The organism is Ketobacter sp., from assembly GCF_003671495.1.
Classification (GTDB): domain Bacteria; phylum Pseudomonadota; class Gammaproteobacteria; order Pseudomonadales; family Ketobacteraceae; genus Ketobacter.
Window position 1 is genome coordinate 171,418 of sequence record NZ_RCHN01000046.1, and the last position, 57,671, is coordinate 229,088.

Below are 57,671 nucleotides of genomic sequence, written 5' to 3' on the forward strand. Positions count from 1 at the left end.
GGTTGTTTATGTGGCCAACCGGGATAACGCGGCGTTCCTGGGAGCCGCATCGGAGTTGGAGATTGCCCAGCATATTGCCCGTTGCGAAGGGCCCAGCGGTAACAACCGCGACTACCTGTTGCAACTGGCGCAGGCCCTGCGGCAGTTGGATGAACAGGATGAGCATGTGTTCACCATTGAGCGTCATCTGTTGGCACTGACGCCGCCAGGCAGGGAAGAGGATGTTTAAATCCAAGCAGGCACGGGGTGGGGAGCCGGCGTCGCACCCGCGCCATATTCATGTGGCCCTGGTGCGGGCCGGGTTGGACCCGGAGCGCCTGGTGCGTTTCGAGCTGGGCTGGCCGCACGAACTGCGCTTCAAGTGGCTGCCGCGGTTTGCCTTGATGATGGTGCTGTTCGGGGTGTTGGAGCTGCAGCATCGTTATCCGCTGGTGGTCATGGACCAATGGTTGCTCAGCGGACTGTACCTGTTGCTGGGCCTGGTGATCATCCAGGCCTCCTGCCATGCCTTGCTGCAGGCCACGATTGCGATCGCCTCCCGCCTGCGGGTCAGTCATTATCTTACGGCCACACTCGGGGAAATTGTCGCGACCCTGCCGGAGATTGTGGTGGTGGCGTATCTGGTGGTGGAAAGCCCACTGGCTGCTTTCGTCATGGTGATGATGACCCTGTACAACAACACCCTGGTTTTCAGCTTTTATTCATTCTTCCTGCCCAAGGACAAGCGGGGGCGGTTCTTGATGCCCAAGCCGATTACGGATGCCGGTAACCAGATCCTGATCGCGGGCGGAGCCCTCGGCATCATTTGTGGCTTGTGGATGATCGTAGCCAAAGTGGGCAACCACGGCATGAACTATGTGGGGCCCTTTGACCTGCTGGGACTGGCCATCGCCATGCTGGTGATTTTTGTGGTGTATCTCATCAAGCTGGTACGGGAATACGCCGAGGAGGAGGAACAGGTGGTTGCCGCCCTGCAATGTTCAGAACAGGAGCAGGCGTCCCGCCAGCAGGATGCTTATGAATATGCCGGGATCGATAATGGCAAACTCATCGTGCTGGTGGCGGCCTGTGGCCTGGTGGGTGCCTTTGTGGGTGGTCACAGCGTTGCTACCTTTGCAGGAATCGCCCTGCATGACCTGGGCTTGTCGGACATTGTCACAGCCTTCCTGTTAGCGGCCTGTGGCGGCATGAGCGAATACATGCTGCTGTGGTCCTCCCACCGCAAGGGGGAATACGGTATTGCGCTGGCCAATGCCTTCGGCGGGATCACCCAGGTGGTGTTCCTGTTGCTGCCTTTCACCCTGTTGGGAATCTTTTTCTGTCAGGTTTACCTGGCGCCCCAACACCTGGATTTTCCGTTGTCTTTTTCTGTACCGATTATCCTGCTGTTGAGCTTTATGTTCCCCACCTTTTACACCCTTTCCTCTCTGCTGACCGAGGATCATACCTTTGGCATGTTGGACACCGCCATCATGACGGTCATCGTCTTGTTGCTGATCGTGTTGCTGCTCACCAACGCCTGAATCCGCTTTTATCTGTCGGACACAGTAGTAATGTTGAATGGTGTCAAATAAATCTATTCGCAGTGCGATGGCCCGTGGGGTTTCCCAACCACAAAAATATGACTGATCGGTTAACTCACTAAGTTCCGTCGAAATGTCTTCGTCGGTTAATCAGTGCTTGACAGGATAAGAAGCGTGGTAATATCTTTAAAGATAGTGAGCGTTATCTAATATCGTGGAATCACATTACTGGAGATCATCATGGAGCCGATGTTAAGCCATAGTCTGGATAAGTCATTCGATCGACACAACACATCAAACTGGTGCTGGAAACGCCTTTTTATTGTCGCATTATTGTCATGGGTGCTCGCGCTGATGCCCGGAAAGTCTGCGTTTGCGAACGACATAGGAGCCACTCAGGCGGAACCTGGGGCATTTGTGTACACTGAATTGCAAATGTCCGTACCTTTCGAAGATATTCCCTGGCACAGGATCAATATGGATATCAAGAAGCAGCCCGGATTTCTCAACAAGACCTGGTTGGCTGGTGTGGCAAATCAGTCAGGAGGTGGGCTTTATGCCTTCGATTCAGTTGAAAACGCGCAAAAGTTTGTAACCGGATACTTCCCGGCGGAAGCGAAGAGTTTTGGCGTAGCGCAGACTACACGGGTTTTTGATGCCCAGGTAACCAAGGACGCGAGTGCCGATATGAATTCCGTCTATTACAGTGGCACCCTCAAGCAAAAGCCCGGCGCCTATGTTTATACGGAGGTGCAGTTACACGTTGTTCCTTTTGATAGTGGACCATGGCGACAGTTGAACCCTGTGTTGAAAGCACAACCAGGTCTGTTATCCAAAACCTGGTTAAGTGGACTCAATACCGGGACGCCCGGTGGATTATATGCATTTGATACAATTGAAAACGCGCGGAAGTTTGCTATCGATTATTTTCCAAAGGAAGCGGCGAGCTTGAACGCTGCGTTCTATACTCGCGTATTCGATGCCAATATAACTGAAGATGCCAGTCGTGAAATGAACTCGCCCTTTTACGAATAAAATCAGGCTATAGCTATATGTGGTGTCTGGTCGGGGCTGCATATCGTCGGTGCAGCCCCGGTGTATTCAGCGGATCAGTTTCTTGTTAGCCCAAACCATGGATTTGGCTATTTCCTCCGCCATTTTTTCGTCCTGTATTGCCCGTGCAAGAGTGACTCCCCCGATCATGGTTGCCAACATGCTCCAGGAAACCTGCTTCTTCATGGTAGTTTCCTTGGGCAGTCCCGCGCTGATGGCTTTCACAATCTGGAGCAATTCCTGCTCATAGGCAGCGCGGGTTTCTTCATCGGTGCGTGCAACTTCCGGCGAAAGGGTGGGTAGCGCGCAACCGCCCTGCATGGGCAGGAGGTCCTCGTCAGTATTGGTGGCGTTTCTCGTGTGTGTTGAGAAATACCATTTGATGAAGGAATTCAACCATTGCGCGCCATTTTCTGCTTGGCTGTGCTCGATGCCGCCTCGAAGAAGAGCGAGTCCTTCAGACATCACCTCGCGAAAGGCATTGGCTTTGGAGCCAAAGTGTTTATAGAACGCGCCAGAGGTTACCCCGGCCGCTTTTGAAATACCATCCACTCCGATACCATGAAAGCCTTCTGATCTGAACTTGCTTAGCGCAGCCCGATAGATTCGGTTTCGTGTTTCTTGAATATGTTCTTTACTATATCGCATACTGTCTGCTCGCAATGGGTTTCAACCAGTCCACTCAGTCCCATGACCTCTGAGCTCCATATTTCGTTTAGTTGAAACTATATCCAGAGATTGCGCAAGCATCGCTTTAGCAGACAAAATCGATATGCTTTTGGGTGAATGCCGTTAATCTCCGGAAAAAAGCGAACCCTGAATTGAACTCAACAGCTGAACAAGATATCAAGAGGGAAAGTGAATGGGCTCAACCATGAAACTACAGGGCAAAGTGGCGCTGGTGACCGGTGCCAATACGGGCATTGGGCGGGTGACGGCACGGGAGCTGGCGTTGCAGGGGGCTCATGTGTTCCTGGCCTGCCGCTCAGAGCAGAAGACCCAGGCGGTGCTGGACGAAATTCATGAACTCAGTGGTGGGCAGGCGAAGGCGGAATTTCTGCCCCTGGATTTGGGTGACCTGGATTCCGTACGGCGTTGCGCGGAGACGTTTCTGGCCCGAGACCTGCCTTTGCACCTGTTGATCTGCAACGCCGGGCTGGCGGGGCAGCGGGGCATGACGGCCTCCGGCTTTGAGTTGATTTTCGGGGTTTGTCACGTTGGCCACTTCCTGTTGACGCAGTTGTTGTTGGAGCGCATCAAGGCGTCGGCCCCGGCGCGCATCGTCGTGGTGGCCAGTAAACTGCATCGCACTGCCAAAACCCTGGATTTCGGTGGGCTGCGTCAGCCTACCCGCTCACGCACCGCCATGGCGGAATACGCGGTGGCCAAACTCGCCAATATATTGTTTGCCAAGGAACTGGCAAAACGTCTGCAGGACACAGGCGTGACGACCTATGCCCTGCACCCCGGGGTGGTGGCTTCGGATGTGTGGCGTGCTGTACCCTGGCCGTTCGATAAATTAATCAAAGCCTTTATGCTGTCCCCCGAGCAGGGCGCTGCCACTACCTTGCATTGTGCCACCAGCGCGGCGGTAGCCACCGAAACCGGCTTGTACTACGACGAATGCCAGTCGGTACCGCCCTCGCGCCTGGCCTGTGATGCCTCGCTGGCCCAACAGTTGTGGCAAGAGAGTGAAGCTTGGGTAAACACCTGAAACCGTATCCGACCTGACGCTGACTGAAGCCAAAAGCCACCTCGCCAACGCCCCCTCAACCCCAAAAATCTTCAATGTATACAGAAGGTTATCATGTGAATGTGTGCCCGGGTCGGATTGCCCCATTCATTCAATGGAGGCGAACATGGAATTGAACTAGGCTTTATTAAGAAGAGAGACCAGGGAACGGCAGAATGCGATTTGGGGAAACAGGCGGGACTGGAAGCAGGATTTCAGGTGGTTTGGTATTGTTGTGCGTTGCAGTTCTGAGCAGCCCGGCTCTTGCCATGCATGGCCTGGACGCGGAAGAACTGTACTCGCTGCCCCTGCAGGAACTCATGGAGCTGGAGATCACCAGCTCGACCCTCACCCGTAAAACCCTACGCTCGGTGCCGGCCTCGGTTACCGTGTTCACCCGCGACCAGATTCGTGAAATGGGCGCAGACTACCTTTACGAACTGATCAATTTTGTCCCCGGTTTTCAGGCCTTTCGTCAGGGGGCTGACGGTATGCAGTACTTCCACAGTGCCCGAGGCCATCGCACCAGCGTGAAAAGTCGCGAAGTGCTGATTCTGGTTGATGGTGTGCGCATGATCCGAGAAGCAGACAGCGGCGCAGCCATCCCCATGCTGTCGCTCTACAATGTGGCCAAGGTGGAGTTCATCCGGGGGCCGGGTTCGGCCATCTACGGATCGAACGCCTTCCTGGGGGTGATCAATATCGAAACCGTGCGTGGGCAAGACGCCGCACAGGTTGTGGGTGGGGAGCACGGTCGCATGCAATTCAACGGGGTCTACAGTTTCGCCCAGGGGGATTCTGAGCTGAATCTGGCCCTCAATCATTTTGCCGAGGATGGACAAACCTATACGCTGGAAAACATTAACGTAAGCCCACCGCAGCAGGTGACTGGTAAAGATCCCAGAAAGGGCACTGACTTCCAGTTTAGCGCCCGTACGGGCGACTACCGTCTCCAGGGGATGATCTCCCGCCAGGAAGCTGAGGATTACTACATCGTGGAACGGGCCGCCTCTGATCTGAACCATTCCTACCATGATGTTGCCTATCTGCAGCTGATGCGGGACCTGGACTGGCAGCCCGGCCTGCACACCCGTCTGGAGCTGGGGTATTCCGCAAACGCCTTCAAGCTCAACACCGAAATACGGGGGTTGGGCATCACCCGCACCGACCAGCAGGAGACGAACCTGCAGTTGATCGCACGCAATGCCTGGCAATACGCGAGCCAGAACAGCCTGGAGTTCGGGTTGGAGTTGAGGGAAAGCGATATGTCATCGGTTTACAGCACGCAGACGCGGGGGGATCTGGAATTCTATCCGGATGTGGAGCGCACCATCACCGGGGTCTATGTACAGAATCAACGTTATTATGACAGTGGTTTACAGGTGGTCGTGGGCGGGCGCTACGACGACTACGACGATGTGGGGGATTCCTTCAGTCCCCGAGTCAGCCTGGTGTATCCGGTGTCCCCCCGGCATACTGTTAAGGCATTGTATGGTGAGGCCTTCCGCGCGCCCAATGCAAACGAGTTGTATCTGGTGGGCGTTACGCTGGTGGGCAACCCGGATTTGAAGCCGGAAACCATCAAAACCTCCGAGCTGATCTGGATCAGCCTCTGGGGCCATCACAGGCTGACGGTGAACGGTCACTACAATGTCATCGAAGATTCCATCTACAGCACCACCACGTTCTTGAACCGCACTGAGGATGAAGCCTTCTACGGCATGGAAATAGACTATGCCGTGCAGTTGTCGTCCCAGTGGCAGCTGCAGGTCAATGCAACGGCACTGCGCAACCTGCCGGCATCGGATTATCGCGAGGCTGATCGGCTCTCCTCCTTTATTCTGAATTACCAAAGCGGCCGTTGGAACGTCAACGTCAATGCCAGTTATGCCGGTACGAGGCACATGCAGGTGGGAGCCGACAAGGTAGCGCTGGATGATTACTGGTTGTTGAACAGCAAGTGGATGTACAGGCTCAATCAGCATGCGAACCTGTATATCAATGGACGCAACCTGCTGGATGAAGACTACGGTACACCCACCCGCCTTACGTTACACACCGATGCCATGCCGAATCGGGGGCGGGAACTGATGGTTGGCGTTGAGTTGGGTTTTTAACAACACCAGTAAGGCCCCCAGAATTTCGAAAAGCACCCAAGTATTTAATTGTGTGCCCCGATGTAGTACAACACTCCCCAACCAAGCAGCACTCTGCGCTTGCAGATCAATCAGTGGATAAGGAACACTCTCATGGCATCGGGCTCCCTCCTGGCACTCCTGGACGACATTGCAACCCTGCTGGACGACATTTCAGTGATGTCCAAAGTCGCAACCCAGAAAACCGCCGGCGTACTGGGGGATGATCTGGCCGTCAACGCCGAGCAGGTCAGCGGCGTGCGGGCCGCCCGGGAGATTCCCGTGGTGCTGGCGGTGGCCAAAGGTTCCATGATCAATAAAGTGATCATCGTGCCCTTGATTCTGGCGCTCAGTTTCTTCCTGCCCTGGCTGATTACACCGTTGTTGGTGGCCGGCGGTTTGTTCCTGTGTTACGAAGGGGCCGAAAAGGTTTGGCACAAACTGGCGCACCCCCATGACAAGGATCACTCCCAGGCCAAGGCGCTGATCGCCGACAGCAAAGCCGACCTGCGCAAGCTGGAGGAAAAAAAGATCAAAGGCGCCATCCGCACGGATTTCATTCTGAGCCTGGAGATCATCGTGATCGCCTTGAGCACCATGAGCGATTACCCCTTTGCAAAACAGGCGGTGGCCCTGGCGTTCGTGGCGTTTGCCATGACCATTCTGGTGTACGGTTTGGTGGCAGCCATCGTCAAGCTGGATGATCTGGGGTTATACCTTGCCAAGGGTAAAGCCCTGGCGGCCCGTGTCGGCCAGTTCCTGTTATGGTTGGCGCCCATGATCATGAAGCTGCTGACCATTGTCGGCACCATTGCCATGTTCCTGGTGGGTGGCGGCATCCTGACCCACAGCGCCGAAGCGGTGGTGGATGTGGATCACCTGATGCAGGCCATCAGCACCGGCCTGGCCTGGCTGGATGCGGTGGTGCCCACCCTGGTGAACGGAGTGATTGGATTGTTCTGCGGTGCGCTGCTGGTTGCGGCCCATGGCCTGCTGGCTCCGCTGTGGTCAGGCAAGGGGGCCGCGTCCTGAGTTGGCCGCCTGGATGCGCAGCGTCAGGGCTCAGGTCTGGCTGCGCGCAAAGCCCCATTTCAACGGCCAGTGGATGGCGCGGGGCAGCAGCCGTTTAAACCAGTCCCCCAGATAGGCATCCACGCCCACCCGTACCCGCATTTGATTGTTCAGCACCGCCTTCACCACCTTGCCCGCCAACTTCTCCGGCGACATTCCGTAACGTTCCATCAAACCTGCCAGCTGCAACGTACTGCCTTTGGTTGTGCCGGAGTGTTCTGCGGCGCTGCGCAGAATATTGGTGCTGATGGTACCGGGATGAATGCTGGTGACGTGAATGTTGTGCACCGCCAGTTCGCTGTACAGGCTTTCACTCAGGGATTTTACCGCCGCCTTGGCCAGGCAATAGCTGCTTTGATTCGGCAGCCCGAGAAAGCCCGCCAGGCTGGAGGTGTTGATGATATGGGCTTCGCTCTGCTTTTTCAGATAGGGCAAAAAATAATGGCAGCCATAGATTACCCCCCACAGGTCAATACCCAGTACGAAGTCCATGTCCTGCAGGCTGTGTTGTTCAAACGTCTTATTGATGGTGACACCGGCGTTATTGAACAGCAGGTGGATGGCGCCGTGCTCAGCCTCGATTTGCTGCGGCAGTGCTGCCATGGCGTTGCGATCCGACACGTCGCAGCGGTGGGTGCTGATGTGGCAATGGGGTAAGTGCTGCAGTTGCGCGGCGGTGTCCTGCAGGCCGCGTTCGTTGACGTCCACCAGCGCCAGGTGGCAACCCTGCTGTGCAAAGGCCAGCGCCAGGGCACGGCCGATGCCACTGCCGGCGCCAGTGATGACGGCGACTTTGTTCTGGAGGTGTTTCATGGGAGAGGTACCTGCGGGTCTTGTTATTTTTATTGCAACAATATATGCAATATAATTGCATATATCATCGAAAACAAGAATCCAACGCCAGTTCTTGTGCAATGGACGGTGCAGTCCCAAATATCGCGCCCACAAAAAAGCCGAAACCCCGTGCGGGATTCCGGCTTTTTTGTGGGCCTTTCCTGAAACAGAAAAGGCTTGAAATTGGTGCCCAGGAGAGGACTTGAACCTCCACGACCGTAAGGCCACTAGCACCTGAAGCTAGCGTGTCTACCAATTTCACCACCTGGGCAGAGGGCCGCTAATTTACGGTCAAAGCGGGGGCCTGTCAACTCCCTGTTTCGGAAAAATCGCAAATTTGTTTTGGCATCCGGAGATCTTTCCTTGTAAAAAGCCCGGTAAGTACCTAAAGTGCCCGTAAGCACCCGTAACCATAGGAAAAGTGCATGACAAACTGGTCCTGGTCGGACGACCCGAACCGCGACAAAGAAGCCGAAAAATACGACAACCCCGTGCCCAGCCGTGACTTCATCCTGAAGTTGCTTGAAGAACGGGGCAAGCCACTCACCCACCGCCAGATCTGCGCCGAATTTCAACTCCACGACGACGAAGCCATAGAAGCTGTGCGCCGCCGCCTGCGGGCCATGGAGCGTGATGGTCAGTTGCTTTACAACCGACGGGGGGCCTACGGTGTTGCCGAGAAGATGGACCTGATCAAAGGGGTTATCATCGGGCACCGGGACGGATTCGGCTTTTTAAAACCCGACGATGGCAGCGATGACCTGTATCTCAGTGCCCGCCAGATGCGATGTGGTTTTGATGGCGACAAGGTATTGGCCCGCCAGAGCGGCACCGATCATCGCGGGCGGCGTGAGGCCACCATCGTGGAAGTGCTGGAACGCAAAACCCAGCGTTTGGTCGGTCGTTATTTCAAGGAAAGCAACATCGGCTTTGTGGCCCCGGAAAATCGCCGTATCAGCCAGGATATCCTGATTCCCGCCGACGATGCCCTCAAAGCCAAGAACGGCCAGTTCGTGCTGGTGGAGATCACCCAGTTCCCCAGCTTTCGCGGGCAGCCGGAAGGGCGCATCGTTGAAATCATCGGTGACCACATGGCCCCGGGCATGGAAATCGATGTGGCCATCCGCAACTACGACATTCCCCATGTCTGGCCCCAGGCGGTGGAGGCAGCCGCCGAGCGCTTTGGCTCCGGGCTGGTGGACAGCGACTACGAAAACCGGTTCGACCTGCGCAAAACCCCCTTCGTCACCATCGACGGTGAGGACGCCAAGGATTTTGACGACGCCGTTTTCTGTGAGAAAAAACGCAGTGGCGGCTGGAAGCTGTATGTGGCCATTGCCGACGTCTCCCATTATGTGCACCCGGGGGACCCATTGGACCAGGAGGCCCGTAACCGCGGCAACTCGGTGTATTTCCCCGAGCACGTGGTGCCCATGCTGCCGGTGAACCTGTCCAATGGCCTGTGTTCGCTGAATCCTCATGTGGACCGCCTGGCCATGGTCTGTGAAATGAGCATCAGCGCCGCCGGCAACGTCAGCCGCTACTGTTTTTACGAAGCCGTGATCTGCTCCCATGCCCGGCTCACCTACAACAAGGTGGGCACCATGCTGCAGGAGCCGGACTCCCTGGAAGGCCAGGATCTGCGCCAGGAATACAGCCAGATCGTGCCACACCTGGAAAACCTGTACGCGCTTTATCATGCGTTCCGTGCCCAGCGGGAAGAGCGTGGCGCCATCGATTTTGAGACCACCGAAACCAAGATCGAATTCGGTGAAGACCGCAAGATCGAGAAGATCGTGCCCACCCAGCGCAACGATGCCCATAAGATCATCGAGGAATGCATGCTGGCGGCCAACGTCTGTGCTGCCAAGTTCCTGCAGAAATACAAGCTGCCGGCCCTGTACCGCATTCACGAAGGCCCCAAAAACGAAAAGCTGGAAAACCTGCGTGCCTTTTTGAAAGAGCTGAGCATCCCGTTCATGGCGCGCACTGATCCCAAACCGTCGGATTACCAGGAGGTGCTGGGCAGCATCAAGGCGCGCCCGGACTTCGACCTGATCCAGACGGTGATGCTGCGCTCCATGAATCAGGCGGTGTACTCACCGGAAAACAAAGGTCACTTTGGCCTGGCCTATGGCGCCTATGCCCACTTTACCTCGCCCATTCGTCGCTATCCGGATCTGTTGGTGCACCGTGCCATCCGCTATTTTGTGCGCAGTGGTAAGGAAAGCACCAACGCCAAAAAGACCCCCGGTGCCCCAGTGATCCCGCAACAGCACATTCTGCCCTATGACACCGCCGCCATGGTGGAGCTGGGTGAACAATGCTCCATGACCGAGCGCCGGGCGGACGAAGCCACCTGGGATGTGATCGGCTGGCTCAAGTGCGAGTACATGAGTGACAAGATCGGTGATGTGTTCAAAGGCATCATCACCGGTGTCACCGGGTTTGGCCTGTTCGTGGAACTGAAGGACATCTACGTGGAAGGCCTGGTTCACGTCAGCTCCCTGAACAGTGACTACTACCACTTTGATGAAGTGCGCCATCGCCTGGTGGGGGAGCGCAGCGGGTTGATCTTCTCCCTCGGGGATGAGGTGACCGTGAGCGTGGCCAAGGTGGACCTGGACGACCGCAAGCTGGATTTTGAAATGTTGGCCGGCGGTAAGCGGCAGCGCTGGAGCAAGGACAACCCCAAACCGGAAGCCACGGCCCGAAAGGGTAAAAAGGCTGACAGCAGCGAGAAAAAGTCCGCCGGCAAAGCCGCCAAAGGCAAGGCTTCCAAGGCTGGCTCTCCAAAGGCTGGCTCTCCAAAGGGTAATGCGCAAAAGGCTGGCTCATCCAGGGGCGGCACCTCCCGTCACGAAGTGGCCAAGCTGGCGGCGAAGAAATCCCGCAACCAGGCCAAATCCAAGGGAGCAGCCAAATCCGGTGCGAAAGCCAAGTCCGGCGCCAAAGCCGGGATGCGCTCGCCGTCGAAACCAAAACCCAAGGCCAGGAAAAAGCGCTAGCCCATGTCCAAAGCAGAATGGTTGTACGGCATTCATACCGTCAGTGCCGTGCTGAACAAACACCCCGACCGGGTACTGGAAATCAAGGCCCAGGAAGGTCGTGATGATCGACGCCTGGAAGTCGTGCTGGGCCAGGCCCGGCAGCTGGGCCTGGCGATCCAGACCGTCAATAAAAAGTCCATGGACCACCAGTTCCAGGACGCGAACCACCAGGGTCTGGCCGCTCGTTGCCGTCTCTCCGCGGCGCTGGACGAGCACGGCCTGCTCGACCTGCTGGACCGGGTTGAGGGGCCGCCCTTTCTGTTGATCCTGGACTCGGTGACCGATCCCCATAACCTGGGCGCCGTGCTGCGCAGTGCCGATGCCGCCGGGGTGCACGCGGTGATCACCACCAAGGACAAATCCGTGGGTCTGACCCCGGTGGTGCGGCGGGTGGCGGTGGGGGCGGCGGAAGTCATGCCCTTTGCCCAGGTCACCAATCTGGCGCGCCTGATGAAGCAGCTGCAGGAGCGTCGCATCTGGATCGTGGGTACTGAGCTGGACGAGACCGCCAAAAGTCTCTATCAGGCGGATCTGAAAGGCCCGTTGGCCATCGTCATGGGGGCAGAAGGCCCGGGCCTGCGCCGCCTGACCCGGGAGCACTGCGATCAACTGGTCTATATCCCCATGCAGGGGGATGTGCAGAGCCTCAATGTGTCGGTGGCCGCCGGTGTGTGTCTGTTCGAGGCCCTGCGTCAACGGCAGTCTGTCTAATCAGGCCGTCTCAGGTCGGTGCTCTAGTAAAGCATCTGTTGTTTTTCGGTCGAACCTCCTATAGAATTCGCGATCCCTCGCCCCCTGTGGGTGAGGATTTTCACGTTAGTAAGCATTAACTCCTTGCCTTACCGTTACGTTTCCTGAAGGAAACAGTCGGGAGGCTATAATCCGTAAGGAGATGTCATGAGACATTACGAGATCGTTTTTTTGGTTCACCCTGATCAGAGTGAACAGGTTCCCGGTATGGTTGAGCGTTATAAAGGCCAGATCCAGGAAGGTGGTGGTGTTATCCACCGACTGGAAGATTGGGGCCGCCGCCAACTGGCTTATCCAATTAACAAAATCCACAAGGCTCACTATGTTCTGATGAACATCGAATGCTCCCAGGAAATCCTGGACGAGCTGTCCAGTGCCTTTAAATTCAACGACGCTGTACTGCGCAATATGGTGATTCGTCGTGACGAAGCCGTTGCTGAGCAGTCCATCCTGGCCAAAGCCAACGAGAAAGATCGTGATCGTGGCGACCATGCTCCCCGTAATGAGCGTGTAGAAGACCGTGATGACAGCGAAGAAGAAGAGGAAGAGGCAGAGTCCGACGAGTAATCGGAGCTGCGTGAACCGCTGAGTGGAAATCAATCAACTGGTTCTGAGTGGTACGGTAACGGAAATCAACGGTTTGCGTTACACACCGGCCGGTGTTCCCCATTACAGTTTTATGCTGGAACACCGATCCCGTCAGGAAGAGGCGGGAGCCCCGCGCGAAGTCCTGTGCCGCATCAAGGTGGAGGCACGGGGACAGGAGATCACCTCACAGTGTGAGCATCTGTCTGTCAGCGATCGGGTGCAGGTGACCGGATTTCTGGTCCGGGCCAGCTACAAGGATACCTCCGCAACCCATCTGGTGTTGCACGCTCAGCAAATCGAATTGCGTTAATTGATGGTTAACAGAAATAACAGGAGCCAACCATGGCACGTTTTTATCGTCGCAGAAAGTTCTGCCGTTTTACCGCTGAAGGCGTAACCGAGATCGATTACAAAGATCTGGATACCCTGAAGAACTACATCACTGAAACCGGCAAAATCGTACCCAGCCGCATCACCGGCACCAGTGCGAAATACCAACGTCAGCTGGCCCGTGCTGTTAAGCGCGCCCGTGCTCTGGCTTTGTTGCCGTATTCCGATTCACACAAGTAATTGAGCTTGAGCCAGTAGTATGTTGACACTGGCAAAGTGGGTCATGGGCGGGCCCTTTCAGGCGCTCGCCGCAGCTGCGATCCTGGCCTTGTTGCCGGGGTTCGGTTGGGCCTCCGCCGCCATTGTGGCGTTGGTGGCCTTGCGCAAGAACGTAAACGACGTGGCGATCCCGTTCGCGGGCGCCATGCTGGTAGCGGTGCTGGTGCACTGGACCGCCGGGGACATTACCCAGGTGGGCACAGTGTGCGCGGCCCTGGTGGCAAGCCTGGTGCTGGCCGGCACCCGCTCCCTGGCCTGGTCGTTGTTGGCGTTGGGCATCAGTTCTGCACTGTATATCGTGCTGGTACTGAACCTGGCGCCCGCCATGATCAGCAATCTGGTGGATTTGTTTCAGCCCACATTTGATGACTTTGTGGAGCAGTTGAAGGCCGCCAACCCCGAGGCGCAATCGGTGTTCGAGCAAATGGATGTTCGGCACATCGTGCTGGAGGGGATGGTCTGGGTCACCACCGCAGGCGCGGTTGCCGCGCTGCTGGTGGCACGCTGGCTCCAGGCCCGCCTTTACAACCCGGGCGGGTTTCGTCGGGAATTCCACAGCCTGCGCTTGATGCCGGCGGTGGCGGCGGTCCTGGCACTGCTGTTGTATCTGGGTCAGAGCTATCCTCCGGCCCGGCTGATACTGCCCTGTGTGGCCATCCCCATGGTGATGGCCGGGCTGGCGCTGGTACATGGCGTGCTGGGCATGAAGCAGAACAACGGGCCGCTGTTGGTGTTCTTTTACGTGGGACTGATACTGACCACCTGGGTGGGCATGATGGTGTTGGTCGCTGCAGCTGTAATGGACAGTTTTGTTGATTTTAGAAATCGAATTCAAAAGAGGTATGAGTGATGGAAGTCATCTTATTGGAAAAAAACCGTAACCTGGGTGAGCTGGGTGAAAAGGTTAAGGTACGCGCGGGCTACGGCCGCAATTTCCTGATCCCTCAGGGTAAAGCCGTTCCTGCCACTGAAGCCAACGTAAAGCATTTTGAAGAGCGTCGTGCTGAGCTGGAAAAAGCCGCAGCGGACAAATTGTCAGCGGCCCAGGCCCGTGCCGACAAACTGGTTGAGCTGGGCGCGGTCACCGTGTCTGCCAAATCCGGTGACGAAGGCAAGCTGTTCGGTTCTGTGGGCACCCGTGATATTGCAGATGCGATCACTGCGGCCGGTATCGAAGTGACCAAAGCCGAAGTGCTGATGCCCAATGGTGCTATCCGCTCCACTGGCGACTACGAGATCGACCTGCAGGTGCACAGCGATGTGACTGCAACAATCAAGGTATCTGTTGTTCCAGAATAAGGTCATGGCCGCTGCCTGAACCCTTGTGGCTACGGTGGTGCTGATCCTCTGGTGACATCAGTCATGCCTGTATGAAACTCTGGCACCCGCCTGTGGTGCCGGAGTTTTGTTGTTTCTGGGCCAGGGCGCTGGCACCCGGGGCTGAGCCTGTTTGCACTGCCTTGCCGCCCCCCTTACACTTGAGCGAAAACCGACTTCCACCAAAAGTACCGAAAGCCCCATGAGTGATTCACCCATTGAGTTGACGCTGGATGACGACGTACAGTCGGCCTCCATTAAAGTGCCACCCCATTCCATCGAGGCCGAGCAGTCCGTGATCGGTGGCCTGATGCTGGACAACCGGGCCTTTGACGATGTCTCTGAGATCCTCTCCGATGTGGATTTTTATCGCCGCGACCATCGCCTGATCTATCGCGCCATCGCCCAGCTGGCGGAGTTGTCCAAACCCTTTGATGTAGTGACCCTGGGTGAGGCGCTGGACAATGCCGGTATCCTTGAGGATTGTGGCGGCATGGCCTATCTGGCGCAGCTGGCCAAAAACACCCCCAGTGCCAGCAACATCAAAGCCTATGCCGAAATCGTGCGGGAGCGTTCGGTATTGCGGCAGATGATCACGGTGTCCAATGAGATCGCCGACGCGGCCTTTCATCCGGAAGGGCGCAACGCCACTGAGCTGCTGGATGAAGCGGAGCGCAAGGTGTTCAGCATCGCGGAGCAAGGCGCCAAGCAGGGCGGCCCGGTGCCCATCAACCTGGTCTTGAAGGAAACCGTCGACAAGATCGACGAGTTGTTCAAATCCGACGAGGCCATCATCGGCATTCCCACCGGTTTCAAGCAATTGGATGTGACGTTCTCCGGCTTGCGCCCCGGGGCGCTGGTGATCGTGGCGGCCCGTCCGGCCATGGGTAAAACCACCTTCTCCATGAACCTGGTGGAAAACGCGTTGATCCGGGCGGGCAAGCCGGTGCTGGTGTTCAGTATGGAAATGCCCTCGGAACAGATTGTGATGCGGATGCTGGCCTCCCTTGGCCGCATCGACCTGACCCGGGTGACCACCGGCAAGCTGGAGGAGGAGGACTGGCCCCGGTTCAGCTCCGCCGTCAGCATCCTGGCGGAGCAGAAGCTCTATATTGACGACTCCGCCGGCCTCAGCCCCACTGAAGTGCGGGCCCGGGCGCGACGGGTGGCGCGGGAGCAGGGTGAAATCGGACTGATCCTGGTGGATTACCTGCAGTTGATGCAGGTGCCCGGTGCGGAAAGCCGGGTCAACGAGATCTCTGAAATCTCGCGCTCCCTGAAAGGCCTGGCCAAGGAAATGAATTGCCCGGTAATAGCTTTATCCCAGTTGAACCGGGGCCTTGAGCAGCGCCCCAACAAGCGTCCGGTGATGTCCGATCTGCGGGAATCCGGCGCCATCGAGCAGGATGCGGACATCATCATGTTTATCTATCGGGATGAGGTCTACAACGAAGATTCGGAAGACAAGGGCATTGCGGAAATCATCGTCGGCAAGAACCGTAACGGCCCCATCGACAAAGCGCGCCTGGCGTTTATCGGCAAATACTCGCGGTTTGACGAGTTGGCGCCGGATTCCTATGGAGATTACTGAGCTTGGGTAGAGGAACCCGGGCCGTCATTGACCTGGCGGCCATGCGCCACAATATGGAACGGGTGCGCCGGCATGCGCCCCACAGCAAGGTGCTGGGGGTGGTGAAGGCCGATGCCTACGGCCATGGCCTGCTGCCGGTGGCACGGGCATTGGCCCCCAGCAGTGATGCCTTGGGCGTGGCCACCTTCGAGGAAGGCATGGCTCTGAAGCGCGCGGACCTCCAGCGGCCGGTGCTGCTGATGGAAGGCGTCTTCAACCCGGAGCAGTTGCAGGCGGCAGCAGAGTACGGCCTCAGCCTGGTGGTGCATCAGCCCTGGCAGCTGAGTATGTTGCTGGAAGCCCGCCTGCCGCAACCGGTAACGGTCTGGCTCAAAGTGGATACCGGCATGCATCGCCTGGGTATGGCAGAGCACGGTTGCGCCCTGTTCTGGCAGCAATTGCAGGCCAGTGACAATGTGCGTGAAGTGGTGTTGATGAGCCACTTGGCCTGTGCTGATGAGCCGGAACATCCACTGAATCAGCAACAGGGTGAGCGCTTCCAGCATCTGAAAGCCGCAGTGGCGGCCCGCCAGGCCAGTCTGGCCAACTCGGCAGCCCTGCTGGACCGGGCCGATTTCCAGCATGAATGGGTGCGACCTGGCCTGATGCTGTATGGGGCGTCGCCTTTTGCCGGTCGCAGCGCCGCCGAGCTGGGTTTGCTGCCGGCCATGCACCTGCAATCCCGCATCATATCCCGCAGCATGGTCGCCGCCGGGGAAAGCGTCGGTTATGGCGCCACCTGGACGGCCACCCGGGCTACAGACGTGGCGGTGGTGGCCATCGGTTATGGGGACGGATACCCCCGTCATCTTGGGCTCCAGGCTCAGGTCTTGATCCAGGGCCAGCGCTGCCCGGTGGTGGGGCGGGTCTCCATGGACATGATTACGGTGGATGTGTCTGCGCTGCCTGGTGCGGGGCCCAACACACCGGTCACCCTGTGGGGGCCGGGGTTGCCGGTGGAAGACGTGGCGCGCTGGGCGAACACGGTCAATTACGAGCTGCTGTGCCAGGTCACCGGGCGGGTGGAACGCCATTATCAGGATGCCGGAGCCCTCTGATGCCGTTGTGGGTGACCCTCTACGTGGCGTTGATGGTGGTCTCCCTGCCGGTGGGGGTGCTGATGTTGCGCCGTATTGAGCAGGACTGGTTGCACCCGGTGGGCGGCCTGGTGTCCACCCTGCTCAGTGTGGCGTTTGTCTTTTCCTATTGGATGCCGGACGCGGTGCCCTTTCATTCCCCCTCCGTGTTGTTGCTGTTCGGGTTTGTGCTGTTCTGGGATCTGTATTCTCTGAAACGCCTGAAACAGAAACTGCCGGACTATTTTGAAATGTCGGAAGATTCCGAGCTACAGCCCAATTCAGGGGCCTGGCTGCTGGGTGTTCTGTTGATGGTGCCGGCTTACTACTTCGGTGCGCTGGTGTGCTTGCGGGTGATCAGTTAATGGCAAAAGCAAAAACCCAATTTGTGTGCAGTGACTGTGGCAGCGTGTTCCCCAAATGGGCCGGGCAATGCGCTGACTGCGGCGCCTGGAATACCCTGTCGGAGTTCAACCCGGACCGGGGCATGGCGGCCAACCGCGGCGGCAAAACCAGTTGGGCCGGTGAGGCCCGCCAGGTCACCACCATGGCGCAGGTGAATCTGGTGGAGGAACCCCGCACCCCCACGGGGACCGGGGAATTGGACCGGGTCTTGGGTGGCGGCCTGGTGGATGGCTCGGTGGTGTTGATCGGCGGTGACCCGGGCATCGGCAAATCCACCATCTTGCTGCAGACCATGACCCATCTGGCCAGCCGCCAGACTGCGCTCTACATCACCGGTGAGGAATCCCTGCAGCAGGTGGCCCTGCGCGCCAAGCGCCTGGACCTGCCCATGGACCAGCTGCGCCTGATGTCGGAAACCAGCATTGAAAACATCCTGGCCACCGCCAACCGGGAGCAGCCCAAGGTGATGGTGGTGGATTCCATTCAGACCGTGTACTCCGAAGGGCTCAGCTCGGCGCCGGGGGGCGTATCCCAGGTGCGTGAGTGCGCCGCTGCCCTGGTACGGTTTGCCAAACAGACGGGCACGGCGCTGTTCCTGGTGGGCCATGTCACCAAAGAGGGCGCCCTGGCGGGCCCGCGGGTGCTGGAGCATATGGTGGACAGCGTGCTGTATTTTGAGGGCGAGCAGGACAACCGCTTCCGCATGATCCGGGCGGTCAAGAACCGGTTCGGCGCCGTGAATGAGCTGGGGGTGTTCGCCATGACCGACAAGGGCCTGCGGGAAGTAAGCAATCCCTCCGCCATTTTCCTGTCCCGCTACGAGCAGCCGATCCCCGGCAGCATCGTGATGGTGACCCGGGAGGGCAGTCGCCCGTTACTGGTGGAAGTGCAGGCCCTGGTGGATGACAGCCAGCTGGGCAATCCGCGGCGGGTGGCGGTGGGGCTGGACCAGAACCGGCTGGCCATGTTGCTGGCGGTGCTGCATCGGCACGGCGGGGTGGCCACCATGGGCATGGATGTCTTCGTCAACGTGGTGGGTGGGGTCAAGGTACTGGAAACCGGCTCTGACCTGGCGGTGTTGATTTCGGTGGTGTCCAGTCTGCGCAATCTGGCTCTGGACACCCGCTTGATTGTGTTCGGGGAGGTGGGGTTATCCGGTGAGATCCGCCCCGTACCCAGCGGTCAGGAGCGCCTGAGGGAGGCCGCCAAGCATGGCTTCACCCGCGCCATCGTGCCGAAAGGCAATCAGCCCAAGGGGCCCATCGAAGGCTTGGAAGTGGTGGCAGTGTCCCGTCTGGAACAGGCCCTGGACGCGCTCTGACCTGAAGTTACCGTCTTCAGTGTGCCGCGAAGTTCACCAGGGCTTCGATCTCCCGTTCCAGTAAGGCTTCATTGCCGGTGTTCAGCTCCACAATCCGCCGCAGGTGGGAGGCGCTGTCCACGTCCATATGATCGCAGGCGATGCCCACGTGCTGGTTCTCCAGATGGGCCACGTGGCCCTCCATTCGAATTTCCGTTTCCTCATCACTGAGCAACAGGTACAGCGACACCGGGTCACCTTTTTCCAGGGCGCTGCCCGCGGGTTGTTCCAGCAGTGCTCCCTTCAGGGATATATCCATCAGTTTGGCGGGCCAGTCGCTATCACCACGGGTCAGGCGTGCGCTGGCATCAAAGGCGATGCGTGTAAAGTGGCGTTTTTCGATCATGGCCCTACGCTCTTCTGGTTAAAGATGGTTCATCTCTTTACAGCATAGACAATCTTTCATAAAACGCCGAAATTGCTGATTTTTCAAGTTGGCAGCGTGGCGTTTTTGTAACGTTGTGAAACGAGTACGTACTTGGTTATTTATTGAATAATACGGCGGCCGAGCATGGGAAAAACATCTAAAAACCACAAATTTTCACTATAAAAAATTTTGATGCTGCGTTAATAATTAAAAGATGAAAGTGTCATAGGTTTAAGGGAATATTCGGCGAACGGACCGGCCAACGCATGGTTTCACATCTCTGAAAAGAATTTGCTGTAGAGGTATGGGGTTATGAGAACGACATCCACATCAGAAGATACCCAGTACATCGATGATATCGATGAGGAAATGATGGATGACATTGACGGCGAAATTGAGCAGCGCCTGGAATCGAAAAGTAAACGTTCCGGTGATTATCTGCGCAAGATCGAAGCGTTAATGGAACAGCGTCGCCTGAAACACGACCTGGACGATTACGATGACTGGAGCGATATCGACGACGAGTAACGTCTTCGGTCATAAAAAAACTGCCGGCTGTTCCGGCAGTTTTTTTATCAGGCAAGCACCGGGCGAGCAGGGCGTTTAACTCAGCTTTTTATACTTGAGGCGCTTGGGTTGCACCGACTCCTCGCCATATTTCTTCTTCTTGTAGGCTTCATACTCAGTGAAGTTGCCTTCGAAGAATTCCACCCCTTCCTCACCTTCAAAGTCCAGAATGTGGGTGGCGATCCGGTCCAGGAACCAGCGGTCGTGGGAAATCACGATGGCGGTGCCGGCATAGGTCAGCAGCGCTTCTTCCAGAGCCCGCAGGGTTTCCACATCCAGGTCGTTGGTGGGTTCGTCCAGCAGCAACACGTTACCGCCCTTGCGCAACAGCTTGGCCAGGTGTAAGCGGTTACGCTCACCACCGGACAGCTCACCCACCCGCTTCTGCTGATCGGAGCCCTTGAAGTTGAAACGCCCCACATAAGAGCGGGACGGCATTTCAAACGAGCCCACTTTGATGATGTCCAGGCCGTCGGACACCTCTTCCCAAACGGTCTTGTTGCCGTCCAGCTCATCACGGGATTGATCCACGTAGGCCAGGTCCACGGTTTCACCCAGATGCACTTCACCTTTGTCCGGCTGCTGCTCACCCACGATCATGCGGAACATGGTGGTTTTACCAGCACCATTGGGCCCGATGATGCCCACGATGGCGCCCTTGGGAATGGTGTAGCTGAGATCGTCGTACAGCACCCGGTCACCGAAGGCCTTGGTGACGTTGCGGAATTCGATGACGTCATCCCCCAGCCGTTCTGCCACCGGAATAAACAGCTCCTGGGTTTCGTTGCGCTTTTGTGCTTCCTGGCTGGACAGTTCTTCAAAGCGGGCCATGCGGGCCTTGCTCTTGGCCTGACGGCCCTTGGCGTTGGAGCGTACCCATTCCAGTTCAGCCTTGATGGCTTTCTGGCGCGAAACCTCCTGCTTGGCTTCCTGGGCCAGACGCTCGTCTTTCTGCTCCAGCCAGGAGGAGTAGTTGCCTTTCCAGGGGATGCCATGACCGCGGTCCAGTTCCAGAATCCACTCGGCGGCGTTATCGAGGAAGTAGCGGTCGTGGGTGATGGCCACCACGGTGCCTTTGTATTCGTGCAGGAAGCGCTCTAACCAGGCCACGGATTCCGCGTCCAGGTGGTTGGTGGGTTCGTCCAGCAGCAGCATGTCCGGGCTGGACAGCAGCAGGCGGCACAGGGCCACCCGGCGTTTTTCCCCCCCGGACAACTTGCTGACGTCGGCTTCCCAGGGGGGCAGGCGCAGGGCGTCGGCGGCAATTTCCAGGGTGCGTTCTATGTCCCAGCCGTTGCAGGCGTCGATCTTGTTCTGCAACTCGGCCTGCTCTTCCAGCAGCGCGTTCATTTCATCGTCGGACATGGGCTCGGCGAACTTCATGCTGATCTCGTCAAAGCGGGTCATCACGTCCTTGATTTCACGGATGCCGTCTTCCACGTTGCCGCGCACGTCCTTGGTCTCGTCCAGCTGGGGTTCCTGAGGCAGGTAACCGATGTTGATGCCGGTGGCGGGGCGGGCTTCCCCATCGAACTCTTTATCCACTCCTGCCATAATGCGCAGCAGCGTGGACTTGCCGGCTCCGTTCAGACCCAGCACGCCGATTTTGGCGCCGGGGAAGAAAGACAGGGAGATATCTTTGAGGATTTCACGTTTCGGGGGTACCACTTTGGATACCCGATGCATGGTGTATATATATTGCGCCATAACAGGAAAGTTACTAGTCATTTGTCGGTGGGAATTGTGGCGTACGCTACCCCAATTGTGAGCCTGATGCAAACCGCGCCGACGGAGCCGTGGCGGGGGCTGGCATGCCCTCAAATGAGGCAGTGTAAACAACAATGGTAGGAGACTGTGTGAGACCGGGTAAAGGGTTTGGACTGAGCGTAGTGTTGGGCCTCGTGCTCTGGCTGTGGGCGCTGCCGGGCCTGGGGCAACTGGGCGTGGGGGTGTCGGCTCCGGCCGAGGAGACCTCCCAGGTGGAGGCGGTGAGCAAAGAGTTGGATTTGCTGCGCAAGGAATTGGCGGAGCAGCAGACCATTACCTCCTCCCTGGAACAGAGCATCCAGTCGGTGAAGAACGACATCCAGTCGGCCCCCGGCTTGGCGGATCAATTGCGCAAAGAGATCAAGCAGCTGGAGCAGCGCTCCAGCCAGGGCCCGGTACCGAAATCGGACAATGGCCTGGAGAATGCCATTGCCTTGCTGGATGCCCAGGCTAAAGCCTTACAGGAAAGCCTGTCCTATGTGCTGGCTCAGATTGGGGAGCAGCAGGCCCTGCCCAGCCAGGCCCGGGAGGAGGTGAAAGCCGCCCAGAAGCAGGCCCAGGAGCTGGAACAAAAACTGCGCGACCAGCAGAGCAGCCTCAAAAATGAATCCGTCAAAGCCCTGCAGGCCGGGGTGTTAAAGCAGCAGCTGACGAACGCCAACCTGCGTAAAGCCCTGGCCCAGAACCGGCTCGAAGGCTACCAGAAGCTGCTGGACCTCTATACGGTTAATCGCGACCTGCTGTTCATGCGCATGGAGATGCTGAAATCAGCGTTGGAGATGTTGCGCAAGGAGCGGGACGAGCGGCGTCTGCAAACCGCCGGCGAACACCAGGACACCAGCGTCATCCTGCAGGGCGGATACGAACAGTTGCCCCCGGTACTGGCGGAGGAGCTGAAGGAAAATCAGCGGCTCAAGGATCTGCTGGTGAGCCGCACGGCAGACCTGAACCGTGTTACCGACGAGTTGGTGGCGGGCAAGCAGGAGCTGCAGGATATCCGCTATCGATTTGAGGTGGCCAAGCAGCAGTTGGAGCTGACCTCATACCATCAGTATGTGGACGATTATCTGTTGCGTCAGCGCCAGTTATTGCAGGCCAAAATCCGCGAGCAGGAATCCAGTACCACGCTGCATCAGGACATTTCCCGGGCCCGGCTGGAACAGTTCAAACTGGATGAAAAACTGCATGGGGTGCGCACGGATACGGCCCGCCGCCAGACCATTGAAAAGCGGCTGCAGGAGTCCGGCCTGCAGGTCGAACAGGTGAAAGAGGATCTTAACCGGATATATGAAAGCCGGGCCACTTTGCTGACCAAGCTGGTGGAGATCAACGCCGACTATGTGGTGAACCTCACCAATCTGGAGCTGTTGCAGGGTGATCAGTTGCAGGAGCGGCGGCAATTCTACGAGCTGCTCAACAAGAAACTGTTCTGGCGCCGCAGCGCCACACCACTGGACTGGAACTGGGTGTCGCTGTTGCCCGGCAGTATCCGCTGGTTCGCGATGGAACAGCCCTGGACCGAGCCGTTCCGGATCTGGTATCAGTGGCTGATTCAACCCATCTACCCACTGTTGGCCCTGCTGGTGGTCGCGGCGATTTATGTGGGCGGGCGACGCAAGGTGATCCAGCGCCTGGAGTACGGCACCCAGAAGATTGGCAACGTCACCAAGGACCGTTTCCGTTACACCCTGGAAAGCCTGTTGGGCACTATTCTGCTGGCCTTGCCAATCCCCTTTGCCCTGGTGGTACTGGCGTATCCGTTATTGGCCAGCAACGATACCTCGCTGTTTGGCCTGGGGGTGGGTTCCGCCCTGCTGGTTCTGGCCCGCTGGCTGTCACTGATTGAGTTCGTTCGCCACCTGGTGGAACCCAATGGCCTGGCGGTGCAGCATTTCCGCTGGCGGGCTTCGGCCATTGCGGCGGTGCAGCGCTGGTTGCCGTTGCTGTATCTGCAGTTACCCTGTGCCTTCATCTTTATTGTGGTCTGGCGGGAGGGGGATGACTTCCACTCCGGGATTCTGGGCCGGGCCGCGTTCCTGCTGGTGGCGCTGTTGTTTGTGTTGTTCTGCGCCCGCATGTTCAGCCCCCGGCTGGGCATCACCCAGCAGGAAGGTGGCAAAAGCCAACACTGGTATCAGCGCTGGAATCGGGGGCTGTTCTGGGTCTGTGTGCTGATTCCAGCCTCCCTGGTGGCGCTCTCGGTGCAGGGCTACAGTTTCAGTGCCATGGAAATCATGGTGTTGATGTACCAGACCATTACCTACGGTTTCTTCATTTTTATACTGGAACAGGTGCTGATGCGCTGGTTTGCGGTGCTGGAGCGCAAGCTGGCCTACGCCCGCGCGATTGAAAAGCGGGATGCCCAGCGCAAAGCCAAAGAGCAGCAGGAGGCGGCTGGAGAATCCGGTGAAGCGGTTCCCGAGCTGGAGTTGCCGTCCCTGGATGTGGCCACCATCAGCGAGCAGAACCGGGCGCTGCTGAGAGTGGTGGCATTCTCACTGTTTGCTGTGGTCTGTTATCTCAGTTGGCAGGATTTCTTCCAGGCGATTCAGATCTTCCAGGAAATCGAACTCTGGACATACACCGTTGCCAGCGATACCGGTGTGGAATCCAAGACCGTCACCCTGGAAACGCTGCTGGCGGTGTCCCTGGCGGTGATGATCAGTTATGTGGGTGTGAAAAACCTGCCGGGACTGATTGAGGTGCTGATTCTGCAGCGGCTGAAAGTGGATTCCGGTATCCGCTTTGCCATCACCACCACCGCCCGTTACCTGGTGATAACCGCCGGGGTGATGATCATCTCCGGCATGATTGGCCTGGACTGGAGCAAGCTGGGCTGGTTGGTGGCGGCTCTGGGGGTGGGGCTGGGGTTCGGCCTGCAGGAGATTTTCGCCAATTTCATTTCCGGTCTGATCATCCTGTTTGAGCGCCCCATCCGCATCGGCGATACGGTCACCATCAACGAATTGAGCGGTACCGTGAGCCAGATCCGCATGCGCGCCACCACCATCACCGATTGGGACCAGAAAGAGCTGATCATTCCCAACAAGACCTTCGTTACCAACCAGTTCATCAACTGGACCCTGAGCGACAGCACCACCCGGGTGGTGATCAAGGTGGGGGTGGCCTACGGCAGCGATACGGACCTGGTGGCCAAAACCCTGCTGGAGATTGCCCAGGCCAACCCCATTGTGCTGAAAGAACCGGCGCCGTCGGCCTTCTTCCTGGGTTTTGGGGCCAGCTCCCTGGACTTTGAGTTACGTGGCTTTGTGGCCAACTTCTCCAAACGCCTGGTGCTGATTCACGAACTGCATACGGCCATCGACAAGCGGTTCAGGACGCTGGGTATCGAGATCGCCTTCCCGCAGCTGGACCTGCATGTGAAGCATCTGCCCAAGCCAGACTAATCTGATTTGGAAAACATGAAGAAAATTGATGATGTCCGGCGGGAGTTTCATGTGCCCAGGGGCGGGGTTTTATGTACAATACCGCCCTCATTTAGGCCGCTCCATAGGCCAAGTATTGTTAGTTTAGTATCCAGTTAGCCAGTGAAATGCGGGAGAGACCATGTTTTCAGCCGATATGAATATTGCCGATTTTGATCCCGAGTTGTGGGAAGCCATGGAGGCTGAAAAACAGCGCCAGGAAGAACACATCGAGTTGATCGCTTCCGAAAACTACACCAGTCCCCGCGTGATGCAGGCTCAGGGCTCCGTTCTGACCAATAAATATGCGGAAGGGTATCCCCACAAGCGCTACTACGGCGGCTGTGAGTACGTGGATATCGCGGAAGAGCTGGCCATCAACCGGGTCAAGGAACTGTTTGGTGCCGACTACGCCAACGTGCAGCCCCATTCCGGTTCCCAGGCCAACGCAGCGGTCTACATGGCCCTGCTGAACCCCGGTGATACTGTGCTGGGCATGAGCCTGGCCGAGGGTGGTCACCTTACCCACGGCGCCAAAGTGAATTTCTCCGGCAAAATGTACAACGCGGTGCAATACGGCCTGAACCACGCCACCGGCGAAGTGGACTATGACCAGGTGGCTGAGCTGGCCCGTGAACACAAGCCGAAAATGATTCTGGCGGGCTTCTCCGCTTATTCCCGCACCATGGACTGGCAGAAGTTCCGTGACATTGCCGATGAAGTGGGCGCCTACCTGATGGTGGATATGGCTCATGTGGCCGGTCTGGTGGCGGCCGGTGTATACCCCAACCCGGTGCAGATCGCAGACGTCACCACCTCCACCACCCACAAAACCCTGGGTGGCCCCCGTGGTGGTATCATCCTGGCCCGCAAAAACGAAGAGCTGGAAAAGAAACTGAATTCCGCCGTATTCCCCGGTGGTCAGGGTGGCCCGTTGATGCACGTGATCGCGGCCAAGGCAGTGTGCTTCAAGGAAGCCATGAGCGACGAGTTCAAGGCCTATCAGAAGCAGGTAGTGGTGAACGCCCAGGCCATGGCCAACGTGTTCATCGAGCGGGGCTATGATGTGGTGTCCGGTGGCACCGACAACCACCTGTTCCTGCTGTCCCTGATCAAACAGGACATCACCGGTAAGGATGCGGATGCCGCCCTGGGCAAAGCCTTCATCACCGTGAACAAGAATGCGGTGCCCAACGACCCCCGCTCTCCGTTCGTGACCAGCGGCCTGCGCATCGGCACCCCAGCGGTTACCCGACGTGGCTTTGGGGAGGCGGAAGTGAAAGAACTCGCCGGCTGGATGTGCGATATCCTGGAAGACCTGAACAATGAAGAGCTGATCGCCCAGGTGCGTGAAAAGGTCAAAGCGGTCTGCGCCAAGTATCCGGTGTACGGCCAGTAATCTCGGTAATATTATTGTCTGGTAAGCACTGGACAGTAAAAATAAAAAGCGGCACTCATGTGCCGTTTTTTATTTTCCGTGGAATAAATTGTCCAGACTGTGACTTCGCTTGCGCCGAAAGCGTGCACCATTTAAAGAAAATGCCTCTACTGACCGGCAGCCCGGTTCTTCCTTTCATACACTGAGTACAGCCGGATTTTACGGCGATCAACCACTCATGGGCGGTAATCGCGGTATTTCATTCCCTTCGCACATTTAGGGATTTTTTACTCAACACAAGGAAGCCATCATGAATAAGATCAGCTGCGCGCTAATCGGGGCGTCATTGGCGCTGTCCAGTCCACTGCTGCAAGCGGGCTCTACTTATCAGTATGAAATTGTTATGCCGGGGCACTATTACCAGCCCCTGTATCCCAACCTGAATCTGAACGAGCTGAATAAAATCTCTGTACAGGCCGTAAAAAAAGACTTCAATCCGGAAATAGAACTGGAACAGATGACCCTGGATTTTCAACACGCGACCGACCTGGTGGTGAAGAATTTCTCCCGTGATGGCAATGTGTATCGCGCCATTGTCGATGATGCCTGGGTGTACAAACAGGTTCTGGTGGAAGTGCATGCCATGGAGCCCATCAGTAATCACTCCAATATGGAGATCAGGCTGTTTGTGGTGGAACAGAACAGCAATCTGGATCAGCCATCCCACAGCTTCGGCATGGAAACCTTCCAGGCCCATGGTAATTTGATGGATATTACCCCCAATCCCCTGGCGGATGAGACGTCGCTGACGGTGGGCGGCAAGAATCTGCAGTTAAAACTGTACCGCAATCCCACCGACGTGATCACGCCCATGTACGGCAATTATGGTTTCAAGATAGAAGCAGACTGGATGGGGCATGGCAATCGTGTGTTTGCGATTCCCGCGCCGTTTGGTCCAATGGATGCGGATCAGTTTGATGCTGTGTCATTGCAGATTGAGTCCTTCCCCATCAGTCCAACCGAGATGGATTACCAGATCGCAGTGCACTATGTGGATAAATTCGGTTACCCCAATTCGACGCCGTTAATGCCATTGCAGGATTACCTGATGCAAGTGTTCCCCGGCGCCACCTATCCCTAACGTAATTTACTCCAGGGGCAGTGCTGAAAAGGTGGATTGATTGCGCCCGTTTGCTTTCGACCGGTAAAGATTTTCGTCCGCCAATTTCAGCAGTGCCTCCATGTCCGTGCTTTGGGTTGGCACACAGCAGGCCAGCCCAATGCTCACCGTAACGATGTCTGCAGTATCGGAAACCTGGTGCGGTAAGTGCGCGTTGCGCACGGCGGCCAGGGTCCGCTCGCCGATTTTTTTCAGCACGTCGATGTTGGTTTGCGGATAGATCACCACGAACTCCTCCCCGCCATAGCGGGCCGCCAGTTCCGCCGCCCGCTTGGCCTGGGCGCCGATGATGTCAGCGATGGTTTTGATGCAGATGTCGCCCTGCTGGTGCCCGTAAAAATCGTTGTACTTTTTAAAGTGGTCAATGTCGATGAACATGACCGCGATCGGCGTGCTGTAACGCTGGGCACGGCGCCACTCCCGCTCATACACCAGATCGAAGTAGCGTCGGTTGGCCAGTCCGGTGAGTCCATCTTCCCGTGACATCTTTTCCATGGCCCGGGCCATTTCCTCGCTGTTCTGTTTTTCCAGCTCCAGTAATCGGGATTGCAGATACACGGTGCGGTTCCGGTGTTCCGCCAGATAGGCCATGATCATGCCCATCAGGTTGGCGCCGGTGAACATTTCATGGAACACCAGCCAGTCCAGTTGCAGGTCAGCCACCAGCGCATAGATCAGGCTCACCACCCCCGCCAGCCAGCTGCCGATGCAGGCGGGTATGAAACGCAGACCCAGGGAGGTGTAGGCGATGATCACCACATACAGAGTGCCAATCTGGGCGATGTCCTTGATGATGGCGTTGTCGAGATAATAGGGGCCGATGATGGTCATGGTGATGCCACCACAGGCGCAGAGGGCGGCATAGTATTGGTGCCAGGGATCGAGCCGGGAAATGAACGCACAGCCACCCCCGACCACCACGAAAACGCCCACCGTCAGATGCAGGTAAGGCCAAATGCCCAGGGTGTCGTTGGGGATCAGGGCGAAGATGCCGATCCCCAGCAGCGCATAGATGGCGAACACATAGGCGATGTTGCGGCGCAGGGTCAGAATGGCCTGGGTCAGGTGTTGCTGTTGATACGCCTGTTCCAGCTCAGCGGGAAAGTGCAGCTTGGGGAATCCGCTGTGTAAAACGGCCTGAATTTGCTGCAGGGTCTGGTTGGGCAAGGCGTCGCTCCCGGCTTTTTTGATGCGCTTACCCTAACCTTAGCACTCTATGGGCAGCATGGCAGCCGGGAGCCTGGGGGAATCAGGCCACCTGCACTGCCTGCTCTGCCAGCGCGTTGTTGACCGCAGCCACGATGGCGTTCATGGACGCCAGCAGGCTGTCCTCGTGGATGGCGGCACCCTGATAGCGGCCGCCCAGGCAATGTACCTGCACAGCGGCGGCGGCCTGGCTCTCGGTGGAGTGCTGCAGGCTGTGCTCTTCATAGTCCAGCACATCCAGGTTCAGGCCGAAGTGCTGATTCAAACCGTTGCAAAAGGCAGACAGGGCGCCATTGCCGATGGCGTCGACACTGATCAGCTCACCCTTGTACTCCACCACAAAGTTGATCTGTTCGTTCTCAATATGCTCCAGACGATAGGATTTCACCGCCATGGGGCTTTGCACCATAAAGTGCTGCTGGAACAACGTCCAGATTCGTTGCGAGGGGATCTCTCCGGCGCTCTGCTCCGCGTCCCCCTGCACCACTCGGCTCAAGGCAATCTGCATCCAGCGGGGCAGCACGATGCCGTGATCTTTTTCCAGCACAAAGGCCACGCCGCCTTTGCCGGACTGACTGTTGATGCGCACCACCGCCTCGTAACTGCGGCCCAGGTCCGCCGGGTCGATAGGCAAGTAGGCAACATCCCACAAATCCTGTGGTTGGCGCTGGGTCAGGCACTTGCGGATGGCATCCTGATGGCTGCCGGAAAAGGCCGTGTAAACCAGGTCCCCGGCGTAAGGGTGACGGGGATGCAGTTGAATCTTGGTGACGTCCTGTACCACGGAGATGATCTCATCCATGCCGGACAAATCCAGCTCGGGGTCCACGCCGCGGCTGTATAAATTCATGGCCATGGTGACGATGTCCATGTTGCCGGTGCGCTCGCCGTTACCCAATAAGGTGCCTTCCACCCGGTCGGCGCCGGCCATCACGCCCAGTTCGGCGGCGGCCACACCACAGCCCCGGTCATTATGGGTGTGCAGTGACACGATGACGTTTTCGCGCTGGCTCACATGGCGGCAGAAATGCTCGATCTGGTCCGCATACACATTGGGGGTGGTCATCTCCACGGTGGCGGGCAGGTTGATGATGACTTTGTTGTCCGCGCTGGGTTGCCATACGTCGATCACAGCATTGCAGATCTCGACTGCGAAATCCGGTTCGGTGCCGCTGTAGCTCTCCGGTGAATACTGAAACTGCCATTGGGTATCCGGGTGCTGCTCCGCTGCGGACTTGATCAGGCGGGCGCCCTGCACGGCGATGTCCAGGATGCCGGCTTTATCCAAACCGAATACCTGTTTGCGCTGCACGGGGGAGGTGGAATTGTACAGATGCACAATGGCTTTTTTGGCCCCCTGCAAGGCTTCGAAGGAGCGCTGGATCAATTCCGGACGGGACTGGGTGAGCACCTGGATGGCCACATCGTCCGGCACCATGCCGTCCTCGATGATGGCCCGCACAAAGTCGAAATCCGGTTGCGACGCCGCCGGGAAGCCCACCTCGATCTGCTTGAAGCCCACCTTTACCAACAGGGCAAACAGGCGTTTTTTCTCTTCCACCGTCATGGGCTCGATCAGCGCCTGGTTGCCGTCCCGCAGGTCCACGCTGCACCAGGCGGGGGCCTGGCTGATGACCTGGTTGGGCCAGGTGCGGTCGGTCAACTGGATGGGCAAATAGGGCATGTATTTGCGATGGTCGAAGGACATGGTGGAACTCCGTCAAGGTTGTGCCTGGGGATTGCGAATGAAAGAGGTCTGGCCCGGGCCTGGGGTGAATTGCCTTGCCAACATCCTGCCGGGTAAGCAGGGGAACCACTACCGGCTGAGTTGCCTTGTGAGCTTCTCTGGGGTGGTGGATACGGGCGGCGACCTGATGCAACACAGTCTATGGCATCAGGCGGGAAATAAGATTGCGAAAATAGCGTTGTTTTTGGTCTTGAGAAGAATATTATTCCAAATATACTGTTAATATTGAATTATTATTGTTTGTTGGGGAAAAGGTCAGCAATGGACAAGTACGATCAGCGCATATTGGAAGAGATTCAGGCCGATGGCCGCATCAGCAACCAGGATTTGGCGGAACGCATTGGCTTGTCCCCCAGCCCCTGCCTGCGCCGGGTGCGCCAACTGGAGGAGGACGGGCTCATCGATCGCTATGTGGCACTGCTGAATCCGGACAAGCTGGGCCTGAAAATGACCGCCCTGATCCAGATCTCGATGGATAAGCACACGCCGGAGCGTTTTGCCCACTTTGAAGAGCAGGTGGCCGGCTTCCCCGAGGTGCAATCCTGTTATCTGATCACCGGGCAAAGCGCGGATTACCTATTGAAAGTGGTGGTGCGGGATATGGATCACTTCCAGGCTTTCTTGCTGGGCAAGCTCACCCGTATTGAAGGGGTGTCCGGCGTGCATTCCAGTTTTGTGATGCGCAAAGTGGTGGATAAAACCGCCATTCCCATATAGGTATATCTTGCCCATGTAGGTATATTTTGCGGTATGATTCGCCCACTTTACTGACCCGGCTACACTGATCCATCCACAGGAATTTCCATGCATTGCCCATTCTGTAACGCCGATGACACCAAGGTTATTGATTCCCGCCTCGTTGCAGAGGGCAATCAGGTGCGCCGCCGCCGGGAATGCCTGGCCTGTAATGAGCGTTTTACCACCTACGAAAGCGCCGAGCTGTTGATGCCGAAAGTGGTGAAATCCGACGGTACCCGTGAGCCGTTTGACGAAAATAAGCTCAGGAGCGGCATCCAGCGGGCCCTGGAGAAGCGTCCGGTGGCGGTGGAGCAGGTGGAGGCCGCGGTCACCAAGATCTGCCACAAGCTGCGGGCCACTGGGGAGCGGGAGCTGCCGTCACGGGTGATCGGGGAGGAGGTCATGGAGGCCCTTCGGGAGCTGGACCAGGTGGCCTATGTGCGTTTTGCCTCCGTCTACCGGGACTTCCAGGACATCAGCCAGTTCTCGGATGAGATCGCCCGCCTGCAGAAAAACGGCAAAATCAACAGCGTTAAATAGTCCAGTTGCTGTGGTATACTCTGCGGCCGAATTTTCAGGTAGTGGCCCTATTCCATGACCGCAGCGCTCTTTACCCGTACCGATCACCAGCATATGGCCGAGGCAATCCGGCTGGCGTGGCGTGGTCTGTATACCACTCATCCGAATCCACGGGTGGGCTGCGTTGTGGTGAAGGACGGCCGAGTGGTGGGGCGGGGCTGGCATCAGGTCGCCGGTGAGGGCCATGCCGAAGTCAACGCCCTGCGTGAGGCGGGCACTGCGGCCCGCGGCGCGAGCGCCTATGTGTCCCTGGAACCCTGCAGCCATCATGGCAAGACCCCACCCTGTGCCGAAGCTCTGATTCAGGCCGGTGTGGCCCGGGTCGTCAGTGCCATGCAAGATCCCAATCCCCAAGTGTCCGGCCGCGGCCATCAACGGCTGCAGGCGGCCGGCATTCAGACTGCCTGCGGTTTGCTGCAGGATCAGGCAGAACGCATCAATCCCGGATTCAACAAACGCATGCGCACCGGCCTGCCCTGGGTTTGGGTTAAATCCGCCATGAGTGTGGATGGTCGCACGGCCATGGCCAGTGGGGAAAGCCAGTGGATAACAGGAGCCGCCGCCCGTGCTGATGTGCAACGCCTGCGGGCTCGCTGTGAAGCCATTATCACCGGCGTGGACACCGTGATTGCCGACGACGCTGCGTTGACGGTGCGCCCGGAGCTGTGGCCCGAGGCCCTGGCCGGTGACGATAACCTGGCGGGTTGGAGCTGGCCTGTGGGTTTTGCCCCCAAGCAGCCTCTGCGGGTGATCGTGGATTCCCACTTGCGTACTCCGGTTACGGCCAGCATTCTGGCCCAGCCCGGCCACACCCTGATTGCCTGCGCCCGGCCTGATTCTCAGAAAATACAGGCCCTTGAGGCCGCTGGAGCGGAGGTTATGACGCTGCCGGAGGCAGAGGGGCGGGTGGATCTGCAGGCGCTGTTGCAGGCACTGGCCCGGCGCGAAGTGAACGAAGTGCTGGTGGAGGCCGGCGCGGTGCTGGCAGGAGCCTTTGCCCGGCACCGGTTAGTGGATCAGTGGGTCTGTTATATGGCCCCCAAGCTCATGGGCAGCAGCGCCCGGCCGGTGCTGGATTTCAGCATTGAGTCCATGGGTGACGCCCGGGAACTACACTTAACGGACCTGCGCCAGATCGGCCAGGACATTCGTATGACCTATAGCTGGAGACCTTGACATGTTTACGGGGATCATTGAAGCGGTGGGCCGGATTGCCAACATGGAAGCCAAGGGCGGAGATATGCGCCTGCGCATCCAGACCGGCAAGTTGGACCTGGGTGATGTGAAACTGGGGGACAGCATTGCCGTCAACGGTGTGTGCCTGACGGTGATCGATCTGCCCGGGGACGGGTTCTGGGCCGACGTGTCCCTGGAGACCCTGAACCATACCAGCTTCAGCCAGTTGAAGACCGGTTCCCCGGCAAACCTGGAGAAAGCGCTGACTCCCACCACCCGTTTGGGCGGGCATCTGGTGTCCGGTCATGTGGACGGTCTGGGTGAGATTGTGTCCCGTGCCGAAGACGCCCGCTCCATTCATTTCAAGGTGAAAGCACCGGACGAGCTGGCCAAGTACATCGCCCACAAAGGCTCCATCTGTGTGGATGGGATCAGCCTGACGGTGAATGCGGTCAGTGGTGTCATATTCGATTTGAACATCGTGCCCCATACTGTGCAGGAAACCACGGTTGGGCAATGGCAGCCCGGCGTGAAAGTGAACCTGGAAGTGGACGTGATTGCCCGCTATCTGGAACGCATGCTGCTGGGCGACAAAGCGGCGGACCCCAAAGCCGGTGGTGACATCACCATGAGCTTTCTGGCGGAAAACGGTTTTTTAAAGTAAGGCTTGATATATGCAATTGAACACAGTTGAAGAGCTGATTGAAGACATTCGTCACGGCAAGATGGTGATCCTGATGGATGACGAAGACCGTGAAAATGAAGGTGATCTGGTGATGGCCTCCACCATGGTGCGGCCGGAAGACATCAACTTCATGATCAAACATGCCCGCGGCCTGGTGTGCCTCACCATGACCCGCGACCGGTGCCAGCAGTTGAACCTGCCGTTGATGGTGTCCGGCGCCAACGGCTCCCAGTTCGGCACCAACTTCACCCTGTCCATCGAGGCGGCAGAAGGGGTTTCCACCGGCATCTCCGCAGCCGACCGCGCCCGCACCGTGCAGGCGGCGGTGGCACGGGATGCGAAACCCTCCGACATCGTGCAGCCGGGCCATGTGTTCCCCATCATGGCGCAGCCCGGTGGTGTGTTGCGGCGTGCCGGGCACACGGAAGCCGGTTGCGATCTGGCACGTCTGGCAGGGTTGGAGCCGTCTTCTGTGATTGTGGAAATCATCAACGAAGATGGCACCATGGCCCGGCGTCCGGACCTGGAAAAGTTCGCCCAGGAACACGGCCTGAAAATCGGTACCATCGCAGACCTGATTCACTACCGCACCGTCAACGAGCGTACGGTGGAACAGGTGCGACGGGAATCCCTGCCCACGCAATACGGCGATTTTGACCTGGTGTTGTTCAGGGACCTGATCGATGGCCAGAAGCATGTGGCGCTGGTGAAAGGGGATGTGAGCAAAGTGGATGCGCCCTTTGTGCGGGTGCACGTGGCCGACCCGCTGCGGGATCTGATGATGGCCGTAAAGGAAAAGTCCAGTGGCTGGAACCTGTCCAAATCCCTCAGCTTTTTGGGTGCGCATTCTGAACCGGGTGTGGTGCTGCTGTTGGGGGATTCCTTTGAAAGCCACAACATCGAAGACCTGGTGGACGGTTTCTTCTCCGGTCGCAGCCCGGCCCGCCCCACCACCGGCGATGGCACCGGCATTTATCGCACCATCGGTACCGGTTCGCAGATTCTGCGGGATCTTGGGCTGAGCAAAATGCGCCTGTTGAGCTCGCCCATGCGGTTCAACGCCCTGTCCGGGTTTGATCTGGAAATTGTGGAGTACGTCGAAAGCGACGTAACCCAGTAACGTGTTTTTAATTACGAAATTGATTGGGAAAAGGTAACAACATGACAAACGTAACCGTAGTGGAAGGTGATTTTCGCGCAACCGATGCCAAGTTCTCCATCGTGGTGGCCCGCTTCAACAGTTTTGTGGTGGAAAGCCTGTTAACCGGCGCCATCGATGCCCTGGTGCGTCACGGCGTGGCAGAAAAGAACATCGAAGTGATCCGTGTGCCCGGCGCGTTCGAGCTGCCTTTGGCGGTGAAGCAGGTGGCCCATAAGCGCAAGCCCGATGCCATCGTGGCCCTGGGTGCGGTGATCCGCGGTGGTACGCCGCATTTTGATTACGTGGCCGGTGAATGCACCAAGGGTGTGGCCAGTGTGATGCTGGACACCGATGTGCCCATCTCCTTCGGGGTATTGACCACCGACACCATTGAGCAGGCCATCGAGCGTTCCGGTACCAAGGCCGGCAACAAGGGTGCCGAGGCGGCCATTGGCGCCCTGGAAATGGTCAGCCTGCTTCGCAATCTTTAACTGAGGTCTGTGGCAGTCGATGAACACCGCTTCGCAAAAACCTTCTCCGTCCGCGCGTCGCAAGGCGCGCCGGTTCACCGTGCAGGCTCTGTATCAGTGGCAGATGACCGGCACCAACCTGGGGGAAATTGAAACCCAGTTCCGCGTGGACAATGACATGCGCAAAACCGATGTGGCTTACTTCCACGAGTTGCTGCATGAGATTCCCAAATGCATCAACGAACTGGATGGCCATTTCAAACCCTATCTGGATCGTGAGATCAAGGACCTGGACCGGGTGGAGTTGGCCATACTGCGCATCGGCACCTACGAACTCAGTAAGCGGGTGGACGTGCCGTACAAAGTGGCCATCAACGAAGGCATTGAGCTGGCCAAATACTTTGGTGCCACTGAGAGCCACAAATACGTAAACGGCATTCTGGATAAAGTGGCGCAAAAGCTGCGTGTGCTGGAATTGAAAGCCAACGACAAACCCGCCGACTAAGCAGTATGAACGAGTTTGCCCTCATTGACGCCTACTTCAAACGCCTCAGCGACCACGCCGGGGCGTTGTTGTCTGCGTCCCATCCTGAGCTGATGCCGGCCCTGGGGATTGGTGATGATTGTGCGCTGCTCAATGTACCTGCCGGCATGCAGCTGGCGGTGTCCTCCGATACGCTGGTGGCGGGCGTGCACTTTCCGGCGTCCGCCAGTGCCTATGATATCGGTTACAAATCCCTGGCGGTGAACCTGAGTGATCTGGCGGCCATGGGGGCGCAACCGGCCTGGTTTTCCCTGTGTCTCACCTTGCCGGACGGCGACGGGCAATGGATCGAATCCTTCTGCGATGGCATGGCCGCTGTCATGGAGCCGAGCCCCATTGTGTTGGTGGGCGGTGATACCACGCGGGGCCCGCTGAGCATCAGCATTCAGGTGATGGGGCTGGTGCCGCAGGGCAAAGCCATGACTCGCAGCGGTGCCCAGGTGGGGGATACGGTGTATGTGTCCGGCTGTGTGGGTGAGGCGGGGTTGGGATTGCGCCTGGCGCAGAACGAGCAGGATGAGCTGTGGTCACAGCCTCTGGATCATCCGCATTTGTTGTCACGCCTGCATCGCCCCGAGCCGCGGGTTGTGTTGGGTTGGGCTATTAAAACCGTTGCCCATGCTTGCATCGATGTGTCCGATGGTTTACTGGCGGATTTGCATCACCTGGTGCAGGCCAGCGGGGTTGGCGCGCAACTGGATTTGAATGCCATTCCCAGCGCGCAAGGAATGGATCTCATGGCGGCCGTGGGGGCGGGGGACGATTATGAACTGTGTTTCACCGCGGCGCCCGCTGATCATGATCAAGTGATTGCCATGGGCCATGTGTTGGCGTTACCCATTACCGCCATTGGCACCATCACCGAAACAACCGGCATTGTCGACTTGCAGGGTCAGCCCGTGGTGGCAGCCGGTTATCAGCATTTTTGATTATTGATAAACGATTTATGAATTCTGTTCCCCGCACGGCGTTTTCCAATCCCATTCATTTTCTGGCCATCGGCCTGGGCAGCGGTGCTGCGCCCAAAGCGCCGGGCACCTTCGGCACACTGGCGGCCGTGGTGCTGTATGTGCCGCTGGCGTTGCTCAGTGTGGAGTGGTATGGCGGGGTGGTGGTGCTGGCCGCGCTGGTGGGCATTTATTTGTGTGATAAAACCTCGAAGGACTGGGGAGTGCATGATCACGGTGCCATCGTTTGGGATGAGTTTGTCGGCTACTGGATTACCATGTTCATGATCCCCGTCACCTGGTACTGGGCGCTGTTGGGGTTTGCACTGTTCCGTCTGTTCGATATCTGGAAACCCTGGCCGGTGCGCTACTTTGATCAGCACGTGCACGGTGGCTTGGGCATTATGCTGGATGACATCGTCGCCGGGGTCATGGCCTGGATGGTGTTGTTCTGCGTCGTACGTTACCTTCCTCACTACCTTCCACACTATCCTCTGTAAAATCCGATTGGCCGTTTTCGCCATTGCCCCTGTCCGCAGGCTGTCTTATTTATTAAAACTCATTGCCAAGGGAGAAACAGAATGAGTGTCATCAGCAGCCAACAACAAGACCGTGTACAGGTCATTCAATGGGATGACGGCAAGGCCAATGCCGTGTCGCAGCCATTGCTGGACGAACTGCACGAGGCCTTGGATCAGGCGCAACAGGATAAAAAAGCCGTGGTGTTGGTGGGGCGGCCCGGCCGTTTTTCTGCCGGTTTTGATTTGAACGTCATGGGGCAGGGCGGCGATGCCATGGCCCGGCTGGTGGTGGGCGGTGCCAAGTTGGCCAGCCGACTGCTGGCATTCCCCATGCCGGTAGTGGTGGCCTGCAGTGGGCATGCACTGGCCATGGGCGGGCTGTTGTTGTTGTCGGCGGATCATCGTGTGGGTGTGTCCGGTGAGTTCAAGATTGGATTGAACGAGGTGGCCATCGGTTTGACCATGCCCTGGTTCGGTGTGGAACTGGCCCGGGGCAGACTGCATCCGGCCCATTTCAATCGCGCCGTGAATAACGCCGAGATGTATACGCCGGACACGTCCGTTGCCGCAGGTTTTCTGGATCAGGTGGTGGCGGCAGAGCATCTGCTGAACACTGCAGTGGTCAAGGCGGAAGCCCTGATGCAGTTGAATATGGAGGCCCATCACGGCACCAAGCTGCGGGTGCGGGAAGACCTGTTGGGCGCGCTGCAAACGGCCATCAGCAAAGACTTTGGAGCCGCCGCCCTGGAGTGGTAAACGTCGGGCTGCGCATGGAGTCAGTCCAGCGCGGCCTGCAGGAATTGGCGATAGGCCTGGTTCACCTGGTCCGGTGCTTCCCATTGTGGGTAGTGACCAATGTTGGCCAGGGACAGGATCATTAATGGTGGTCCCACCACCTCTTTGTAGCGGGCCACCATGTGCGCGCCGGATATTGGGTCCACTGCGCCATTGATCAGGCCAATGGGAATGCGGCTGTCGGCCAGGGCTTGTACCCAGCGGGCCCGGTGCTGACGTCGTTGCTTCATATAGTCGATCAGTTTGTGCAGGGTGCGGCGACCGTTGTTGAAATTGATCAGTTCCCAATAGCCCTCAATCAACTCAGCGTCCGGTTGCGTCTCCGGTCCAAAAATCCGCTTCATGGTGTTGTGGATCGATTGCTTGCCCATGTGTCGCGTAAGGAAGGGTCCCAGCGGTCCGGCCAACCATTTCTGGATCAGGCGCGCGCGGTGGGTTTCCGGAAACAATCCCCCATTCAACAGGCAGACCGATAACCACTGGGGGTGTTCCCGTTCATTCTGCCGGGCCAGTAATTCCTGGGCCACCGTATCGCCGTAGTCGTGGGACAGCACATGAAACTGTGTCAACCCCAGTTGCTGCACCAGCGCTTCCACAATATCCGCCTGTTCCTGAATTCGATAGTGATAGGGGTAGGGCTTGTCGGAAAATCCGAAGCCGAGGAAATCCAGGGCAATCAGGCGGAAATCCTCGGTCAGCAATGGCCATAGCCGCTCCCAGTCCCAGCTTGAAGTGGGGTAGCCGTGCAGCAACAGGATGCAGGGTTTATCCGGAGTGGGGTGCTTGCCGACATCGGCAGAGTCCAGTACGAAGAGGGAGTGCCCGTTCAGGCGCAGGCTTTTGCCCATGGATTTCCACTGCCGGGGCGAGTGATTCATAGCGAATCCTTGCGTGTTGTTTGGATGCAGTAAACAAGTGCAGTAAACATGGGGAGTGGTCGGATTGTCAAATACGGGCGCCGGACTCTCGCTGCGCTTGTTGGCTGGCGACAGTCCGGCACCGGTGATGGGCTAGCTCTTCTGGCCGCGGCGGGCCTCAATGCGGGTGACGAAATCCTGCATGATCTGCTCATAGAGCTGGTTACCCAGGAACAGATCTTCCACGCCGTGATCGATACTGGGATTGTCGTTCACTTCGATCACCAGGGCCCGGTCGCCGGACTGCTTGATGTCCACACCGTACAATCCGTTGCCGATCAATTTGGTGGCTTTCAGGGCTGCGTCCAATACCGCTTTGGGGGCTTCATAGGTGGGCATGGTGTCGAAGCCGCCACTGGTGAAGCGCCCGCCTTTGCCGGAATGGTTATAGATCTGCCAGTGATCCTTGGCCATGTAATAGCGGCAGGCGTACAGGGGCTTGTTGTTGATGACGCCGATGCGCCAGTCAAAATCCGTATAGAGAAATTCCTGGGCCAGCACCAGGGCGGATTTCTTGAACAGGGCCTGGATCTTGGCGTCGAATTCCTCCGGTGTGCTGACCTTGAACACGCCTTGGGAAAAGGCGCCATCGGGAATCTTCAGCACGATGGGGAAACCAATGCTCTCCATGGCCGTTTGCAACGCGCCTTTGTCCTGCTTGCTGAGGATAAATGTTTTGGGGGACGGTACCTTGTTGAGGTTGAACAGATCCGTCAGGTACACCTTGTTGCAGCAGCGCAGGATGGACATGGGATCATCAATGACCACCATGCCCTCGGATTCCGCTTTTTTTGCAAAGCGAAAGGTGTGGTGGTCAATGGCGGTGGTTTCGCGGATAAAGAGCGCGTCGTATTCCGCCAGGCGCACATAATCCTTGCGGTCGATGATGTCCACATCCACGCCCAGTTTGTTGCCGGCCTTGATGAAGCGCTTGATGGCACCGGCATCACTGGGGGGTAACTTCTCATCCTTGTTGGTGAGAATGGCCAGGTCATAGCGGTACTGCTTGCGCGCTTTGGGCGAACGCCAGATTTTATGGCTGAATCGATCCAGCGCATTGGCGAACTCAGTCTGCTGTTCGTCGGTTTTCAGGTTGTGGGGCGACAGCGCCTGCAACTCGGTGATCTGCCAGCGTTCGTCAAAGCGCAGGCTCACCTGCAGAATCGGGCAGGGGAGTTTTTCAAACAGATCCTTGGCCAGGTTCTTGAATTCCATCTCCGCGGTGGAGCCGAAATAGGTGATGAACGTGATCTCCTTTTCCGGATCGGAACCCTGCAGTTCGCGGTCTTTCAGTTCGGTCAGATCATCCAGGTGCAGGGTGTACAGCGACTTCTGGTTGAGATCATTGATGACCCGCAGTGACGGCATGATATGGTGATCCCGCGCCTCACCCAGCAGGGAGCAGTAATACCCCTTGGACAGGTATTTATAGCTGCGACACAGGTTGATCACCCGGGTGCGGGTTTTCTTTTTGTCTTCCTGGAGGCTGAGGTAATCATCAAAGGTGATAACGTCTTCGGCGGGAAAATAGGGTGCCCAATCTTTCAGGGAGTCGACCACTACGAGAAGTTGTGACATGGTTTCCTGTTGGTATCTGTGTTGTTGGCTGTATTGGTATCCGTGTTGGCGTCCGAGTTGGTAGCTACGAATAAATGAATGTGTGGGGCGTGGCGGACTGTCTGCGCCTGCCCCATGCGGGAAATATTGGATTCAACCACCCGGAATTACAAGTACCTGGACGACTATTTTTGAAGTGGCTGCTGGTAAAAAATCAGGCCCAGGGTTACGCTGTGTTTTCGTACAGATTCGAGAGGCTGTCATGCTGTCGCCATTGTTGTCCCAGCGGGAATTATCCGTATTTTCAAACTCCTACGCTGAAGCTGAGCAGGCTTTTCTGGGTGCGGTGTCGGCCTTGGGATCGCCGGCGGAAGTGACCACTTTGCCCTATGACGGCCGCGGACCGGCCGGTGAATCCTTAGCCAGTCAGCAGGTGTGGATCGGGGCGGCGGACGCACCGCGGGTGTTGGTGTTGCTGTCGGCGGTGCACGGCATCGAGGGCTTCTGTGGATCGGCCATTCAGCAGGATCTGGTGAGGCGTCTCTCCAGTGGCCAGCTGTCGGTGCCCCAGGGCATGGCGGTGTTGCTGGTGCACGCGGTGAATCCCTGGGGCTTTGCCTGGTGTCGACGAGTGGACGAGCAGGGCATAGATGTGAACCGCAATTTTGTGGATTTCAGCCAGCCCCTGCCGCATAACGCCGGCTACCGCGAACTGGCCAGCGCCCTGGTGCCGGACACCACGGTGCCGTCGGTGGAACAACTGGCCCAGGGGGAGCACGCGCTGCTGCACTATCTGCAACGGCACGGTCAATATGAATATGAGCTGGCGGTGAGCGGTGGCCAGTATGAATTCGCTGACGGTCTATTCTATGGCGGCCGGGCGCCCTGCCAGGCCCGCCTCAACCTGGAGCGGGTGCTGGCGACACTGGATTGTGCCAACCGGGATGTGGCGGTGGTGGACCTGCACACCGGCCTGGGCCCTTACGGCTATGGCGAGTTGATCTGCGATCACCCGCTGGATTCCGCCGGCTTGCACACCGCGCAGCGCTGGTATGGTGACTCGGTCACCGTGCCGGAAAGCGGGGACTCCTGCTCTGTGCCCAAAACCGGGCTGGTGGATTACGCCTTCCATCGGGAAATGGGCCCCCGCAGTTGCTACGTCACTCTGGAATTTGGCACCTATCCCATGGCCGAACTGTTGCGCTGCCTGCGGGCGGATCATCGTCTGCGCCGCCCTGGCCAGCAGCCGTTCACCCTGCCCGGCAGTGAGGAGGTGCGGCTGCAATTACTGAAACAGTTTTACCCGGCGGAATCCCAGTGGCAGACCTTGGTGCTGCTGCGCGGGCGCCAGGTGATTCAGATGGCGAGCCAGGGGTTGATGCATGGGTGATTCGGGAGTGCACCTGCGGCGGGCCACGTTGCAGGATCTGGATTCGCTGGTGGAGCTGGAGTTGCAATGTTTTGACTCTGACCGGCTGAGCAAACGCAGTTTCAGGCATCAGTTGCAGCAAGATCATAACCTGTTGCTGGTGGCGGAACAGCAGCAAGCCCTGCTGGGCTATGTACTGGTGTTCATGCGGCGGGGTACCAGTCTGGCGCGGCTTTATTCCATCGCGGTGTCGCCCGCGGCGCACGGTATGGGCCTGGGGCGGCGCTTGCTGGAACAGGCAGAAGAGGAAGCGGCGGAGCAGGGGCGTATGTTCATGCGCCTGGAAGTGCGCCGGGACAACGCCGCTGCCATCGGCCTCTACCAGCGCATGGGTTATCGCCAGTTTGGCCTGTATACGGATTATTATGAAGATCACGCCGACGCCCTGCGTTTCCAGAAGCGCATCATTCCCCATGAGCGGGTGGAAGAGCACCTGTCGGAGCCCAATGAGCGGGTGGCCTATTACGAGCAATCCACGGATTTCACCTGCGGGGCGGCATCGTTGATGATGGCGATGAAAGATCTGCGCGAAGACATGGTGTGCGATCAGCGCACCGAGTTGCAGATCTGGCGCGAGGCCACCACCATTTTCATGACTTCCGGCCATGGCGGTTGCGGGCCCCATGGTCTGGCCTATGCCGCCGCCAAACGGGGTTTTCAGGTGGATGTGTTCGTGAATCAGGACGGCCCGCTGTTTATGGAGGGCGTCCGCAACGACAGCAAGAAGCAGGTGCTGGAGCTGGTGCACCACGACTTTCTGGAAAAACTGGCGGAACTGAAGGTGCCCATCCATCAGGAGGTACTGTCCCTGTCCCGGATGAAAGCTTTACTGGATCAGAATGCCATGTTGCTGGTGCTGATCAGCACCTATCGCATGGACCGCAAGAAGGCCCCTCACTGGGTGCTGTTGGTGGATATGGATGAGGACTTTGTCTATATTAATGATCCGGATATCGATGAAAAAGAAGAGGCCACGCAGCTCGACAAGCATTACCTCCCCATTCCCCGGGACAGCTTTGATATGATGTTGCACTTTGGGCAAAACCGGCTGCGTTGTGCCGTGCTGGTTCAGTCAGGCCAACGACATCCTGAACGATAATCAGAACCCTAACAACCACCCTAACAACAACAGCCATAAACGGGGACCGCCACGGGTGAAATTTCCCTTTCCCATCATTGACCCCCATATCCACCAGTGGGATCTGCTCAATACCCCGCGCATTCTGAGCTGGCCCAAGCGTCTGCTGGGCTGGAACCGCAAGCTTTATGACACCGCCATCCGCTTTGGTGCCAGTGAAACCGACCGCCGTTATGTGGGGCGGGCGGACTACGTGGCCCATGACTACCTGCCCCACGATTATGGCCAGGATGCGGCCCAGCTGCCCATCAAGCAGGTGGTGCATGTGGAGGCCGAGTGGCGGGATCGGGAAGGGCAAGGCCTGGTGGGCGAGACCCGCTGGCTCGAAGGCTTGTTCCGCAACAGCCCGGTGGCGCTGGGCGGAATCGTGGGCCATGTGGAGCTGCAACGCCCCGATGCCGGCGCCGTGATCACAGCCCATCGGCAGGCCAGTCCGCGCTTTGTGGGGGTGCGCCAGATGCTGGCGTTTGACCTCGACCCCGGGATCATGCGCTTCTGTCCGCGCCCCTACCTGTCCCGGGATGCCCATTGGCGTGCCGGTCTGGCCCTGCTGGAGCAACACAACCTCAGCTTTGATGCCTGGTTTTTCCACCACCAGCTGGATGAGTTGGTGGTGCTGGCGCGCCAGTTTCCCGGCCTTACCTTTGTCTTGGATCACATGGGAACCCCCATCGGGGTGGGCGGCCAGTTCGCCTCCTATGGCCGCACCGAGGCGGCGCGGGATGTCACCCTGCGCACCTGGCAGATGCACCTGCAGGAACTGGCGGAGCTGCCCAACGTGATGGTGAAACTGTCGGGCCTGTTCATGCCGGTGGTGGGCTGGGGTTACGAACATCGCACCACACCGCCCACCCTGGATGAGCTGATGCAGGGGGCCGGACCGCTGTTTGAATTTGTGCTGCAGGCCTTTGGCGTGGACCGTTGCATGTTTGCGTCCAATTTCCCCATGGACAAGGTGTCCCTGTCGCTGTCGCAACTCTACGAGTTCTATGCGGCCCTGGTAGCCCATTACCCGGAAGCGGAGCGGCGCAAGCTGTTCCACGACAATGCAGCCCGAATCTACCGTTTGGGTGATCTTTCCTGACATCCATCCTGAGCTGAAATTGCGCTATCATGCTCCCTCCTAACCATTATGAATATTGAAGTTTTGAGGGAATCTATGTCTGTATCACCGGAAACCATGAGCCTGGCGGAAGCCATCACGTCCCGTCGCTCCGTGCGCGGCTATCTGGACAAGGAAGTGCCTCAGGAAACCCTGGAATCCATTTTCACCCTGGCGCAGCGGGCGCCGTCCAACTGCAACATTCAGCCCTGGAAAGTGTACGTGGCCTCCGGTGCGCTGAAGGACCGCATTCGGGATCAGATGGTGGAGAAGGTGATGCAGGGCGTGCCCTTCAATTCCGATTACGAATACCCGGATACCTTCGACGGTGAATACCGCAAGCGTCAGGTGGATTGTGCCATGGAGCTGTACGGCAATATGGGCATTGACCGGGGTGACAAGGCGGGCCGCAACCGGGCCATGCTGCGCAACTTCCAGATGTTCGATGCGCCCCATGTGGTGTTCATCGGCATGGATAAGGTGTTCGGGGCATCGGTGGCCATCGACGTGGGCATGTACATGCAGACCCTGATGCTGTCCATGACCGCCCACGGGGTGGGTTGCTGCCCCCAGGGCACCATGCGCTATTACCCGGACATCGTGCGGGAGGCGTTCGGCATTGGCGATCAGATCAATATCCTGCTGGGCATCAGCTTCGGTTATGAGGATGCCGCGGTGGCCGCCAATAAAACCTGGATTGACCGGGAGCCCATTGATCAAAACGTGCAGTTCCGGCGCTGATATGCAGGCCCTGTACTACTCCCGCTTTGGTGCCGCGGATACCCTCACCCTGGGGGCGCTGCCGATGCCCGAGCCTGCTCCGGGCGAGGTGCTGGTGCGGGTGGCTGCCGCCGGATTGAACCCCATTGATGTGAAGACCCGGGCCGGCAAGGGGTTCGTGGCGGCCCAGCTGGGCACTGCGTTTCGCTTTGTGCCCGGCTATGACCTGGCCGGAGAGGTGGCCAGTCAACACCCGGACTGGCCGGCAGGCACTGCGGTAGTGGGGATGGTGAATTTTCCGTTGCGGGGCGGGGCCTGTGCCGAATACTGCGCAGTGGAGGCCGGGGTGCTGGTGGCAGCCCCCCGGCGCATCCCGCTGGCCGACGCGGCGGGGCTGCCTTTAGCCGGTCTGACCGCCTGGCAGGGTTTGTTCCAGCACGGCGCCCTGACGTCAGGCCAACGGCTGCTGGTGCTGGCCGGTGCCGGCGGAGTGGGCCATCTGGCGGTGCAACTGGGGCGCTGGGCCGGGGCGGAAGTGGCGGCCACGGCGTCCAAGGGCAACCTGGCGTTGCTCGGAGAGCTGGGGGCGCACCATTGCCTGGACTACGGCCAACCTGATGTGCTGGAGGCGGCCGGCCCCTGGGATCTGATCCTGGACCTGATGGGCGGCGATGTGGGCCTGCAGGCCCTGGATTGCCTGGCGCCGGAGGGCCTGCTGTTGACGGTTCCCACCCTGACGGCGGCGACGCTGGAAGCCGCCGGGGCTGCCCGCCAGCGGCGGGTGCGGGGCTACACGGTGCAACCCGACGCGGCGCAACTGGAGCAACTGGTGGCGCTGGTGGACCGCGGGGATGTGACGTTGCACATCAGCCAACGCTTTCCGCTGGCACAGGGGGCGGAGGCCCATCGATTGGTGGAAGGGGGGCATGTCCAAGGTAAAGTGATCTTGGAAATGCCCGCCGCCGCCGTATAATGGCAATCCCCCTGCAGTGAGGTTGTCATGCCCGTTTCCGATTTTATTGCCCACCAGATTGATCGCGCCCAACCGGACCAGTCCGCCCAGGTTCACTACCGGGATGACGGCATCGCCCTGGACGATTACGCCAGCCAGCTGCTCAACGAAATCAAACAGGCCTTCAGCACCAAAACCGCCAAGCGCTACGGTCACTTCAATCCGGACCTGGGGGAAAACCCCATTCCGGCCTGGCTGCGGGATTTTCTCAAGCAGCAGATGCCGTTCTCTTCATTGAGCAAGAAGCTCACCGAGCACTTTGTGGTGTTGCTGGAGCAGATGGAGGTGCCGTTTCAGGGTCATCTGCTGTTCTGGCAGGAGAACAATGCCGATGCGGAGTGGTTGTACGTGGCCCATCTGCAGCATCAGGTGGGTCTGGTGATCAACAGTCATCTGGAAATCTCTGAGACGGTGTATGCGGATCTATCCCACATTGGCTTTTGTGCCCGGGTCAACCTGAGCCACTGGTCAGAACAGCTGTCGGAAAAATACCTGACCATCTCCAAGAATCGGGGTGAGCGGGAATTGCTGGGCTTGTTCAACCAATGGATCGGTTTTGCCGATACCGTGAACGTCACCGCGGACACCAACGAGTTCCTCAACATTGTGGAAGCCTATGCCCAAAACCTGCCGGAAGAGGCCAGCAAGGAATACCGGGAAAAGGTGGTGGACTACTGCATCGAACAGGACAAGCAGGGTGAGCCGGTGGTGTACAAAGAGCTTTCCTATTATCTGGATGATGCAGAGCCGGAGCGCTTTCAGCAGTTTGTGCAGGAACAGCAGGAGCAGCCCCGGGAGGAATTGATCCCTGACAAAAACCGCCTGCGCAAGTACGTGCGCTTCAACGGCCGCAGCAAGGAAATGAGCCTGCAGTTTGCCGCCTCCCTGCTGGGTGAGGAAGTGGTGTTTGATGCGGAAAACGAGCGCCTCATCATCAACAGCATTCCCAAATCCCTGCTCGGTCAATTGAAGAAACATCGCAGTTAAGGCCGGGCGTTGAGGCCCGGGCACTTACCTTATTCCTGCCGCGACAGTTCCTGTTCCAGTGCCGACAGATTGGCGTCCTGTAATCGTTCCAACGCCGCGCGGGTGACCTGCAGGGCTTGCCGGGATTGGCCGGCACTGTGCAGCGCCACCGCGTACACATACTGGTAGCGGGCATTGTGGGGCGCCAGGGTGGCGGCCTGTTCCAGGTGGGGCAGGGCGGCCTTGTGCTGCTGTTGCCGGATCAACAACAATCCCAGACTGAAATGCAGGTCCTCGGCGGTGGGAAATGTCTGCAGCGCGGATTCCAGTAACGCTTTGCCCTGCTCATCCTGTTGCATCATTCGATACAGGTCCGCCAGGTTGATGTAGGCGGGAATCCAGGTGTCGTCCAGAGCAATGGCTTCCTGGTAGTGTTGCAGGGCTTGCTGCGGTTGCCCCTGCTTCAATGCAAACAGCCCCAGATTCACCTGGGCCGCGGGGGTGTCGCCGTTGAAGCGTTGCGACGCCAGGTATTCCGCCCCGGCGCTGTCCAGCAGGCGGGCTTCCTTGGGGGCTAATGACGGCGCAGGAATGTCCGCCAGGGCTTCTGCGGCCATCACCCGCACCAGGCGCACCGGGTCCTGCAGTAACGGACTCAGCAAAGACCAGCGCAGCTCCGGTGGCAGGGCGCGCAGGGATTGGGTGGCGGCACTGCGCACCTGTGGATCAGGGTCCTGTAGTGCCTGGGTCAGGGTTTGCAAGCTGTCGGCATCCAGATACGGTTCCAGCAGGCGGGCGGCGGTGGCGCGGACGATGGCGGTTTGGGTCAGGTCCGAGGCCAGCGCCTGCAGGGGCATTTTGGCAGTGGGGGCGTGGGCGCGGGCGGCGGCCAGGGTCTCGGCGAAATCCTGGTAGCCGGGATTGGGTTCGGGATACCAACTCTGAATCTGTTGTGCCGCCCAATGGGCGCTCTGCTCACTGTGGCAGTGATTGCAGGTGTTGGGGGTGCCCAGCTTTTCCGTCAGGTCGGGGCGGGGTATGCGGAAGCTGTGATCGCGGCGCGCATCCACCACCATAAAGTTCTTCACCGGCATATGGCAGTCCACACAGCGCGGGGCGTTACTGGCCTGGTGGTGATGGTGCTCCGGTTGCCCATAGCCCGACTCGTGGCATTGCTGGCAAACGCCATCGCCGGGGGCCTTGAGGTCCAGGGAATGGGGGTTGTGGCAATCGCTGCAGGTCACCCCGGCCTGGTACATCTTGCTTTGCAGGAAGGAGCCGTAAACGTAGACCTCATCGTTCACCTGACCGTCGCTGTGATAGAGTCCAGCATCCAGCGTTGCGGGCAGAAAACTCTCCAGCAACGGCTGCCCCTGGCGGTTATCCTCAAACAGTTGCGCCCGGCGGGCGTGGCAGGCGGCACAGACCTGAATCTCGGTGCGTGCCTGGGCCGGTTGACTGCGTTGGGGTTGTCCGGATTCGGGGTTGATCTGCCAGTGCACGTTGTGGCGTTCGCGAAAACGATGGGTCAGGCCCTGCGGCTGGTTGAACCGGTACTGATTGCGCTGTTGCTGGTCAGCCCACAGCAGGTGGTTGGAGCCGGGCCCATGACAGGCTTCGCAGGCCACATCGATGTCTGACCAGGTGGTGTTGTAGGTGCGGGTGTCTCCATCGTATTGCTTGTTCAGGTTGGTGGAGTGGCATTCCGCGCACATGAAATTCCAGTTCTGACTCTGGTTGGTCCAATGCAGATAATGTTGGCTGTCGACGGCTTCCTCCGGATACAGGTGAAACCAGCGTTGGCCCCCTTCTGCTTTGGGGCGGGCATCCCAGGCTACGCCAAAGGCCTGTAATTTCCCCTGGGGCAGGGCAATCAGGTACTGCTGCAGAGGATAAACGCCGAATACGTAGGCCACGGGATATTGCTGTGGTTTGCCCTGTGGACCATCGGTGGTGATGAGGAACGTGTCACCCTGGCGGGAGAATTCCGTGGTCATGCCGTTGTAATCAAAACGGGCGTTGTTGAAGTCGCCAAGCACGGTGTCTGCGTGCACGGGTTGCATGGCCAGGTCGTGATGGGAGTTGCGCCAGTCCTGATAGGCGTCGTCATGACAACCCTGGCAGTGATCGGCCCCAACATAATGAGCCTGGGGCGCTGCCTGGGGAGTGGTTGTGGCTGGCGTGGGCGTAGGGCCAGGTTGTTCTGATGAATCGCAGGCGCACAAGCCGATGGCGAGCAATAACAGCGCAAGCATGTAGCGGTGAAAGGGCGGGTGGTTGTTCCCCTTTTTATATCCCTTTTGATGCTTGCTGGTATGCCTGTTGATATGCCCGCTGTTATGACAAGGATAACCCATGGATGACCTGATCCCTCAGTGTAGCTGGCCGCTGTGGTGGCGGATTTTGAGGGGTATGATGCTGCCGGCCCCGGGCCGGCGTCAAATGAATAAACGGATTACTTGTTCTGTAGCATGGTTTTCCAGCGGAATGGAATCAGCAGTTGTTTCCAATAATTGTTCATGGGATAGCACTCTTCATCGCTGATGCCCAGTTCCTGGGGTTCCCCCTGTGGGCGGTAATAATGGGTGCCGAACAGCACGTCATAGATGATCAGGACGGCGCCGTAATTGTGGTTGCCTTCACTGATGTTTTTGGAATGATGCCAGCGATGCAGTTCGTTGGTGTTGAAAACGTAATTCAGCCAGCCGTAACGCAGTTTGATGTTGCAATGCTGGATGGAGCCACCGATGGCCAGCAGCACACTGTTGAGGATCAGGGCCTCCTGGCTGGCACCGAGCAGGTAGCAGGGCACCACGCCCAACAGAAAGGTACACAGGTGATAGAGCGGGTGGATGCGGAACCCGTTGAGCAGATGCATGCGCTTGACGCTGTGGTGCACGGAATGCAATGGCCACCACTTGGGGTGCTCGTGGCCCAGACGGTGGAACCAGTATTTGGCGAATTCGATGATCAGCAACACCAGAATGGTCTCGGCCCAAAGCGGGGTGCTGGCGGGAATCAGGCGGTAATCCTGGGGCAGGTCCAGCGCCAGGAACAGGTACAGGGCGAGCAGCGGGCCCAGTCGCTTCAGAGCTGCCTCCAGTAACACGCCCACCAGAAGGATGGAACTGAAATCCGGACCCAGATCGCCCCGGGCTTGATTCCACTGCGGATTGAGTGGGTGTACGCGCTCAAACAACAGGGTGATCAGCAACACTGACAGGGAGATGATGAGGGTGGCGGTCTCCACCTGGTCGGTATGCAGGTACTGTACTGTGGCATACAGTGCTCCGATTGCCAGCGCAGGAAAGTACAGCCATTCCAAGGCGCTGGTGAGCAACGTGCGGACGCTGGTTGGGGGCAGGGTGTTGATGTTATCCATGTGCAGTCTCCGTGGGCGCACGCTGCTCCGACGGATCAAATCGAAGCAACATTGCGGGAATGAATAGCAGATCCACCACCAGCGCGATGACGATGGTGACGGTGGTGAGGATGGCCGTGTTGGCGGTGATGTTCATGGCGGAAAACCCCAGCATGGCGAAGCCGGCAACCAGAATCAGCGAGGTGATCACAATGGCGGGGCCCACCCGGGCAAACGCAAAACGCACGGCCGCCTCGCTGTCCAGCGCCAGCACCTGACGGGCGTGACGGTATTTACCGAGGAAGTGGATGGTGTCGTCCACCACGATCCCGAATGCGATGCCCAGGGTGACGCTGAGCCCCACGTCAATATTGCCGTTGAGCAAGCCCCAAACGCTGAACGCCAGTGCCACCGGCACCACATTGCAGACGAGGCTGATCAGCCCGAGTTGGGTGGAACGGAACAGGCGGGCCAGCACCAGCCCCATCACGAACAGGGAACCGATCAGGCCCAGCAGGATGCCCTTCATGCTACGCTCGCCGATATGGGCGAACATCAGAGGCGCACTGGCCGATACCACCTGATCGGCCACCGCGGTATGCTGCTGGAGCCAGGCCTGCGCCCGTTGATCCAGCTCGATGTGGTAATCGCCGGCGGTATTGTCCATGGTGACGCGCACCCGGGACTCTCCCTCCTGATGAGAAAGCAGCGTGCTGAGGTCACCACCAAAGGGCAGGGACATTTCGTACAGCAGCAACAATTGGGCGATGGTGTCCTGCTGCTGGGGCAGGCGATAGAAGGCGGAATCATCGCTGTTCCAGGACTGGTACAGGCGTTTGATGATGTCCGCCATGGAATCCACGTGCACCACATGAGGTTGTTGCGCCAGCCATTGGCTGAAGTCGTCCAGGCGTTGCAGATAGCTGGGGCTGGTGAGGGTTTCCCCCGTTTCTACCGGAATGGAATAATTCAGCGCCCCCAGACCGGTGATGTGACTGTTCACAAACTCCATGTGCTGGCGCATGGTTTGCTGACTGCCGAAATATTTCACCGGGTCATCGTTGATGCGATTCAGTGGCAGGCACAGCAGCCCGGCCACGATCACCACCACGCCCCCGAAAAATAGCGGCTTTTGATGGCGTACCACCCAGTCTGCCCAGGCCGACATGGGCGCAACTGTGGTGGTCTCAGTTAATCGCTTTATTTTGTGGGGCAGCAGCATCACCAGGGCCGGCAACAACAGCATGGCATAGAGCCAGGCGGCCATAACCCCGGCGCAGACGATATAGCCCAGGGCCTGATAGGGTGGTGAATCGTTGAAGTGCAGGGTGAGGAAGCCTGCCGCGGTGAACAGGGAGGTGAGCAGAACAGGTATAGCGTTTTGTTGCAAACTGGCGTGCAGCGCGTCGGCCTTGGGCTGGCCCTGTTGGCGCAGGCGCCGATAGCGGGTCAGGATATGCACGCTGTCGGCGATGGCCAGGGTCAGGATCATGATGGGGGCCACAGTGACGGCGGCGTTGATTTTCATGCCGGTCCAACCCAGGGCGCCCATGCCGGTGGCAATGGCGCACAGGGCGGTGAGCAGGGTGAACACAACAAAGGCTGCGCTGCGAAAGATCACGCCCAGCAACAACAGCATCACCATAAAGAAGGCCGGCCAGACGAAGTTCATGTCGCCGGCGGTGGATTCCGGAAAGGCCTGGTCCACCACGATCTGGCCGGACAGGTAGGTTTTGAATTGGGGATGCTCCTGCTCAAAGCGTTGCACCAGCTCGCGAATGAAGAACACCACTTTGGGGGTTTCCACGGCACGGTCGATGCCCGGCAGTTGGATCAGGATGCGCATGCCGGCCACCGTGCTGTCTGCTGCAATCAGGGCATTGAGGGTGGCAGGCTCAGCCAGGGCGAATTGTTTACGCGTTTGCAAATCCGCCGGGCTCAGACCCTGCTCCGGATCGAACAGGTCCTCCACCAGAAATTCTTCTGCATTGGCCCGGGAATAGGGAAAGTTGGTCAGTGAATCCACCCGCAGGGAATAGGGCGTGGCCCAGGCCGCATCGGTCAGTGACGCCAGGGCCTGAAGGTTCGTTACGGTGAACAGGTCAGTGCCGTCGCGGGTGGCAATGGCCACAAACACAAACTCTTCTGATCCATAGGTGGATTGCAGGGTTTCGTAGGCCCGCAGTTGCGGATTGTCGGCGCTGAAAAAGAAACGGAAATCCAGCGTGTTGTGAAATTGTGTGGTGCCGATGCCGCAGGCTGCGGTCAGAAGCAGGCACAGGCACAGGGCAATCCAGGGGTGGCGCACCGGGAAGGCGGTGCAGTGATTCACGGGACTCATATCGCGGCTATCCATTCAGGTCTTATCCATTCAAACCCTATCCATTCAGGCTCCATTCCTCCTGCAAGCGTCCATGACCACTGGATCGAATTCGCGACACTGGCGTGCACCAGGTTGAGCAGATAAAACGACACGATAAAGGGTACGGAATATTGCCTGGGATTAAAGCGTTGGGTTTGCCGGGTGAGGAACAGCCTCACACTGAGCCCGATCCAGATCAGGCCCAGCAGCGGCAACCAACCGGTGATGGCGGCGGCGCCATGAAGATGCCATGGTCGGTTCAACAGGATGATGCCCGCAATGGCCAGCACGCCGCACAGGCTGCCCAGCAGCAGCGCCTGACGGCAGCCGATTTCATTGGAGTACAGCTTTTCGCCCGGGTCCGCCAGGGGCTCCCACATGCTCTTGCGGATGATTTCGAAGTGCAGGAACGCCAGGATATAGCACAGGATAATGGGCAACAGGCACACCACAACGTCCACCTGTTGGGTGTACCGAATCTGCAACAGGGTGTACACGCTGAGGGCAATGCTGACCGGATAGGTCAACAGCAGATTGAAGAACAGGCTGCGCTCCATCAACGGAAGGGCTTTTTCCAACAGCATCAACAGCAGGCCGTAGCCGATGTTCAGCACCACAAACAGCGCCAGTGGCCAGGCGATCAGTCCGTTGGCCAGGGCGATGAGCAGGGTACCCATTACCACATAGTGGCGGATGTCCGCCAGCGAGACCACGCCGGACACCAACGGACGCTCCGGATTGTATTGGCGGTCGTATTCCAGATCCTTCACTTCATCAATGGCTCGTAACACGAACAGCACACCGAAAAAACTGCCGGCCGAAATCAGGGTGGAGATGTTCCAATGCCAGGTGGTCGCCGGGCTGTTGAGAACGAACAGGCCCTGAATCGACAGAAACCACAGGGCGGCAAACAGAAAATGCTGCCTGGGCTCGTAGATAATATTGGCAAAGGCCACGAGCCGTTGCCAAAAACTGTGTTGTTGCCCATCGTTGTACAGTTGCGGTTGCTTCATGCGGCGGCGCCTTTGGCTGTGTTATCCGCGCCGGGCTGCGCCAGAATGGTCACCACGCCGGAGGAGCCGTCCAACTCGATCAGGGCGCCATCGGGAATCCGTTGGGTGGCATTGGGCAGTGCCACAATGGTGGGAATGCCGAACTTGCGCCCGGTGATGGCGGTGTGGGACAGCATGCTGCCCCGTTCCACCACCATGCCTTTCGAGGCCAGCATCAGGAACAGCCAACCGGGATCGGTTTCCCGGGCAATCAGGATCATGTTGTCGCCCGTGGTGTCCACGGTGTTGGGGTCGTGCACCACTCGCGCGATGCCCTGCACTTTGCCAGCGGAGGAGCCCAGTCCCTGCAACGTATCACCATCCGGGGCAATGGCTTGCGGCGGGCACAGGTCGTTATCCCGCACCGCCCCCAGGGTGGTGATCTGTTCCGCCGGTTCTGCGCCATCAAACTGCTCGTATTCAGCACGACGCAGATCCGCCAGTGCCTGCAGGTTTTCGGTTACCCCCATGCCGTTGATGTAACCGAAGATCTCATCCTGGGTCAGATGCACGATGTCATTGGCATCCCGCAGGATGCCCCGTTGCACGAAATACTCCGCCAGCGCCTTGAAAATCTGCTTGCTGAAGCCGAACAGCTCACTGCGGCAGTAACGGGAGTTCTCCCGGTGGCGAATCAAGCGACGCAGGCGGGGTAGGATCACACGGTTCAGTAATGTCAGTTTCCAGGGCTGATCCTGCAGCAGAGTCTGCAGTGTTTGATCGGCGCTGGCCCGCACCGCCTGCTCGTGTTGGCGGTAGCTGGCCACCGTAACGTCCTGGTTGGCGTACTGGCGAATCATCTTTAATAACACCCAGGGCGTATCCCGCAGGCTGGGTTGCTCCACTTTCAACTCCTGCAGGCCACGGTCACCGTATATGTGCAGATGCCGGCGCACGGCCTGGGTGAAGGCTGGATTCAATTCATTGCGGTCCAGCGCCTGCCACAGTGCCTGCTCATCGGCCTGGTTGAAGGTTGCCTGCAGTGTCGCGTCGGCCCGCACCTGTTCTGCCAGGTTCACGGCGGACAAAATGATTTCCACGCTCTGCAGCTGTTCATCACCGCACAGCAGGTCCGACAGCAGTCCGGGCTTGTCCTCATCCAGTCTCCATTTTTTAAACAGGGCTTCGGTCCAGCCATACAAAGGGATCAGATAGGCATCGGTGGTGAGGGTCACGCCCCAATGACGACCCACCTCCGTCCACAGGTCATGGAAGCGCTTCACCAGGGTTAGCGGGTCCGTGCCGGAAAACGACTGCCCACGCAGGGGTGCGATACGTTGTTCCCACCAGCGGTGGTAGTGATACATGGCCCGGTCGTGACCCAGATAATCCGTCAGCGTCAATACCAGGGCTCTACCAAAACGGGCCCACTCCCAGCCTTTCTTCAGCCATGCGGTGAGGGAACGGGGTGGCTGGGTATGAAAGGAGGAACGCAGGCCGATCATGTTTTCCCAGTGGGCGGCAAACAGGGGGAACAATGGACTCAGTTTGTGCAGTTGGTAAAAGTGGGACAGGCAGTAATAGATGCGGCCGTTGAGATAGCCGATCATGTTGTCCAACGGTTGGTAGTGATTCCAGATGGCCTGGTCTGCCACGCCGAGCCGTTTATAAAGATCGCGAAAGATCACCCGATAGAAAAACTTGGCGTGAGTGTAGGTCAGGGTGCTGCTGATGCCGGGATAGCTTTCAGTGACATTGGTATTGCTCCACACCCGTTGGCGCTCAAAATCCAGGGCAATGGGGCGGGTCTGCAGCAGATGAAAGCGACCATCGGCGGTGAAGGTGCCTTCGATGTCCTGGGGTAAACCATAGAGGGATTCCACCCGTTTGCCGATCTCCACCAGTTGCCGGATTTCCTGGTCTGTGATGCAGGGAATCGTTTGCTGATCGTCGGGCACCGGCATGTCCTTCAAACCGAAGCCTGCGTCCTCATCGAATACCAGCTGATGGGTTTTGTCGGCAATGGTGTGTTGAATCGTGGTGGATTTGCCACTGATGAAGTAATGGTCCACTGCGACTTTTTCCTGCACCACGCCTTCACCGATTCCATAACCGGCAATAATAATCTGGTCGGAGGCAGCGGTTTTGGGGTCGGCGGTGAACATCACAAAGGAGCGTTCACCGAATACCATCTCCTGAATACCCACGGCCACACTGAATCCCATCAGGTCCATCTGCTGCTGATGACGATAGATCAGGGATTCCGGGGAAAATCCCGAGGCCCAACAGGCTTTGACCCGCTGCAGGATCTGGTCGCGGCGTACATAGAGAAAGGATTCACTCATCCCGGCGAAGGGGTTGCTGATGGAGTCCTCGCTTTCTTCCAATTTATGGCCCACGGTAGACGCCCGCACGGACACCAGGGTGTCCATGGTGAAGTGCGCATCAAAGGCGGCGAGAATACAGTTCTGATGTTCAGGCTCCAGCGCCAGAGCCTCTATCAACTGCTGTGTCGCCCGGGAGCCCTGCAGGATGCTGGCGTGATCTGTGAAATCGATGGCACTGAGCAGGGTGTATATCTGCGCTTGTATAGACGCGGTGACCGCGGTGTAAAACTCCCGGGTCAGGCAGACAAACCGGGGCACCGGCAGGCCCGCCGTGATCAGCTCCGCCTGCCGCGCGAATTTGCCGCCCACCTGCTGTTGCGTGGGCTGTTGTCGATAATCAATGGTCAGTGACATGGTGATTCCTTGAAATGAGTGGCAAGCGTGCGGAAATAGTCTGCACTGTCACGGGACAGCAGGTCGCTGTGGATGCGCTTTCGGGTTTCGCTGACGTCGCCGTAATGATCCAGCCCGATCAGTTGCAATTGGGTGGCCAGGGCCTGCAGTTTACGCAAGAGTTTCCAGTGGGTGATCGCATCGGGTGCCGAATTGGGAAGCCAGTTGCAGGCGCTTGCCACGGCAGCGGGATAGTGAATACGGCGTTTTGCTCTGCGTTCGGGCTGCAGTGTTTCAAACAGGGTGGCGAAGCTCAGCGGCTGCTCGTAACCCACATTCAGGGGCAGTTGCTCTGGTTGCCCCTGGGCGTACAGTGTCATCGCATGTTGACACAATTCCAGGATTAATCTGGCATAGTCGTCCACGTCAATAATGGAAAACTGCTGTTGGCCGCTGCCGATGAAGAGTCCTTTGCGTGCCAGTTTCAACAAGCCGGGCATGACAAAGGCATCGTCTTTTCCCAGGATAAAACGGGGGCGCAGGCAATAGGCGCTGATGGACTGCTGACCGGCATGGGCCAACACCAGATCTTCTGCCGCCGCTCTGGATCGGGCCAGCGCGGTGGTCGGTGCGGGGGGCTGCCGGTTGGACACATGCCGTTGCGGATCCTGCCCCAGAACCGAGAGTGAACTGTGGTACAGCACGGCGCGGGTGAACGCATTGCAATGGGCCAGCAGGGCGCGGGTGCCCGCTACATTGACTTGTTCATAGCCGCTGCCGTCCGCGTCCTGATTCTTGCCGGCAAGGTGCAGCAGAATATGCGGCGTGTTGGGGAACAGAGCCGGGTCTACCTGCTCCAGGCTGCCGCTGAAGTATTCAATATTACTTCCTTTTACCCAAGCCCGAGCGGTGCGCACCTGTGCCCGTATCTGGAACAGATCGGGCTGGCGGGATGCTGCCCGCAGCAGGGCGCTTCCGCTATAGCCGTTGGCACCCACCACCACGAGGGTCATTGGTGTATTGCAGTGG

The 57,671-nt window shown here is 58.2% G+C and carries 51 protein-coding genes and 1 tRNA gene (1 of these 52 running past the window's edge); 37 read left to right on the forward strand and 15 right to left on the reverse strand.

What is annotated here, in order from left to right:
- The 3 genes from D9N14_RS22125 to D9N14_RS22135 form a co-directional block, all read left to right on the forward strand.
- Positions 1-229, forward strand: partial view of a gamma-glutamylcyclotransferase gene (locus D9N14_RS22125; RefSeq protein WP_290583951.1) — the 3' end only. The gene continues 359 nt to the left of window position 1, outside the view; the window shows 229 of its 588 coding nt (coding positions 360-588); the start codon falls outside the window, past its left edge; the stop codon is at positions 227-229.
- Complete coding sequence (locus D9N14_RS22130) at positions 222-1,523, forward strand: hypothetical protein (protein ID WP_290583953.1); 1,302 nt, start codon at positions 222-224, stop codon at positions 1,521-1,523. The genes D9N14_RS22125 and D9N14_RS22130 overlap by 8 nt, the downstream gene beginning before the upstream one ends.
- 240 nt (positions 1,524-1,763) lie before the next feature.
- Entirely contained in the window at positions 1,764-2,558 is a 795-nt protein-coding gene (locus D9N14_RS22135; protein WP_290583955.1) for a YdhR family protein, read from the forward strand.
- Between the two features lie 66 nt (positions 2,559-2,624).
- Here the strand turns inward: D9N14_RS22135 and D9N14_RS22140 are convergent, their stop codons facing one another.
- Positions 2,625-3,224, reverse strand: coding sequence for a TetR/AcrR family transcriptional regulator (locus D9N14_RS22140; protein ID WP_290583957.1), 600 nt, complete (start codon positions 3,222-3,224; stop codon positions 2,625-2,627).
- 214 nt (positions 3,225-3,438) lie between these two features.
- Between D9N14_RS22140 and D9N14_RS22145 the strand changes: the two genes are divergently transcribed.
- The 3 genes from D9N14_RS22145 (at position 3,439) to D9N14_RS22155 (ending at position 7,475) form a co-directional block, all read left to right on the forward strand.
- Positions 3,439-4,290 (forward strand): SDR family oxidoreductase, encoded by an 852-nt coding sequence (locus tag D9N14_RS22145; RefSeq protein ID WP_290583959.1) that lies wholly within the window; start codon positions 3,439-3,441, stop codon positions 4,288-4,290.
- Positions 4,291-4,541: 251 nt separating this feature from the next.
- Complete coding sequence (locus D9N14_RS22150) at positions 4,542-6,425, forward strand: TonB-dependent receptor plug domain-containing protein (RefSeq protein ID WP_290583961.1); 1,884 nt, start codon at positions 4,542-4,544, stop codon at positions 6,423-6,425.
- A 132-nt stretch (positions 6,426-6,557) separates the two neighbouring features.
- Entirely contained in the window at positions 6,558-7,475 is a 918-nt protein-coding gene (locus tag D9N14_RS22155; RefSeq protein ID WP_290583963.1) for a DUF808 domain-containing protein, read from the forward strand.
- 30 nt (positions 7,476-7,505) lie between these two features.
- Here D9N14_RS22155 and D9N14_RS22160 read toward each other — a convergent pair whose 3' ends face one another.
- Positions 7,506-8,327, reverse strand: coding sequence for an SDR family NAD(P)-dependent oxidoreductase (locus D9N14_RS22160; RefSeq protein WP_290583965.1), 822 nt, complete (start codon positions 8,325-8,327; stop codon positions 7,506-7,508).
- A gap of 205 nt (positions 8,328-8,532) precedes the next feature.
- Positions 8,533-8,619, reverse strand: a tRNA-Leu gene (locus D9N14_RS22165).
- 154 nt (positions 8,620-8,773) lie between these two features.
- Between D9N14_RS22165 and rnr the strand changes: the two genes are divergently transcribed.
- From rnr to radA, 11 genes are all read left to right on the forward strand, one after another.
- Positions 8,774-11,356 (forward strand): ribonuclease R, encoded by a 2,583-nt coding sequence (rnr, locus tag D9N14_RS22170; RefSeq protein ID WP_290583967.1) that lies wholly within the window; start codon positions 8,774-8,776, stop codon positions 11,354-11,356.
- A 3-nt stretch (positions 11,357-11,359) separates the two neighbouring features.
- Positions 11,360-12,109 (forward strand): 23S rRNA (guanosine(2251)-2'-O)-methyltransferase RlmB, encoded by a 750-nt coding sequence (rlmB, locus tag D9N14_RS22175; RefSeq protein WP_290583969.1) that lies wholly within the window; start codon positions 11,360-11,362, stop codon positions 12,107-12,109.
- 186 nt (positions 12,110-12,295) lie between these two features.
- A complete protein-coding gene (gene rpsF, locus D9N14_RS22180) occupies positions 12,296-12,715 on the forward strand; it encodes a 30S ribosomal protein S6 (RefSeq protein ID WP_290583971.1) in 420 nt (139 codons plus the stop codon).
- Between the two features lie 22 nt (positions 12,716-12,737).
- Positions 12,738-13,046, forward strand: coding sequence for a primosomal replication protein N (gene priB / locus D9N14_RS22185; RefSeq protein WP_290583973.1), 309 nt, complete (start codon positions 12,738-12,740; stop codon positions 13,044-13,046).
- A 32-nt stretch (positions 13,047-13,078) separates the two neighbouring features.
- Positions 13,079-13,306: a 30S ribosomal protein S18 gene (rpsR, locus tag D9N14_RS22190; RefSeq protein WP_101895037.1), complete on the forward strand. Its 228-nt coding sequence runs from the start codon at positions 13,079-13,081 to the stop codon at positions 13,304-13,306.
- A gap of 19 nt (positions 13,307-13,325) precedes the next feature.
- Positions 13,326-14,195, forward strand: coding sequence for a hypothetical protein (locus D9N14_RS22195; RefSeq protein WP_290583975.1), 870 nt, complete (start codon positions 13,326-13,328; stop codon positions 14,193-14,195).
- On the forward strand, positions 14,195-14,644 hold the full coding sequence (gene rplI, locus D9N14_RS22200; RefSeq protein WP_290583977.1) for a 50S ribosomal protein L9: 450 nt from the start codon (positions 14,195-14,197) through the stop codon (positions 14,642-14,644). The genes D9N14_RS22195 and rplI overlap by 1 nt, the downstream gene beginning before the upstream one ends.
- 220 nt (positions 14,645-14,864) lie before the next feature.
- Positions 14,865-16,253 (forward strand): replicative DNA helicase, encoded by a 1,389-nt coding sequence (gene dnaB / locus D9N14_RS22205; protein ID WP_290583979.1) that lies wholly within the window; start codon positions 14,865-14,867, stop codon positions 16,251-16,253.
- A gap of 2 nt (positions 16,254-16,255) precedes the next feature.
- Positions 16,256-17,350: an alanine racemase gene (alr, locus tag D9N14_RS22210; RefSeq protein ID WP_290583981.1), complete on the forward strand. Its 1,095-nt coding sequence runs from the start codon at positions 16,256-16,258 to the stop codon at positions 17,348-17,350.
- The gene (locus D9N14_RS22215) at positions 17,350-17,733 is read left to right on the forward strand and encodes a hypothetical protein (protein ID WP_290583982.1); all 384 of its coding nucleotides are present in this window, start codon (positions 17,350-17,352) and stop codon (positions 17,731-17,733) included. Before alr ends, D9N14_RS22215 begins: the two co-directional genes overlap by 1 nt.
- Positions 17,733-19,094 (forward strand): DNA repair protein RadA, encoded by a 1,362-nt coding sequence (radA, locus tag D9N14_RS22220; RefSeq protein ID WP_290583984.1) that lies wholly within the window; start codon positions 17,733-17,735, stop codon positions 19,092-19,094. The genes D9N14_RS22215 and radA overlap by 1 nt, the downstream gene beginning before the upstream one ends.
- 16 nt (positions 19,095-19,110) lie before the next feature.
- On the opposite strand, the gene D9N14_RS22225 is transcribed toward radA, so the two are convergent.
- Positions 19,111-19,479 (reverse strand): PilZ domain-containing protein, encoded by a 369-nt coding sequence (locus tag D9N14_RS22225; RefSeq protein ID WP_290583986.1) that lies wholly within the window; start codon positions 19,477-19,479, stop codon positions 19,111-19,113.
- A gap of 333 nt (positions 19,480-19,812) precedes the next feature.
- Between D9N14_RS22225 and D9N14_RS22230 the strand changes: the two genes are divergently transcribed.
- Complete coding sequence (locus tag D9N14_RS22230; protein ID WP_290583988.1) at positions 19,813-20,028, forward strand: PA3496 family putative envelope integrity protein; 216 nt, start codon at positions 19,813-19,815, stop codon at positions 20,026-20,028.
- Positions 20,029-20,103: 75 nt separating this feature from the next.
- Here D9N14_RS22230 and ettA read toward each other — a convergent pair whose 3' ends face one another.
- Positions 20,104-21,774: an energy-dependent translational throttle protein EttA gene (gene ettA, locus D9N14_RS22235; RefSeq protein ID WP_290583990.1), complete on the reverse strand. Its 1,671-nt coding sequence runs from the start codon at positions 21,772-21,774 to the stop codon at positions 20,104-20,106.
- A gap of 149 nt (positions 21,775-21,923) precedes the next feature.
- Here ettA and D9N14_RS22240 point away from each other — a divergent pair, with 149 nt between their 5' ends.
- The 3 genes from D9N14_RS22240 to D9N14_RS22250 all read left to right on the forward strand — a co-directional run bounded on the left by D9N14_RS22240 (position 21,924) and on the right by D9N14_RS22250 (position 27,778).
- On the forward strand, positions 21,924-25,241 hold the full coding sequence (locus tag D9N14_RS22240) for a mechanosensitive ion channel domain-containing protein (protein ID WP_290583992.1): 3,318 nt from the start codon (positions 21,924-21,926) through the stop codon (positions 25,239-25,241).
- A gap of 160 nt (positions 25,242-25,401) precedes the next feature.
- Positions 25,402-26,658: a serine hydroxymethyltransferase gene (gene glyA / locus D9N14_RS22245; protein ID WP_290583994.1), complete on the forward strand. Its 1,257-nt coding sequence runs from the start codon at positions 25,402-25,404 to the stop codon at positions 26,656-26,658.
- Positions 26,659-26,947: 289 nt separating this feature from the next.
- Positions 26,948-27,778, forward strand: a complete 831-nt coding sequence (locus D9N14_RS22250) for a hypothetical protein (protein ID WP_290583996.1) — start codon at positions 26,948-26,950, stop codon at positions 27,776-27,778.
- A 6-nt stretch (positions 27,779-27,784) separates the two neighbouring features.
- Here D9N14_RS22250 and D9N14_RS22255 read toward each other — a convergent pair whose 3' ends face one another.
- Together D9N14_RS22255 and leuA are read right to left on the reverse strand one after the other, a co-directional pair.
- Positions 27,785-28,984: a diguanylate cyclase gene (locus tag D9N14_RS22255; RefSeq protein WP_290583998.1), complete on the reverse strand. Its 1,200-nt coding sequence runs from the start codon at positions 28,982-28,984 to the stop codon at positions 27,785-27,787.
- A gap of 82 nt (positions 28,985-29,066) precedes the next feature.
- Positions 29,067-30,731: a 2-isopropylmalate synthase gene (gene leuA, locus D9N14_RS22260; protein WP_290584000.1), complete on the reverse strand. Its 1,665-nt coding sequence runs from the start codon at positions 30,729-30,731 to the stop codon at positions 29,067-29,069.
- A 300-nt stretch (positions 30,732-31,031) separates the two neighbouring features.
- Here leuA and D9N14_RS22265 point away from each other — a divergent pair, with 300 nt between their 5' ends.
- The 10 genes from D9N14_RS22265 (at position 31,032) to D9N14_RS22310 (ending at position 38,327) form a co-directional block, all read left to right on the forward strand.
- The gene (locus D9N14_RS22265) at positions 31,032-31,487 is read left to right on the forward strand and encodes an Lrp/AsnC family transcriptional regulator (protein WP_290584002.1); all 456 of its coding nucleotides are present in this window, start codon (positions 31,032-31,034) and stop codon (positions 31,485-31,487) included.
- Between the two features lie 87 nt (positions 31,488-31,574).
- Positions 31,575-32,048, forward strand: a complete 474-nt coding sequence (gene nrdR / locus D9N14_RS22270) for a transcriptional regulator NrdR (protein WP_290584004.1) — start codon at positions 31,575-31,577, stop codon at positions 32,046-32,048.
- A 54-nt stretch (positions 32,049-32,102) separates the two neighbouring features.
- Complete coding sequence (ribD, locus tag D9N14_RS22275) at positions 32,103-33,263, forward strand: bifunctional diaminohydroxyphosphoribosylaminopyrimidine deaminase/5-amino-6-(5-phosphoribosylamino)uracil reductase RibD (RefSeq protein ID WP_290584006.1); 1,161 nt, start codon at positions 32,103-32,105, stop codon at positions 33,261-33,263.
- Position 33,264: 1 nt separating this feature from the next.
- Complete coding sequence (locus tag D9N14_RS22280) at positions 33,265-33,927, forward strand: riboflavin synthase (protein ID WP_290584008.1); 663 nt, start codon at positions 33,265-33,267, stop codon at positions 33,925-33,927.
- Positions 33,928-33,937: 10 nt separating this feature from the next.
- On the forward strand, positions 33,938-35,068 hold the full coding sequence (gene ribBA / locus D9N14_RS22285) for a bifunctional 3,4-dihydroxy-2-butanone-4-phosphate synthase/GTP cyclohydrolase II (RefSeq protein WP_290584010.1): 1,131 nt from the start codon (positions 33,938-33,940) through the stop codon (positions 35,066-35,068).
- A gap of 41 nt (positions 35,069-35,109) precedes the next feature.
- Positions 35,110-35,580, forward strand: a complete 471-nt coding sequence (ribE, locus tag D9N14_RS22290) for a 6,7-dimethyl-8-ribityllumazine synthase (protein ID WP_290584012.1) — start codon at positions 35,110-35,112, stop codon at positions 35,578-35,580.
- 19 nt (positions 35,581-35,599) lie between these two features.
- On the forward strand, positions 35,600-36,064 hold the full coding sequence (nusB, locus tag D9N14_RS22295; RefSeq protein WP_290584014.1) for a transcription antitermination factor NusB: 465 nt from the start codon (positions 35,600-35,602) through the stop codon (positions 36,062-36,064).
- Positions 36,065-36,069: 5 nt separating this feature from the next.
- The gene (gene thiL, locus D9N14_RS22300) at positions 36,070-37,032 is read left to right on the forward strand and encodes a thiamine-phosphate kinase (RefSeq protein WP_290584016.1); all 963 of its coding nucleotides are present in this window, start codon (positions 36,070-36,072) and stop codon (positions 37,030-37,032) included.
- Positions 37,033-37,049: 17 nt separating this feature from the next.
- Entirely contained in the window at positions 37,050-37,550 is a 501-nt protein-coding gene (locus D9N14_RS22305; protein ID WP_290584018.1) for a phosphatidylglycerophosphatase A, read from the forward strand.
- Positions 37,551-37,631: 81 nt separating this feature from the next.
- The gene (locus D9N14_RS22310) at positions 37,632-38,327 is read left to right on the forward strand and encodes a crotonase/enoyl-CoA hydratase family protein (RefSeq protein WP_290584020.1); all 696 of its coding nucleotides are present in this window, start codon (positions 37,632-37,634) and stop codon (positions 38,325-38,327) included.
- Positions 38,328-38,347: 20 nt separating this feature from the next.
- Here D9N14_RS22310 and D9N14_RS22315 read toward each other — a convergent pair whose 3' ends face one another.
- Positions 38,348-39,244 carry an alpha/beta fold hydrolase gene (locus D9N14_RS22315; RefSeq protein WP_290584022.1) on the reverse strand — a complete coding sequence of 299 codons (897 nt, stop codon included), beginning with the start codon at positions 39,242-39,244 and terminating at the stop codon, positions 38,348-38,350.
- 132 nt (positions 39,245-39,376) lie between these two features.
- Positions 39,377-40,861: a RimK family protein gene (locus D9N14_RS22320; protein WP_290584024.1), complete on the reverse strand. Its 1,485-nt coding sequence runs from the start codon at positions 40,859-40,861 to the stop codon at positions 39,377-39,379.
- A 241-nt stretch (positions 40,862-41,102) separates the two neighbouring features.
- Here D9N14_RS22320 and D9N14_RS22325 point away from each other — a divergent pair, with 241 nt between their 5' ends.
- The 6 genes from D9N14_RS22325 (at position 41,103) to D9N14_RS22350 (ending at position 47,228) form a co-directional block, all read left to right on the forward strand.
- Positions 41,103-42,230 (forward strand): M14 family metallopeptidase, encoded by a 1,128-nt coding sequence (locus D9N14_RS22325; RefSeq protein ID WP_290584026.1) that lies wholly within the window; start codon positions 41,103-41,105, stop codon positions 42,228-42,230.
- The gene (rimI, locus tag D9N14_RS22330) at positions 42,223-43,368 is read left to right on the forward strand and encodes a ribosomal protein S18-alanine N-acetyltransferase (protein ID WP_290584028.1); all 1,146 of its coding nucleotides are present in this window, start codon (positions 42,223-42,225) and stop codon (positions 43,366-43,368) included. The genes D9N14_RS22325 and rimI overlap by 8 nt, the downstream gene beginning before the upstream one ends.
- 55 nt (positions 43,369-43,423) lie before the next feature.
- Positions 43,424-44,491 carry an amidohydrolase family protein gene (locus D9N14_RS22335; RefSeq protein ID WP_290584030.1) on the forward strand — a complete coding sequence of 356 codons (1,068 nt, stop codon included), beginning with the start codon at positions 43,424-43,426 and terminating at the stop codon, positions 44,489-44,491.
- 75 nt (positions 44,492-44,566) lie between these two features.
- Positions 44,567-45,250 (forward strand): nitroreductase, encoded by a 684-nt coding sequence (locus tag D9N14_RS22340; RefSeq protein WP_290584032.1) that lies wholly within the window; start codon positions 44,567-44,569, stop codon positions 45,248-45,250.
- Positions 45,222-46,202, forward strand: a complete 981-nt coding sequence (locus D9N14_RS22345) for an NADP-dependent oxidoreductase (RefSeq protein ID WP_290584034.1) — start codon at positions 45,222-45,224, stop codon at positions 46,200-46,202. The genes D9N14_RS22340 and D9N14_RS22345 overlap by 29 nt, the downstream gene beginning before the upstream one ends.
- A gap of 27 nt (positions 46,203-46,229) precedes the next feature.
- Positions 46,230-47,228, forward strand: a complete 999-nt coding sequence (locus tag D9N14_RS22350) for a nucleoid-associated protein (protein WP_290584036.1) — start codon at positions 46,230-46,232, stop codon at positions 47,226-47,228.
- 29 nt (positions 47,229-47,257) lie between these two features.
- Here the strand turns inward: D9N14_RS22350 and D9N14_RS22355 are convergent, their stop codons facing one another.
- The 6 genes from D9N14_RS22355 to D9N14_RS22380 form a co-directional block, all read right to left on the reverse strand.
- A complete protein-coding gene (locus tag D9N14_RS22355) occupies positions 47,258-49,462 on the reverse strand; it encodes a tetratricopeptide repeat protein (protein ID WP_290584038.1) in 2,205 nt (734 codons plus the stop codon).
- Positions 49,463-49,662: 200 nt separating this feature from the next.
- Positions 49,663-50,589 (reverse strand): sterol desaturase family protein, encoded by a 927-nt coding sequence (locus D9N14_RS22360; protein ID WP_290584040.1) that lies wholly within the window; start codon positions 50,587-50,589, stop codon positions 49,663-49,665.
- A complete protein-coding gene (locus tag D9N14_RS22365; protein WP_290584042.1) occupies positions 50,582-52,909 on the reverse strand; it encodes an efflux RND transporter permease subunit in 2,328 nt (775 codons plus the stop codon). The genes D9N14_RS22360 and D9N14_RS22365 overlap by 8 nt, the downstream gene beginning before the upstream one ends.
- Complete coding sequence (locus D9N14_RS22370; protein ID WP_290584044.1) at positions 52,906-53,943, reverse strand: hypothetical protein; 1,038 nt, start codon at positions 53,941-53,943, stop codon at positions 52,906-52,908. The genes D9N14_RS22365 and D9N14_RS22370 overlap by 4 nt, the downstream gene beginning before the upstream one ends.
- The gene (locus tag D9N14_RS22375) at positions 53,940-56,663 is read right to left on the reverse strand and encodes a PEP/pyruvate-binding domain-containing protein (protein WP_290584046.1); all 2,724 of its coding nucleotides are present in this window, start codon (positions 56,661-56,663) and stop codon (positions 53,940-53,942) included. Before D9N14_RS22375 ends, D9N14_RS22370 begins: the two co-directional genes overlap by 4 nt.
- Positions 56,654-57,655, reverse strand: a complete 1,002-nt coding sequence (locus tag D9N14_RS22380) for an NAD-dependent epimerase/dehydratase family protein (RefSeq protein WP_290584048.1) — start codon at positions 57,653-57,655, stop codon at positions 56,654-56,656. The genes D9N14_RS22375 and D9N14_RS22380 overlap by 10 nt, the downstream gene beginning before the upstream one ends.
- Positions 57,656-57,671: the final 16 nt, after the last annotated feature.

Excerpts from the sequence above, each read along its gene's own strand:
- glyA (WP_290583994.1), top strand. The coding sequence starts at position 25,402 with ATGTTTTCAGCCGATATGAATATTGCCGATTTTGATCCCGAGTTGTGG.
- D9N14_RS22310 (WP_290584020.1), top strand. The coding sequence starts at position 37,632 with ATGAGTGTCATCAGCAGCCAACAACAAGACCGTGTACAGGTCATTCAA.
- D9N14_RS22360 (WP_290584040.1), bottom strand. The coding sequence starts at position 50,589 with ATGGATAACATCAACACCCTGCCCCCAACCAGCGTCCGCACGTTGCTC.
- D9N14_RS22380 (WP_290584048.1), bottom strand. The coding sequence starts at position 57,655 with ATGACCCTCGTGGTGGTGGGTGCCAACGGCTATAGCGGAAGCGCCCTG.
- D9N14_RS22215 (WP_290583982.1), top strand. The coding sequence starts at position 17,350 with ATGCCGTTGTGGGTGACCCTCTACGTGGCGTTGATGGTGGTCTCCCTG.
- D9N14_RS22375 (WP_290584046.1), bottom strand. The coding sequence starts at position 56,663 with ATGTCACTGACCATTGATTATCGACAACAGCCCACGCAACAGCAGGTG.
- ettA (WP_290583990.1), bottom strand. The coding sequence starts at position 21,774 with ATGGCGCAATATATATACACCATGCATCGGGTATCCAAAGTGGTACCC.
- rimI (WP_290584028.1), top strand. The coding sequence starts at position 42,223 with ATGGGTGATTCGGGAGTGCACCTGCGGCGGGCCACGTTGCAGGATCTG.
- D9N14_RS22340 (WP_290584032.1), top strand. The coding sequence starts at position 44,567 with ATGTCTGTATCACCGGAAACCATGAGCCTGGCGGAAGCCATCACGTCC.
- D9N14_RS22320 (WP_290584024.1), bottom strand. The coding sequence starts at position 40,861 with ATGTCACAACTTCTCGTAGTGGTCGACTCCCTGAAAGATTGGGCACCC.
- D9N14_RS22160 (WP_290583965.1), bottom strand. The coding sequence starts at position 8,327 with ATGAAACACCTCCAGAACAAAGTCGCCGTCATCACTGGCGCCGGCAGT.
- D9N14_RS22315 (WP_290584022.1), bottom strand. The coding sequence starts at position 39,244 with ATGAATCACTCGCCCCGGCAGTGGAAATCCATGGGCAAAAGCCTGCGC.
- D9N14_RS22350 (WP_290584036.1), top strand. The coding sequence starts at position 46,230 with ATGCCCGTTTCCGATTTTATTGCCCACCAGATTGATCGCGCCCAACCG.
- rpsR (WP_101895037.1), top strand. The coding sequence starts at position 13,079 with ATGGCACGTTTTTATCGTCGCAGAAAGTTCTGCCGTTTTACCGCTGAA.
- rplI (WP_290583977.1), top strand. The coding sequence starts at position 14,195 with ATGGAAGTCATCTTATTGGAAAAAAACCGTAACCTGGGTGAGCTGGGT.
- D9N14_RS22325 (WP_290584026.1), top strand. The coding sequence starts at position 41,103 with ATGCTGTCGCCATTGTTGTCCCAGCGGGAATTATCCGTATTTTCAAAC.
- radA (WP_290583984.1), top strand. The coding sequence starts at position 17,733 with ATGGCAAAAGCAAAAACCCAATTTGTGTGCAGTGACTGTGGCAGCGTG.
- D9N14_RS22250 (WP_290583996.1), top strand. The coding sequence starts at position 26,948 with ATGAATAAGATCAGCTGCGCGCTAATCGGGGCGTCATTGGCGCTGTCC.
- rnr (WP_290583967.1), top strand. The coding sequence starts at position 8,774 with ATGACAAACTGGTCCTGGTCGGACGACCCGAACCGCGACAAAGAAGCC.
- ribE (WP_290584012.1), top strand. The coding sequence starts at position 35,110 with ATGACAAACGTAACCGTAGTGGAAGGTGATTTTCGCGCAACCGATGCC.
- D9N14_RS22140 (WP_290583957.1), bottom strand. The coding sequence starts at position 3,224 with ATGCGATATAGTAAAGAACATATTCAAGAAACACGAAACCGAATCTAT.
- D9N14_RS22130 (WP_290583953.1), top strand. The coding sequence starts at position 222 with ATGTTTAAATCCAAGCAGGCACGGGGTGGGGAGCCGGCGTCGCACCCG.
- dnaB (WP_290583979.1), top strand. The coding sequence starts at position 14,865 with ATGAGTGATTCACCCATTGAGTTGACGCTGGATGACGACGTACAGTCG.
- D9N14_RS22195 (WP_290583975.1), top strand. The coding sequence starts at position 13,326 with ATGTTGACACTGGCAAAGTGGGTCATGGGCGGGCCCTTTCAGGCGCTC.
- D9N14_RS22370 (WP_290584044.1), bottom strand. The coding sequence starts at position 53,943 with ATGAAGCAACCGCAACTGTACAACGATGGGCAACAACACAGTTTTTGG.
- rpsF (WP_290583971.1), top strand. The coding sequence starts at position 12,296 with ATGAGACATTACGAGATCGTTTTTTTGGTTCACCCTGATCAGAGTGAA.
- D9N14_RS22225 (WP_290583986.1), bottom strand. The coding sequence starts at position 19,479 with ATGATCGAAAAACGCCACTTTACACGCATCGCCTTTGATGCCAGCGCA.
- D9N14_RS22365 (WP_290584042.1), bottom strand. The coding sequence starts at position 52,909 with ATGAGTCCCGTGAATCACTGCACCGCCTTCCCGGTGCGCCACCCCTGG.
- D9N14_RS22155 (WP_290583963.1), top strand. The coding sequence starts at position 6,558 with ATGGCATCGGGCTCCCTCCTGGCACTCCTGGACGACATTGCAACCCTG.
- nusB (WP_290584014.1), top strand. The coding sequence starts at position 35,600 with ATGAACACCGCTTCGCAAAAACCTTCTCCGTCCGCGCGTCGCAAGGCG.
- D9N14_RS22135 (WP_290583955.1), top strand. The coding sequence starts at position 1,764 with ATGGAGCCGATGTTAAGCCATAGTCTGGATAAGTCATTCGATCGACAC.
- nrdR (WP_290584004.1), top strand. The coding sequence starts at position 31,575 with ATGCATTGCCCATTCTGTAACGCCGATGACACCAAGGTTATTGATTCC.
- D9N14_RS22305 (WP_290584018.1), top strand. The coding sequence starts at position 37,050 with ATGAATTCTGTTCCCCGCACGGCGTTTTCCAATCCCATTCATTTTCTG.
- D9N14_RS22230 (WP_290583988.1), top strand. The coding sequence starts at position 19,813 with ATGAGAACGACATCCACATCAGAAGATACCCAGTACATCGATGATATC.
- D9N14_RS22265 (WP_290584002.1), top strand. The coding sequence starts at position 31,032 with ATGGACAAGTACGATCAGCGCATATTGGAAGAGATTCAGGCCGATGGC.
- rlmB (WP_290583969.1), top strand. The coding sequence starts at position 11,360 with ATGTCCAAAGCAGAATGGTTGTACGGCATTCATACCGTCAGTGCCGTG.
- leuA (WP_290584000.1), bottom strand. The coding sequence starts at position 30,731 with ATGTCCTTCGACCATCGCAAATACATGCCCTATTTGCCCATCCAGTTG.
- ribBA (WP_290584010.1), top strand. The coding sequence starts at position 33,938 with ATGCAATTGAACACAGTTGAAGAGCTGATTGAAGACATTCGTCACGGC.
- ribD (WP_290584006.1), top strand. The coding sequence starts at position 32,103 with ATGACCGCAGCGCTCTTTACCCGTACCGATCACCAGCATATGGCCGAG.
- D9N14_RS22280 (WP_290584008.1), top strand. The coding sequence starts at position 33,265 with ATGTTTACGGGGATCATTGAAGCGGTGGGCCGGATTGCCAACATGGAA.
- D9N14_RS22355 (WP_290584038.1), bottom strand. The coding sequence starts at position 49,462 with ATGCTTGCGCTGTTATTGCTCGCCATCGGCTTGTGCGCCTGCGATTCA.
- D9N14_RS22145 (WP_290583959.1), top strand. The coding sequence starts at position 3,439 with ATGGGCTCAACCATGAAACTACAGGGCAAAGTGGCGCTGGTGACCGGT.
- thiL (WP_290584016.1), top strand. The coding sequence starts at position 36,070 with ATGAACGAGTTTGCCCTCATTGACGCCTACTTCAAACGCCTCAGCGAC.